44 protein-coding genes (1 of these 44 running past the window's edge) are annotated in these 57,671 nt (G+C 46.6%); 22 read left to right on the top strand and 22 right to left on the bottom strand.

The window, feature by feature from the left end; genetic code table 11:
- The first annotated feature begins 391 nt into the window (after positions 1-391).
- Positions 392-3,709, top strand: a complete 3,318-nt coding sequence (locus ICN18_RS08460) for a beta strand repeat-containing protein (RefSeq protein WP_216190076.1) — start codon at positions 392-394, stop codon at positions 3,707-3,709.
- A gap of 123 nt (positions 3,710-3,832) precedes the next feature.
- Here the strand turns inward: ICN18_RS08460 and tal are convergent, their stop codons facing one another.
- Positions 3,833-4,810 carry a transaldolase gene (tal, locus tag ICN18_RS08465; RefSeq protein ID WP_216190077.1) on the bottom strand — a complete coding sequence of 326 codons (978 nt, stop codon included), beginning with the start codon at positions 4,808-4,810 and terminating at the stop codon, positions 3,833-3,835.
- Between the two features lie 100 nt (positions 4,811-4,910).
- Here tal and rpiA point away from each other — a divergent pair, with 100 nt between their 5' ends.
- A complete protein-coding gene (gene rpiA / locus ICN18_RS08470) occupies positions 4,911-5,621 on the top strand; it encodes a ribose-5-phosphate isomerase RpiA (protein ID WP_216190078.1) in 711 nt (236 codons plus the stop codon).
- A gap of 256 nt (positions 5,622-5,877) precedes the next feature.
- Here the strand turns inward: rpiA and ICN18_RS08475 are convergent, their stop codons facing one another.
- Positions 5,878-6,150, bottom strand: a complete 273-nt coding sequence (locus ICN18_RS08475) for an oxidative damage protection protein (RefSeq protein WP_015421224.1) — start codon at positions 6,148-6,150, stop codon at positions 5,878-5,880.
- Positions 6,151-6,191: 41 nt separating this feature from the next.
- On the bottom strand, positions 6,192-7,556 hold the full coding sequence (gene argA, locus ICN18_RS08480; protein ID WP_216190079.1) for an amino-acid N-acetyltransferase: 1,365 nt from the start codon (positions 7,554-7,556) through the stop codon (positions 6,192-6,194).
- 53 nt (positions 7,557-7,609) lie between these two features.
- Between argA and hrpA the strand changes: the two genes are divergently transcribed.
- From hrpA to ICN18_RS08545, 13 genes are all read left to right on the top strand, one after another.
- Positions 7,610-11,659: an ATP-dependent RNA helicase HrpA gene (gene hrpA / locus ICN18_RS08485; RefSeq protein WP_216860009.1), complete on the top strand. Its 4,050-nt coding sequence runs from the start codon at positions 7,610-7,612 to the stop codon at positions 11,657-11,659.
- Positions 11,660-11,730: 71 nt separating this feature from the next.
- Positions 11,731-12,777, top strand: a complete 1,047-nt coding sequence (locus tag ICN18_RS08490) for a YVTN family beta-propeller repeat protein (protein ID WP_255532178.1) — start codon at positions 11,731-11,733, stop codon at positions 12,775-12,777.
- Positions 12,778-12,784: 7 nt separating this feature from the next.
- Positions 12,785-13,561, top strand: a complete 777-nt coding sequence (locus ICN18_RS08495; protein WP_216190080.1) for a polysaccharide deacetylase family protein — start codon at positions 12,785-12,787, stop codon at positions 13,559-13,561.
- 3 nt (positions 13,562-13,564) lie between these two features.
- Positions 13,565-14,536, top strand: a complete 972-nt coding sequence (locus ICN18_RS08500) for a sterol desaturase family protein (protein WP_216190081.1) — start codon at positions 13,565-13,567, stop codon at positions 14,534-14,536.
- Positions 14,537-14,595: 59 nt separating this feature from the next.
- Positions 14,596-15,465 (top strand): EI24 domain-containing protein, encoded by an 870-nt coding sequence (locus tag ICN18_RS08505; protein ID WP_216190082.1) that lies wholly within the window; start codon positions 14,596-14,598, stop codon positions 15,463-15,465.
- The gene (locus tag ICN18_RS08510) at positions 15,458-16,324 is read left to right on the top strand and encodes a competence/damage-inducible protein A (RefSeq protein WP_216860010.1); all 867 of its coding nucleotides are present in this window, start codon (positions 15,458-15,460) and stop codon (positions 16,322-16,324) included. The genes ICN18_RS08505 and ICN18_RS08510 overlap by 8 nt, the downstream gene beginning before the upstream one ends.
- Before the next feature lie 205 nt (positions 16,325-16,529).
- Positions 16,530-17,945: a type I glutamate--ammonia ligase gene (gene glnA, locus ICN18_RS08515; protein ID WP_216190083.1), complete on the top strand. Its 1,416-nt coding sequence runs from the start codon at positions 16,530-16,532 to the stop codon at positions 17,943-17,945.
- Between the two features lie 26 nt (positions 17,946-17,971).
- Positions 17,972-19,093 (top strand): nitrogen regulation protein NR(II), encoded by a 1,122-nt coding sequence (gene glnL / locus ICN18_RS08520; protein WP_439650828.1) that lies wholly within the window; start codon positions 17,972-17,974, stop codon positions 19,091-19,093.
- Complete coding sequence (ntrC, locus tag ICN18_RS08525) at positions 19,090-20,541, top strand: nitrogen regulation protein NR(I) (RefSeq protein ID WP_216190085.1); 1,452 nt, start codon at positions 19,090-19,092, stop codon at positions 20,539-20,541. The genes glnL and ntrC overlap by 4 nt, the downstream gene beginning before the upstream one ends.
- Positions 20,534-21,382, top strand: coding sequence for an exodeoxyribonuclease III (gene xth, locus ICN18_RS08530; protein WP_216190086.1), 849 nt, complete (start codon positions 20,534-20,536; stop codon positions 21,380-21,382). Before ntrC ends, xth begins: the two co-directional genes overlap by 8 nt.
- 88 nt (positions 21,383-21,470) lie before the next feature.
- On the top strand, positions 21,471-23,147 hold the full coding sequence (locus tag ICN18_RS08535; protein WP_216190087.1) for an efflux transporter outer membrane subunit: 1,677 nt from the start codon (positions 21,471-21,473) through the stop codon (positions 23,145-23,147).
- Positions 23,144-24,397 (top strand): efflux RND transporter periplasmic adaptor subunit, encoded by a 1,254-nt coding sequence (locus ICN18_RS08540; protein WP_216190088.1) that lies wholly within the window; start codon positions 23,144-23,146, stop codon positions 24,395-24,397. Before ICN18_RS08535 ends, ICN18_RS08540 begins: the two co-directional genes overlap by 4 nt.
- Before the next feature lie 2 nt (positions 24,398-24,399).
- Positions 24,400-27,531, top strand: a complete 3,132-nt coding sequence (locus ICN18_RS08545; protein WP_216190089.1) for an efflux RND transporter permease subunit — start codon at positions 24,400-24,402, stop codon at positions 27,529-27,531.
- An 88-nt stretch (positions 27,532-27,619) separates the two neighbouring features.
- Here ICN18_RS08545 and ICN18_RS08550 read toward each other — a convergent pair whose 3' ends face one another.
- The 5 genes from ICN18_RS08550 to ICN18_RS08570 all read right to left on the bottom strand — a co-directional run bounded on the left by ICN18_RS08550 (position 27,620) and on the right by ICN18_RS08570 (position 34,783).
- Positions 27,620-28,411, bottom strand: coding sequence for a bestrophin-like domain (locus ICN18_RS08550; RefSeq protein ID WP_216190090.1), 792 nt, complete (start codon positions 28,409-28,411; stop codon positions 27,620-27,622).
- Between the two features lie 51 nt (positions 28,412-28,462).
- Entirely contained in the window at positions 28,463-30,601 is a 2,139-nt protein-coding gene (locus ICN18_RS08555; protein WP_216190091.1) for a M3 family metallopeptidase, read from the bottom strand.
- A gap of 68 nt (positions 30,602-30,669) precedes the next feature.
- Positions 30,670-31,524: a bifunctional methylenetetrahydrofolate dehydrogenase/methenyltetrahydrofolate cyclohydrolase FolD gene (folD, locus tag ICN18_RS08560; protein WP_216190092.1), complete on the bottom strand. Its 855-nt coding sequence runs from the start codon at positions 31,522-31,524 to the stop codon at positions 30,670-30,672.
- 37 nt (positions 31,525-31,561) lie between these two features.
- Positions 31,562-32,209: a response regulator transcription factor gene (locus tag ICN18_RS08565; protein WP_216190093.1), complete on the bottom strand. Its 648-nt coding sequence runs from the start codon at positions 32,207-32,209 to the stop codon at positions 31,562-31,564.
- Between the two features lie 48 nt (positions 32,210-32,257).
- Positions 32,258-34,783 (bottom strand): sensor histidine kinase, encoded by a 2,526-nt coding sequence (locus ICN18_RS08570; protein ID WP_216190094.1) that lies wholly within the window; start codon positions 34,781-34,783, stop codon positions 32,258-32,260.
- Between the two features lie 204 nt (positions 34,784-34,987).
- On the opposite strand from ICN18_RS08570, the gene aceE reads away from it, so the two are divergent.
- From aceE to lpdA, 3 genes are read left to right on the top strand one after another with little or no spacing between them, the layout of a single operon-like run.
- Positions 34,988-37,684, top strand: a complete 2,697-nt coding sequence (gene aceE / locus ICN18_RS08575; RefSeq protein ID WP_216190095.1) for a pyruvate dehydrogenase (acetyl-transferring), homodimeric type — start codon at positions 34,988-34,990, stop codon at positions 37,682-37,684.
- 15 nt (positions 37,685-37,699) lie between these two features.
- On the top strand, positions 37,700-39,316 hold the full coding sequence (gene aceF / locus ICN18_RS08580) for a dihydrolipoyllysine-residue acetyltransferase (RefSeq protein ID WP_216190096.1): 1,617 nt from the start codon (positions 37,700-37,702) through the stop codon (positions 39,314-39,316).
- A gap of 9 nt (positions 39,317-39,325) precedes the next feature.
- Positions 39,326-41,107 (top strand): dihydrolipoyl dehydrogenase, encoded by a 1,782-nt coding sequence (gene lpdA, locus ICN18_RS08585; RefSeq protein WP_216190097.1) that lies wholly within the window; start codon positions 39,326-39,328, stop codon positions 41,105-41,107.
- 102 nt (positions 41,108-41,209) lie between these two features.
- On the opposite strand, the gene ICN18_RS08590 is transcribed toward lpdA, so the two are convergent.
- Entirely contained in the window at positions 41,210-41,764 is a 555-nt protein-coding gene (locus ICN18_RS08590; RefSeq protein WP_216190098.1) for a phasin family protein, read from the bottom strand.
- Positions 41,765-41,969: 205 nt separating this feature from the next.
- Here ICN18_RS08590 and ICN18_RS08595 point away from each other — a divergent pair, with 205 nt between their 5' ends.
- A complete protein-coding gene (locus ICN18_RS08595) occupies positions 41,970-42,857 on the top strand; it encodes a DMT family transporter (protein ID WP_216190099.1) in 888 nt (295 codons plus the stop codon).
- 121 nt (positions 42,858-42,978) lie between these two features.
- Positions 42,979-43,983, top strand: coding sequence for a serine hydrolase (locus ICN18_RS08600; protein ID WP_216190100.1), 1,005 nt, complete (start codon positions 42,979-42,981; stop codon positions 43,981-43,983).
- 14 nt (positions 43,984-43,997) lie between these two features.
- Here ICN18_RS08600 and ICN18_RS08605 read toward each other — a convergent pair whose 3' ends face one another.
- The 13 genes from ICN18_RS08605 to ICN18_RS08665 all read right to left on the bottom strand — a co-directional run bounded on the left by ICN18_RS08605 (position 43,998) and on the right by ICN18_RS08665 (position 55,834).
- A complete protein-coding gene (locus tag ICN18_RS08605; protein ID WP_216190101.1) occupies positions 43,998-44,831 on the bottom strand; it encodes an IclR family transcriptional regulator in 834 nt (277 codons plus the stop codon).
- Positions 44,832-44,948: 117 nt separating this feature from the next.
- Positions 44,949-45,983 (bottom strand): quinone-dependent dihydroorotate dehydrogenase, encoded by a 1,035-nt coding sequence (locus tag ICN18_RS08610; RefSeq protein WP_216190102.1) that lies wholly within the window; start codon positions 45,981-45,983, stop codon positions 44,949-44,951.
- Positions 45,984-45,992: 9 nt separating this feature from the next.
- Positions 45,993-46,739 carry an arginyltransferase gene (locus ICN18_RS08615; RefSeq protein WP_216190103.1) on the bottom strand — a complete coding sequence of 249 codons (747 nt, stop codon included), beginning with the start codon at positions 46,737-46,739 and terminating at the stop codon, positions 45,993-45,995.
- Positions 46,736-47,473, bottom strand: a complete 738-nt coding sequence (gene aat, locus ICN18_RS08620) for a leucyl/phenylalanyl-tRNA--protein transferase (RefSeq protein WP_216190104.1) — start codon at positions 47,471-47,473, stop codon at positions 46,736-46,738. The genes ICN18_RS08615 and aat overlap by 4 nt, the downstream gene beginning before the upstream one ends.
- 6 nt (positions 47,474-47,479) lie before the next feature.
- Entirely contained in the window at positions 47,480-48,040 is a 561-nt protein-coding gene (locus ICN18_RS08625) for an NUDIX hydrolase (protein WP_216190105.1), read from the bottom strand.
- A 9-nt stretch (positions 48,041-48,049) separates the two neighbouring features.
- Complete coding sequence (locus tag ICN18_RS08630; RefSeq protein ID WP_216190106.1) at positions 48,050-49,876, bottom strand: bifunctional chorismate-binding protein/class IV aminotransferase; 1,827 nt, start codon at positions 49,874-49,876, stop codon at positions 48,050-48,052.
- Between the two features lie 24 nt (positions 49,877-49,900).
- Positions 49,901-50,482, bottom strand: coding sequence for a peptidylprolyl isomerase (locus ICN18_RS08635; protein ID WP_216190107.1), 582 nt, complete (start codon positions 50,480-50,482; stop codon positions 49,901-49,903).
- Positions 50,483-50,555: 73 nt separating this feature from the next.
- Complete coding sequence (locus ICN18_RS08640; protein WP_216190108.1) at positions 50,556-51,182, bottom strand: 2-hydroxychromene-2-carboxylate isomerase; 627 nt, start codon at positions 51,180-51,182, stop codon at positions 50,556-50,558.
- A 25-nt stretch (positions 51,183-51,207) separates the two neighbouring features.
- A complete protein-coding gene (locus tag ICN18_RS08645; protein WP_216190109.1) occupies positions 51,208-52,521 on the bottom strand; it encodes a replication-associated recombination protein A in 1,314 nt (437 codons plus the stop codon).
- A gap of 4 nt (positions 52,522-52,525) precedes the next feature.
- Positions 52,526-53,005: a DUF3429 domain-containing protein gene (locus tag ICN18_RS08650; RefSeq protein WP_369411883.1), complete on the bottom strand. Its 480-nt coding sequence runs from the start codon at positions 53,003-53,005 to the stop codon at positions 52,526-52,528.
- 36 nt (positions 53,006-53,041) lie between these two features.
- A complete protein-coding gene (locus ICN18_RS08655) occupies positions 53,042-53,896 on the bottom strand; it encodes a 3-hydroxybutyryl-CoA dehydrogenase (RefSeq protein WP_216190110.1) in 855 nt (284 codons plus the stop codon).
- 1 nt (position 53,897) lies between these two features.
- Positions 53,898-54,629, bottom strand: coding sequence for a glutathione binding-like protein (locus ICN18_RS08660; protein WP_216190111.1), 732 nt, complete (start codon positions 54,627-54,629; stop codon positions 53,898-53,900).
- An 8-nt stretch (positions 54,630-54,637) separates the two neighbouring features.
- Positions 54,638-55,834, bottom strand: coding sequence for a pyridoxal phosphate-dependent aminotransferase (locus ICN18_RS08665; RefSeq protein WP_216190112.1), 1,197 nt, complete (start codon positions 55,832-55,834; stop codon positions 54,638-54,640).
- A gap of 85 nt (positions 55,835-55,919) precedes the next feature.
- On the opposite strand from ICN18_RS08665, the gene yaaA reads away from it, so the two are divergent.
- On the top strand, positions 55,920-56,696 hold the full coding sequence (gene yaaA, locus ICN18_RS08670) for a peroxide stress protein YaaA (protein WP_216190113.1): 777 nt from the start codon (positions 55,920-55,922) through the stop codon (positions 56,694-56,696).
- A protein-coding gene (locus tag ICN18_RS08675; RefSeq protein ID WP_216190114.1) for a DUF2863 family protein crosses the window boundary here: on the top strand, positions 56,696-57,671 show its 5' portion. Its footprint extends 236 nt past the window's final position; the window shows 976 of its 1,212 coding nt (coding positions 1-976); the start codon lies at positions 56,696-56,698; its stop codon lies beyond the right edge, outside the window. The genes yaaA and ICN18_RS08675 overlap by 1 nt, the downstream gene beginning before the upstream one ends.

Consider the following 57,671-nt stretch of genomic DNA (forward strand, 5'->3'; position numbering starts at 1 on the left):
GGTAGCTGTGTAATAGATTCGAGGTCGTTGTTTCATGAGCAACACTCCTTGCGCTTACGCAGTTTGTAGTGTGTTGCATCGACGGGTTGAAATCAAGGCCATTAAGAGACACCAGTAAGAGGCAGGGTTGCGCCCTTTTATGTCGCAGTTCGCATATAAATCATGCTATTCCCGCCAAAATCCTGGTTAAACATATTTAAAGCAGCCATTTGAGTGTTAAATAAACCTCACCTGTGGTCCAATCTTAGGACTGTAGCTCTGTGGATTTGAATACAAATGCAGCGTACTTGTGTCAATAGCTTTAGTTTCGAAATTTAGACTTTATGCGATCAAGGTTTTTTTATCAAATACCCCATAAACTCTCAGCAAATAATAACCACCCTGAATCTATATGAAATTAGTCAAAATTTACTTGGCAATACTTTTGGTATTGAGCTCCTCGCTCATATTTGGTGTCGAATGTGACCCTACTCAAGTAATTTCATCCAGTTGCTCCATAACTAGAAATGACCTCGGTACTTATACCCCCAACCCTTTAGTTAGTTTTGCATGGGATGGCGGAAGTATTAACGTTAGCCCTGCAGGACCAATAAACTTTAACAATGGAACTTCAACCGGTTTCTGGGTGGGTCCAACGGTCCCGGCATCTGTTGGAAGCTTGATTATTAACTCAAATTCCACCATAGATATTCCTGGTAACCCAATCTACATTACAGTGGGCAATACTGTTGACACCATTGTGAATAATGGCACCTTAAATTCATCTGGCGACATCACAGTCTCTAACGGTGGAACAATTAATAACTTTACAAATAATGGCACGATAAGCAGCTCTGGTGATAACGCCATCAATTCAGGGACAATTATCAACTTTACAAATAACGGAACTATTTCGAGTTCTGCCGGTGTCGCCATCTCTCCAAGGGCAATTAATAATTTTGCCAACACCGGAACAATTTCTAGCTCTAATAGCACCGCAATCATGTTAACTGATGGTGCAACGATAGGTTCTCTGAATAACTCAGGAATAATTCAGGGTAGTTCTAGTGCAATTTACTTTACCACCGCAAACTTCGGGTCTGCCGCCAGAATTGATGCCCTAGTTAATTCGGGAACGATTCAAGCCATAAGCGGAAATGGAATTGACTTAAATTCTGGAAGCATTAGCAGTGTCTCAAGCATAGGAGTTCTTACCAATACCGGCACAATCTTGGGGGGAGGGGGTGCCGGTAGCTATGCAATCTCAGTCGACTCTTTATCGGCAATAGAAACTCTAAACAACTTACAAGGCGGCACCATTTCAGGTTCATCAGGTGATGGCCTGAACAACTCTGGCACCATAACAAACTTAAATAATGCTGGCCTAATTAGAAGCTTTGGTCCTGGCGGGCAGTATGGGGTAATAAACTCAGGAACCATTAGCAATTTAAATAATAGCGGTACTTTAAGCGGTCTTAACTCTGGCTTATCCAACAGTGTTGGTGCAACTATTTCTGTATTGACAAATGCAAATGGTGGCTCCATTGGCGGTGGCGGTACTGGAATTACTAACGCAGGAGATATTGGAGTGCTGATAAATAACGGTCAGATTTCATCTGCGTTTAGCACTGGTTTATCTAACACTGGAACTGTTGGGGCGCTTACAAACATTGGGAGCATTCGAGCGCCATTTGGCAATATGATTTCCAACTCCGGAACAATTACCTCTCTGAATAATGCACAGGGCACTGGTGATACGACCCCGTTAACCTACACTCGAAACCTCCCTCAAAACTACAATATTATTCTTGGTTCTACTGCAAATACTTATGGCAAGTTAGCTGCAACTTCTGTAACTAGCTGGGACGGTGGTGCTGGTACAACTAACTTTGGAATTTATAGTGGACTAGTTAGGTCAACAAGCTATTTGAATGTGATTTCCGGGGTAAGTGCAGGCCTTTTCACACCGGGGAGCCTCACAGGTACCTATGGAGGGTATCTCTATAATTTAGTGCTAGAGGCCGGAACCGCTGGCACTACCAATATGTGGGATTTGCTATTCCCTGCATATGTTGCCTCTAGTAACATCGTCACTAGTTCTGGAAATTATTTGAGCGATGTTGGCAACACTTTAAATCCAGTCTTTGCCGGTGGAACTTTAACTTTGCTTAATGGAGATAATTCCAATCAAGCTTTTGCAGTTAATTCTAGTGGCGGCACAATTACCTCACCTTCAGGCGGCTCAGCCACTTTATCTGGAGCGTTCTCAGGCCCGGGTGCAATGACTTTTAACGGTACTGGCACTACGTATATGAATGGCGTTAATACATATACCGGTGGCACCACAGTAGCAGGCGGCACTTTAAGCGTTGGCTCTTCAGAAGCAAACAATGCAGCACGTTTGGCTGGTGATGTTACGGTGCAAGCAGCTGGTACTTTGGCTGGTCATGGTGGTATTGGTGGTAATGTCACCAATAACGGCAGAGTAGCTCCCGGCGGCTCTATTGGAACTCTCTCTGTCGCTGGTAACTATACTCAAAACAGCGGCGGTACTTTATCAATCTCCATTACCCCAACTGCCAATAGCGTGTTAGCAGTAGGTGGAACAGCAAGCGTAGCGGGCGGCTTTACTATTGATGCCTCTAGTGGCACTTACGCTAAGAAGACTTATACAGTTCTCACCTCTGCTGGTCTAACAGGGAAGTTTTCTAACCTCTCAGGTAACCTAGCAAGCTACAGCTCTTTGAACTCATCACTTAGTTACGATGCTAATAATGCTTATCTCACCTTAAGTGCAGGAACAGGCGATACCCAGCAATCTTTGGTGAATACCGCTTCTGTATTACAAGGCATCTACACTTTGCAAAATACTGTTTTAGCCAATAGCTTTTCTTATGACTGTGCAGTCTTTGGTGCTAATAATGTATGTATATCTGCTGGTGGTCGAAGTACTGCTGTGCAAGCAGAGGGCATTAACAACACTAGTGGTTTACTCATCGCAGCCTATCGCCCCCATGCCAATTATCGAATCGGTGCGTACGCAGATCAAAATCTTTCAACCAATAGTCCGGGTGGCACAGTCAAGTTAGGCAATAGCACCCCATTGATCGGCCTGTTTGGTGCTTGGAATGAGCGCTTGGATGGCACGGGTACTGAAGTCAAAGTATCAGCAGCTTATGGGCAAAAGAATGCAACTGTGACCCGTTCTGTGGTTGGAACATCAGATCCTGGTACGGGCTCCTCAAACCTAACCAGCCAAGGCGCTCAAGTTCAAGCCAAGTATGGTTTTGCAGTCCTGCCAGAGGTAATTGTTAGTCCGTATGTTGGTATACGTTATACCCAAAACAACATGGGTGGCTACACCGAAGGCGCATCTTCAACAGTGACTGCCCCTCTGACTTACTCAGCCCTTAATACCAATGCCACTACCGCATTAGCAGGACTTGGTGCTTCATACCGCTTTATTCCTAAAGCCACGGTATACGCTAGTGCTGGTCTCGAGACTGATACCAATACTGCTAACGGTACTTACTCTGCGACTGGAGTAACTGGATTAACTCCAATCAACTTTAATGCTAATCCCGTTAAAACTAGACCTACCGCTACTATTGGTGCTTATTATGATGTGGAGAAGAATCAACGTGTAGGTATCAATGGTATTTATCGCCAAGAGCCATTCCAAGCAGTATCGACAACTACGGTGATGGCAACTTATACGATTGGTATGTAAAACGCTCAATGACCCTTGTGGGTCGTTGGAAGTCATTGCAGAGGCGGGATATATCAAGCCATGTTTGACTTGTATAGATGCCTCTGTATCTTGAGCCTCAATAAGTCTTGACCCTAATTTCAGTTAGTTGGCCAGCAGCGCCTCTAACTTTTCAGTATCTACACAGAAGTTCCGAATGCCTTCAGCCAATTTCTCAGTTGCCATTGCATCATTGTTGAGTTGCAGGCGGAAACTAGACTCATCGAGCTTTAATGGTGTAATACCTTCAGCCTGTAATGCTGCCTGAGCATTGGCGGGATTGAGTTTTTTCTCAACAGAAGCATCGCCACTTTGGAGCTCGGCCAATAGTTCTGGACTGATGGTTAATAAGTCGCAACCAGCTAACTCTAGTATCTGGCTGGTATTGCGGAAGCTAGCGCCCATGATCTCTGTAGAGATCCCAAAGTGCTTGTAGTAATGAAAAATTCTCTTCACTGAAGTCACACCAGGATCATTTGCTCCACCATTGGCCGTATCACTCCAGTTGGCACCAAGCTTGGCTTTGTTCCAATCCGTAATGCGACCTACAAATGGAGAAATGAGTTTGGCATTGGCGGCACCACATGCAGCCGCTTGCACTAGCGAGAAGAGTAGAGTCATATTGCAGTGGATGCCTTGCGCTTCTAATTCTTTTGCGGCAGCAATACCTTCCCATGTGCCTGCTAATTTAATTAGGATGCGTTTACGATCAATGCTATGAGATTCATATAAGGCAATTAAATGCTTAGCCTTAGCTACGGTACCCTTGGTATCGAAAGATAGTCTGGCATCTACTTCTGTAGAAACACGTCCTGGAACTATCTTCAAAATCTCCAAGCCAAACGCAACCAAGATGTAATCCACCAGGTCAGTTGGACTCATACCCGGATGAGCTGCTTTCACGGATTGCACCAAATCCTGGTAATTGCTTTGTTGAGCAGCTTTCAGAATGAGTGAAGGGTTAGTGGTCGCATCCTGTGGCTGGAAGGCCTGCATGCGCTCAAAATCGCCTGTATCGGCTACAACTGTAGTCAGTTTCTTGAGTTGCTCTAACTGGCTTAATGCTGAGGCGGTGCTATTCATGGGCTTGCTCAATACTCTAAAGTGGGTTTCTTGTGAATATCATATGATAGATGGATTATTACTCCATTCCAATTAAGTCATAAAGGTATTCAGTAGGCATATGAATCAAGATCAATTAAAGCAAATGGTGGGTGAAGCGGCTAGAGACGAAGTGCTTAAGCTTCCTGCTGGGCAGATTTTGGGTGTTGGCACAGGCTCAACTGCAAATTGCTTCATTGATGCGCTAGCTCCTCATAAGGATCATTTTGCTGGCACGGTATCGAGCTCTAATGCTACTACTGAGCGCCTACTCAAACATGGCTTTCAGGTTTTAGATCCCAATGATGTGCAAGGCCTACCGGCCTACGTTGATGGCGCTGATGAAATCGATCCATCTGGACACATGATTAAAGGTGGCGGCGGGGCGCTTACTCGAGAAAAAATTATTGCCTCGATGGCCAAACAATTTATTTGTATCTGCGATTCGTCTAAGCAAGTGCCAGTTCTAGGTAACTTTGCATTGCCGGTGGAAATCATTCCGCTTGCTCAAGGCGTTGTCAGCAGAGAGCTGGAGAGGTTTGGCGGCAAGGTGACTTTGCGCTTAGCGAAAAACACCCGCGCCGATCTGAATCAAACACCAAGCGAGCCATTCGTGACGGATAACGGCGGTTGGATCTTAGATGTGGCGGGCCTTAAGATAGCTGACCCACTGAAGATGGAAGCGCAAATCAATCAAATCGCTGGAGTGATTACCGTTGGCTTATTTGCCAAAGAAAAAGCCAATATTCTGCTGGTCAGCAATGCTGCTGGTGTGGAACGCATAGCCCTCTAGTTACAGCTTGAGATTATTTAGGTATTAAAAAACCCGACGGGGTATGCCCATCGGGTTTATTTGCCATGGTATGCATGGCGTAGGCTCTCGGAAGGTATTTAGTTCCTTAGCCTATAAGTACATAGATGTACTTATTTAGAGTGGCTTTCGCCAATGTAGCGGGGCACTAAAACTGCCTCACCACGACTTCATCCTACGCTTATCTTTGGCGGTGTCAACACCCCAAATCAATAATTAATTAAAAGCTAATGAATATTTACTCTGCTGGTGGCACGTAACCTTGTGCCATATCAGCGCCGCCCTCAAAGAAGTACTTCTCAACCTGCTTTAAAAGGTATTGGCGTGCACGTGGGTCAGCCATATTGAGTCGGTTTTCATTAATGAGCATCGTTTGTTGCTTTAACCAGGCAGCCCAGGCTTCTTTGGAAACTTGATTCCAAATCTTTTTGCCAAGATCGCCTGGAAGCGGGGCGAAATCCATTCCTTCAGCCTCTTTGTTGAGTTTGATGCATTGAACCATGCGTGCCATCTGTAATGCCTTTCTAGTAATTCTGTAGTTGCTTAGATTTCTTATAGATCTTTAGTTAAAACCATGGACTTGCGATCCCAGTTATAAATTTGTTTTCTTTCTTCGGGCAAGTCATCTACTGATGCCCGTTTGAAGCCACGTTTCAAGAACCAATGCTCCGTTCTGGTGGTGAGAACAAATAATTTTTTGATGCCTTCTTGCTTGGCGCGCATTTCAACCCGCTTGAGAAGACGCTCGCCGTCACCCGAACCTTGAACATCTGGATCAACGGCAAGACAGGCTAATTCACCAACACCATTTGGGAATGGAAAGAGGGCAGCGCAACCGAAGAGTACGCGGTCATGCTCAATTACTGAGAAGCGTTGAATATCACGCTCTATCACGTCTTGACCACGAGCTGCCAAGATACCTTCATCTTCCAGAGGCATAGTCAATTGCAAAATGCCGCCAACGTCATCTTGGTTGGCTTCACGCAAGTTCTCGATATCGGATGAGGCAAGCATCATGCCAATACCGTCATGGGTAAAGAGTTCTTCTAAAAGTGCGCCATCTTGATTGCAAGGCAGGAAGTGAACGCGGCTAACACCTGCACGGATAGCTCTGCCAGAAGTATTGAGCAGGCTCTTCATGCCAAGATCCATATCCTTATGCTGGCCAATATATTCCTGGAGCTGCGGCATAGACATCTCGGTAATAAAGTCACCCTCAGCATCTTTTAAGCCAGCATATGGGCTTAGGAAAATCAGCTTGTCTGCCTTTAATGCAGCAGCAGTAGAAGCTGCTACATCTTCATAGGCCAGATTAAATGCTTGACCTGTTGGAGAGAAGCCTAGTGGAGAGAGTAGAACAATTTTGTTGCTGTCTAGGGATTGTCTAATCGAACCAGAATCCACTTTACGTACCAAGCCGGTGTGAATGTAGTCTGTGCCTTCCACGACGCCCACAGGCATCGCAGTAATAAAGTTGCCAGAGATAACGGAAATACGTGAGCCCGCCATTGGAGTATTTGGAAGTCCACGACTAAACGCAGCCTCAATGTCGAGACGCAATTCACCGGCGGCTTCTTTAACGCACTCGAGTGCAGCGGCGTCAGTAATCCGATAGCTATGCAGGGCGCTCTTACCAAACTTGCTCTTAATATTACGCAGCATGAGCTGCTCTTCAATCTGGGGGCGGATACCGTGAACCAGCACAATGCGCATGCCCATGGCATGCAACATGGCGATATCTTCAATCAGGTTCTCAAGACCGATTTCTTGGGCAAGTTCGCCGGCAAAGGCGATAACAAAGGTCTTCTCGCGGAAGCTGTGAATGTAGGGCGCAACATCGCGCAACCACCCTACGAAAGGGAAGTTGGAGGTCGTTTCTTCGGCCATTAAGGCCTGGTTCGGTGCATTTGTTGGCATAGTGAGAAAATTATAGGGTGCAAGAGCCTATAAACCAACAAAAACCCAAAGCAATGCCCAAGCCTGTGCCTGCTTCCAACACCTCACGCAAGCTAGAAATTCGCTTTCCGGAGGAATTGCCGGTCTCTGGTCAGCGTCAGCTGATCAAAGATGCCCTGCAGGGCCACCAGGTGGTGATTGTTTGCGGTGAGACGGGCTCAGGCAAGACTACTCAGCTTCCGAAGATCTGCTTGGATCTGGGGCGAGGCACGATCAATGGCGGAAAGCTGATCGGCCACACCCAACCTCGTCGAATCGCAGCAACTGCCACTGCCAAGAGAATTGCCCAAGAGCTCGGGTCACCCATTGGTCAGGATGTTGGTTATCAAGTGCGCTTTGCTGATAAAACTAGCAATACCGCTTCTATCAAGTTGATGACAGATGGCATCCTGCTCGCCGAGACCCAGCGTGATCCTCAGCTTCGTGCTTATGACACGCTCATCATTGATGAAGCGCACGAGCGCAGTCTGAATATCGATTTCTTATTAGGGTATCTGAGGCAGCTCCTCCCCAAGCGACCAGACTTGAAATTGATCATTACGTCGGCAACGATTGATGCCCAGCGATTTGCAGAACACTTTGCGATGAATGGCAAAGTAGCGCCAGTCATTGAGGTTAGTGGCCGACTGTTTCCTGTAGAACAGCGTTATTCACCATTAGAGCCCGATGCTAAGTCTGAGAGTAAGCCAGACGGCAAAAAAGAATCCAAGACTGCAAAGGAAATTCCAGACGCGGTGACGGAAGAAATTGCTAGATTGTGGCGCGAAGGTGCAGCAGGCACCGGAGATGTTTTAGTCTTCTTGCCAGGTGAGCGAGAGATACGCGATTGTGCTGAGGCCTTACGTAAAGATCATGTCTTGCAGCAACGCTTTCATCCAGAGATTCTGAGTCTGTTTGCACGCCAGTCGGTTGCTGAGCAGGAGAGGGTATTTAGCCCAGGCAATGGGCGTCGCATCATTTTGACGACTAACGTGGCAGAGACTTCATTAACGGTACCGAATATTCGTTACGTTATCGATAGCGGTTTGGCGAGAGTGAAGCGTTACTCCTACCGCAATAAAGTAGAGCAACTCCAGATTGAGTCAATCTCCCAGGCGGCAGCCAATCAAAGGGCGGGTCGATGTGGCCGTGTCTCCGATGGCATCTGTGTTCGCTTGTATAGCGAGCAAGACTATCAAGGCCGTCCTAAATTTACCGACCCAGAAATACTCCGCAGCTCCTTAGCTGCAGTGCTATTGCGCATGAGTTCATTGCGCTTGCCCAAGATTCAGCACTTTCCATTTATTGATAAGCCACTAGGTAGAGCGATTGCCGATGGCGTGCAGCTTTTGGATGAATTGGGTGCGATTGAGTTTGATGAATCAGATCCAACGGATGGTAAGGACATAAATAACAGCTTCAAGCTCACTGCTACAGGCAAGCAATTAGCAGACTTACCGCTAGATCCACGCATTGGCAGAATGCTTTTAGCTGCCAAAGAGCACAACGCATTAAAAGAAGTCACCATTATTGCTTCTGCACTAGCGACCCAAGACCCACGTGATCGACCTATGGATCAAGCTGCTGCAGCAGATCAAGCCCACTTGCAGTTTGCCGACGAGCGATCAGAGTTTTTGAGTTTCGTAAAGTTGTGGAATTGGTACCAAGATGCTTTGCAACATAAGCACAGCAATCGCCAGTTAGAGAATTTATGTAAGAGTAAATTCCTATCACCGCGCCGCTTGCGTGAGTGGCGCGATGTGCATGGTCAGTTACACACCATGCTTGGTGAAAAGGGTTGGAAAGAAAATGGTTTAGCTGCAACCTATGAGCAAGTCCATCTTTCTTTGCTGACAGGGCTGCTCGGTTATGTAGCCAAAAAAGAAGAGGACGAAAAATCCCAAGACCGCAATAGTAAAACCGGTGGGTATGTTGGGGCGCGCGGTATTCGCCCATTTATTTGGCCTGGCTCTACGATTGGCAAGAAGGCGGGCGCTTGGATTCTGGCGGGCGAGTTACAAGAAACCAATCGCATGTATGCCAGAACGATTGCAAAGATCGAGCCGCAATGGGTTGAGCGTGTAGCGGCACATCGTCTGATTAAGTCTTTGAGTGACCCATTCTGGGATAACCGCCAAGGCGAAGTGATGGCATTTGAGCGCGGAACTCTTTATGGATTACCCATCTACCATGGCCGCCGTGTTCGTTACGAACCTCACAACCCGGATGAAGCACGAGAGTTGTTTATTCGTCAGGCATTGGTTCAGGAAGAGATGTTTGGGCGTATGGATACGCCAGCATTGCAGCGTGAAACCGAAACCGATGCCAAGAAAAAATACCCCAATCTGTTTGGATTCTTCTGGCATAACCGTCGCCTCATTAAAGAAATTGAAGCACTAGAGCATCGCTCACGTCGTCCCGATGTATTGGTGGATGACGAATTGCTATTCGCCTTTTATGACTCCCGCATTCCTAAAGGGGTGTGTAGTCGAGAAAGTCTTAACGCCTGGCTGACGAAAAAAGGTGGAGAAGATAAAAATCAAGGAAATGAGCTAGATGCTCAGCTTCGCTTAGAAAAAGCAGATCTAATGCGCCATGAGGCGGCTGGTATTACAGTCGATCGCTATCCAAAGACGATGTTGGTCGGCGGGGCGCAACTTAGTCTGACTTATCACTTTGAACCCGGCAGCCCCAAAGACGGTGTGACGCTAGTAGTGCCGCTGACACAGCTCAATCAAGTTGATGGTCGCCGTTGCGAGTGGTTGGTGCCTGGAATGTGTGAAGAGAAAGTACTTCTGCTTCTCAAATCATTACCGCAGAAATTGAGGCGCCATTGTGTGCCACTACCGGATTACGCCAAATCTTTCCTCGAGCGCAAGTTGGAAGAAAAACAATTTGGCACAGGTGATTTCTTGGATAGTCTGATTAACGATATCCGTAAAGAACGTGGTCTTGAGATTAAGCGCACTGACTTCAGGCCTGAGTCACTACCTTTACATTCATCCATGAACTTCCGTTTGATTGATGAGCATGGGCGCCAGTTGGAGGTGGAGCGCAACTTAGCGCGTTTACGTTCAGAGTATGGGCAAACTGCCCGCAGCGCCTTCCAAGCGATTGCTCAGGAAACTGCCCAGGTAGAGCTAGGAGTTGAGCCGCCAGTAGGTAAATCCAATATCAATGAGAGCGTAAAGACCGCTGATGCCACACGCAAAGTCGAGCAGGGCGGTTACCGCTCCTGGGAGTTTGGTGAGCTGCCTGAAACTTTAGAGATTCAAAAGGGCAATAAAACGCTATTTGGCTACCCCGCATTAGTTGACCGAGTTGATTTCTGTGATCTTGAAGTGTTTGATGATTTAGAAGAGGCACGTAAACAGCATGCCCTTGGATTGCGTCGCTTATTTGCCCTGAGTAATAAAGACACACTCAAAGCTTTACAAAAACAGTTGCCCGGCATTCGTGAGCTGGGATTGTTATTTATTAATGTGGGATCCGTTGATGGCTTAATTGATCAGATACTCAATCTTGCTCTTGAACGTGCATTTATGAGTGAACCTCTTCCAGTAAATGCCGAACAATTTGCGGAGCGATTACAGGCCGGCAAACCTAGGTTGGCTCTTATTGCGCAAGAGATTTCACGTCACGCATTAAATGCGTTACAGGCCCATGCAGATCTGCAGAAAAAAGTTGCCAGCTCAAAAGCCGCTTCGCCAACTGCCTATACGGATATTCAGACGCAGATGCAGGGGCTGGTATTTCCGAAGTTCGTTGCTGACATACCGTATGCCCAATTGGTCCACGTGCCGCGTTATCTGAAGGCTATTGCCATGCGAATCGATAAATTGCGCTCCAACCCAAGCCGTGATGCGCAATGTCAAAAGGATTGGGAATCTGTAGCTCGCCCATGGCAAAAGCTGATGCAAGTTAACAAGGGTGCCGCATCGTACGTAATGTCTGAGGATCAGGCTTTGACGGATTTCCGGTGGCAGCTAGAAGAGTTGAGGGTGGCTTTATATGCCCAAGAGCTCAAAACCCCAACCCCGATGTCCTTAAAGCGCCTTGAAAAGGTATTGGCGAGCTTGCGCTAAGTCAAAAACCTAAGCATATCCATTGAGCTGTAGAGGTCAATTTAGCCCCTCTGAATGCTTACAATAGAGACATGTATACATTTATCAAGAATAGAGGTTTTCGCACAATTGCGACCTCTGCATTATTTGCACTTCTGTTGGCTAATCAAAACGCCTTTGCGCAAGCCGCTAATGTTGCAACAGCAGCAACATCGGCAAACTCTGCAAATCAACCAAAGCTGGCAGTGATTCTCAACTCAGGTGCAGCCTCAGTCAGCTTGATTGATATGAGTACCCGTGAGGTGGTGAAAACGATTCCAGTTGGCAAAGAGCCTCATCACTTGATGATTACCCCTGATCAAAAAACATTACTCATTGCAAACGCAGCTGGCAATGATGTTGTATTGATGAACCCAACTACTGGTGAGTTGAACGGCAAAATTCCGAACATCATTGACCCTTATCAAATTGGTTACTCACCAAACCACAAATGGTTCGTAGCAAACGGCAACCGTTTGGACCGTGTAGATATTTATGCTGCTAATGGTGCCGATCTTAAATTGGCTAAGACGGTGAAGTTAGCAAAGACACCAAGTCATATTGCTTTCACTGCTGATAGCAAGATTGCTTTTATTACCTTGCAAGATTCTAATGAGCTCTCGGCAATTGACCTTGATACCCAAAACGTATTGTGGACCATGCCTACAGGAAAAGTGCCTGCTGGTTTATGGATGACTCCTGGCGACCAGTATTTATTGGTAGGCATCACAGGCGAAGATTATGTTCAGGTCATCGACTGGAAAACTCGCAAAGAAGTAAAGCGCATCCCAACAGGTAAAGGCGCACACAACTTCCGTCCTTTAGGGGATAAGAAGCACGTCTTCGTGAGTAACCGTATCGCCTCCACAATTAGCTTGATTAATATGCAAACCTTGGAGAAGGTTGGCGATATCACAGGCCTACCGGCAGGTCCAGACGATATGGAAATCACGCCTGATGGCAAAACTCTGTGGGTTACTTTTCGCTTCTCTAAGAAGGTGGGCGTGATTGATATTCCATCTATGAAGTTAGTTGCCGTGATTCCAGTAGGTAAGTCTCCACATGGTGTGTTCTTTACTCCAAGGGCTGGATGGGAATAAGTAAGTGATGAATCATCAATTGATCGTCCGTATTGCAGCCGCGCTTTTGCTCGGCTGTTTTTCATTGGGCACTATTGCGCAAGCGGAATGCAGTAAGAAGGTTTATTTAACTTTTGATACCGGCAATATGTCTGTAGCAGAAAAAGTGGCGGAGATTCTGAAGCGACAAAACGTGAAAGCTACTTTTTTCTTGGCGAATGAAAAAACCTTTCGCGGCGACTTTTCTTTAGATGATTCTTGGAAAGCCTATTGGCAAGAGCGCGTTAAAGAAGGTCATCACTTCGGTAGCCATACTTATGACCATACGTATTTCGTGAAAGATGGACCAAAGGGTGAGGTGTTTGAGAAACCTCAATTTGGTCCAAAAGCAGGCATGACGATTCTCTATAACGAAGCAGCCATGTGTAAAGAAATCCGCAGGGTAGATCAGCGCTTTCAGGAGCTCACAGATCATCCGATTCAAAAGATATGGCGCGCACCGGGCGGCAAAACTTCGCCCACCTTGATTCGGATGGGCGATATGTGCGGCTATCAGCACATTGGCTGGGCTCCCGCTGGTTTTTTGGGGGATGAGTTGAATTCCGACAAACATCCCAATGACGCTCTTTTGAATAAAGCCACTAGAGATCTGAAGGATGGCGACATTACCATGGCCCACTTAGGCATTTGGTCTAGAAAAGACCCTTGGGCACCCGCTGTTTTGGAGCAGCTCATCATCAATCTCAAGGGGCGCGGCTTCTGCTTTGGGCTCCTGCCCAAGAATTTCCCAAATCCAGCAAAATAAGACATGGATTTCAACGCGATCACCTCCTTAATTTCAGACGCTTACGCCAGCGTTCAGGAGTTTCTATTTTCCAATGTCGTTGGTCCGATTCTGTATGAGTTTGATTTGATGTCTTGGGCTGAAGATCTCTTCGATGGCATCGATTGGTTTTTGTTTGGCTGCATTCAGATTTTCTTAATTGTCTTTGTACTCAGGACCTGGGAAAGGCTTGCTCCAGCAGAAAAGCAAGAACGCTTTGCAAAAGCGAGCAGGGCGGATATGTTCTACACCTTGTTTCATCGCCTGGGAATATTTCACGGACTTATATTTATTGCACTATCGGGATTCTTCTTTGAAATCGATTCCATTCTGCACGACTTTCGTTTTGGTCGATTGAATGTAGAGTCCTGGTGGCCAGGGGTGAGCTCAATTCCGGTGGTGAGCTTCTTGATTTATCTAGTGCTGCTAGATTTCGTTGATTACCTTTACCATCGCGCTTCACATACCTTTAACTGGTGGTGGCAACTACATGCTTTGCATCACAGTCAAACCATCATGACTGCTTGGTCAGATAACCGAAATCACATTATTGATGACATCATGCGCGCGAGTTTTATGGCCTTCTTTGCGCTCTTATTTGGTGTTTCTCCAGGGCAATTCATTATGTTGATTGCGCTCAGCCAATTTATTCAAAGCTGGCAGCATGCCAATATCAAAGTTCACTTGGGGCCTGCAAAATATCTATTGATCTCCCCAATGTTTCATCGCATGCACCATGCAGTCGGGTATGGTCATGAGGCCAAGGGCAAGCCAGGTGTTCTAGGCGGCTGTAATTTTGGTATTTTGTTTCCATGGTGGGACATGCTGTTTAGAACGGCCATCTTCCCCAAAGAGGTCTATCCTACAGGCGTAAGAAATTTAACCGTCTCACACAATATCTTTACCCAACAATGGCAAGGCTTGGTTCGTGCCCTTAAAGAAATCATGCCTAAGTAGGTTTACTGACTGGGTAATCGGGTAATGGAGTAATGGGGTAATAGGGCAATAGGAGTTGTATGGTCGGATTGCAGCAGGTATTCAAATCGTTTGGCATGGCTTTGGTTGGGACCATGCATCCACGCATGCTCTGGCTAAGCTTAAGGCCATTTCTGATCGTCTCCGTTTTATGGGGTGTGCTGATTTGGCTCACATGGACGCCAGCGCTTGAAGCGCTCAGTATTTTTCTAACCACCTCCATCTTTACGAGCTGGATACAGGAGGGGCTTATTTGGGCCGGCTTTGAAAATGCCAGAGCATGGATTGCGCCTCTCTTTTTTGTCATGCTGATCATTCCGTTAATCACGATCAGCTTGCTTGTGTTTATCGCTTTTTCAACTGTTCCTGCGATCGTCAAAATCGCCTCTAGACAATCTCAATTTCATGATCTTGAATGTAAGCGGGGCGGCGGTTTCTTTGGTAGCTTGATTTACTCCTTGTGGTCAGCGCTCATTTGTTTAGTGTTGGTGATGTTGACCTTGCCCGTATGGTGGGTGCCTCCTTTAGTGGCAGTATTGCCACCATTGCTTTGGGGTTGGTTAACGATGCGCCTGATGTCGTATGACGTATTGGCCAAACATGCCAGCACTGAAGAGCGTGATCTGCTGCTTCAAAAGTATCACTGGCCTTTGCTCTGCATGGGTATTGCCTCGGGGATGTTGGGTGCAGTGCCTACTTTCTTCTGGGCCACCTCCGCCTTGGCTCTAGTCCTATTTCCGATTGTGAGTTTTGTGGCGCTTTGGATTTATTCTTTAATTTTCGTGTTTGCTGCCCTCTGGTTTAGCTACTTCTTGTTAGATGCACTCAAGCAACTAAGAGAAGAGGAATTGAATAAGGCACTTACAGTGGATTCACGTGTTGTTGATATGGAACTCCCTTACCATGGTTGATGCAATCAAAAAAGTTGAAATTGACGAACCAAAAGATGTAGCAGCTGCAGCACAACGTCGCTTCGGTTTAATCGTGATTGGCGATGAGATTTTGTCAGGACGTCGCCAAGATAAACACATGAGCAAGCTGATTGAGTTGCTCAATGAGCGCGGCCTCATTCTTGCTTGGGCGAAATACGTTGCAGATGATGCTGCACAAATCACTGCTACGCTAAAGGAGAGCTTTGCAAGCGGAGACGTTGTATTTAGTACTGGCGGTATAGGCGCAACACCAGATGATCACACCCGCCAATGCGCAGCACTCGCATTGGGAACTAAAACCGAATTACATCCTACTGCGCAAGAGTTGATTGCCGGCCGCATTCAGTCGATGGCAGAGGGCGATCCGATTAAGGCAGATTTAAATACTCCCGAGAATCAACATCGCTTCAAGATGGGAGAGTTTCCGATTGGCAGTGAAATCATTCCGAATCCATACAACCAGATTCCGGGATTTCGAATTCAAGAGCATCACTTTGTTCCCGGCTTTCCAGTGATGGCTGCGCCGATGATGGCTTGGTGTCTGGATACACATTACAAGGATCTTTTCCATCAAGAGAATTGGGCAGAGCAGAGTTTCATCGTTCCCAAGGGCATTGAATCGACTTTGACGCCCTTAATGGAGCATATAGAAGCTAATTTTCCTGGGGTGAAGGTCTTTAGCCTGCCATCTGTAGGCGATTCCAGCAGGGGCGGTGTCTACGCCCAACGCCATATTGAATTGGGCATTAAGGGCAATGCAAACCTTCTGGAAAGTGCTTGGATTGCCTTGAGAGCGGGCACCCAGGAGTTGGGTTATGAAATCCACGACATCAGCTGAATCTATTTGCACTAATATGGTGCAAATAGGAGTATTTGAGCTTGTATAAGGGATATTTGGGCACTTAAACAGTGCAATAATGGCAGTTCCCATTTGTTTGCTTCAGTAAATTACATACATCCATTAGGCATGTTTGATGCCTGGAATAAACAAGGGTGTATGCCTTGAGTTTTGATTCCGAATTTAGTTAATAGAGGAGATTTGCATGACGAAGACCGTCGCTGATGTGATGAAGTTAGTTAAAGAGAAAGAATGTACTTTCGTTGATTTCCGCTTTGTAGATACAAAGGGTAAAGAACAGCACACGACAGTTCCTATCTCTGCTTTTGACGAAGATAAATTTGAGAGCGGTCATGCATTTGACGGCTCTTCTATTGCTGGATGGAAGGGTATTGAAGCTTCTGACATGTTGCTCAGACCAGATCCAACGGCTGCTTATATCGATCCATTCTATGAAGAGCCAACATTAGTGTTGACTTGTGACGTAATCGAGCCAGCAGATGGCAAAGGTTACGATCGTGACCCACGTTCTATCGCAAAGCGCGCAGAAGCGTATTTGAAGAGCACAGGCTTGGGTGATACAGCTTACTTTGGTCCAGAGCCAGAATTCTTTATTTTTGACGGCGTTCGTTGGGGTGCTGACATGCAGGGTTGCTTCGTGAAGATTGATTCCGAAGAGGCTCCATGGTCTTCAGCTGCTGAAATCGAAGGTGGTAACACTGGTCACCGTCCAGGTAAAAAAGGTGGCTACTTCCCAGTTGCTCCAGTAGATACATTCCAAGACATGCGTTCTGAAATGTGTTTGATTCTCGAATCACTGGGCATTCCAGTTGAAGTTCATCACCATGAAGTTGCTGGTCAAGGCCAAAACGAATTGGGTACAAAGTTCAGCACATTGGTACAGCGCGCTGACTGGACTATCTGGCAGAAATATGTTGTTCAAAACGTAGCCCACGCTTACGGCAAGACAGCAACATTTATGCCTAAGCCAGTAGTTGGCGATAACGGTTCTGGTATGCACGTTCACCAATCTATTTGGAAGAACGGTGAGAACTTGTTTGCTGGTAACGGCTATGCAGGTTTGTCAGAGTTCGCATTGTTTTACATCGGCGGCATCATCAAGCACGCTAAAGCATTAAATGCGATTACTAACCCAGGTACAAACTCATACAAGCGTTTGGTTCCAGGCTTTGAGGCTCCAGTGAAGTTGGCCTACTCTGCACGTAACCGTTCTGCTTCGATTCGTATTCCACACGTTCCGAATCCTAAGGGTCGTCGTATTGAAACTCGTTTCCCAGATCCATTGGCTAACCCATACCTCTGCTTCTCAGCATTGATGATGGCTGGTTTGGACGGTGTTCAGAATAAGATTCATCCAGGCGAAGCTGCTGACAAGAACTTGTATGACTTGCCACCAGAAGAAGATGCAAAGATCCCAACCGTTTGCGCGAGCTTGGAAGAGGCATTGGACGCATTGAAGAAGGATCACGAGTTCTTGACTCGCGGTGGTGTATTCACTGAATCCATGATTGATGCATATATCAATTTGAAGATGGAAGATGTCACACGTTTCCGTATGACAACTCACCCAATCGAATTTGATATGTACTACTCCCTGTAAGCGAAGGAGAGAACTTGAGCGCAGGTCTGTTGCGCAATTCGTTCAAGGGAGCAGCTTCGGCTGCTCCTTTTTTTCCGACATTGCTTGATCAGATGCCCAATGCCATCGTGGTATTCGAGGCTGAGAACCAACAATTGGTGTACGTGAACCCAGCAGCTGAGTCAGCGCTGGATCTCTCACGTAAATCACTTGAGGGTCAATCTGTGCATCATTTATTCGGCGATAACCTTGCATTGAACGACATGATTTCTGAAGTGAAGTTGGGGCACGTGCTCGCGCAACGCCAAGAAATGGTTTTACATTCACTGCCGAGCAGCATTCATCAAGATTCCATTCCTGCGCACGTAGTGGTGGCCGCCTTAGATGATCCTGCTTTGATCATGATGGAGTGGTTCCCGATCGATCAACAGTTGCGTAGTGAGCGCGACGAGCGCGTGACGCAACAAGTAGAGGCTAATAAGCAGTTGATGCGCAATTTGGCGCATGAGATTAAAAACCCCTTGGGTGGTATTCGTGGGGCAGCTCAGTTATTAGAATTCGAGTTGCCAGATAAAGGTCTGCGTGAGTATACGCAGGTCATTATTAAAGAATCTGATCGCTTACAGACCTTGGTGGACCGTCTGTTGGCGCCGCACCGCAAAGCGCATGTGATGGAGTCCTTTAATGTGCACGAGGCGCTAGAGCGCGTGCGCAGCTTGGTCTTGGCTGAGTTCCCGAAAGGCCTACGAATTATTCGTAACTACGATACAAGTCTGCCCGATGTTTTGGGTGACCGTGAGCAGTTAATCCAAGCAACCTTAAATATTGTTCATAACGCAGCACAAGCACTCTCTGAAGAGATTAGCACCGGTGTTGCGCAAATTGAGTTAAAGACCCGAGTAGCGCGTTCTGTCACGATTGCAAAGCATCGCTACAAATTAGCAATGGACCTGCATGTGATTGATAACGGCCCGGGCATTCCAGAAGAAATTATTGAGCGCATCTTCTTCCCATTGGTTTCGGGTAGAGAGGGAGGTAGCGGGCTTGGTCTTACCTTAGCGCAAACCTTTGTTCAGCAACACCAGGGATTTATTGCTTGCAATAGTCGTCCTGGACGCACCGATTTTCATATTCAAATTCCATACCGTAGGCAGGAGAAAGCATCATGAAACCAATTTGGATCGTTGACGATGACCAATCCATTCGTTGGGTCTTGGAAAAAGCCTTATCGCGTGAGAATATTCCGCATAAGAGCTTCTCCAATCCTAATGATGTACTCAATGCATTAGAAAAAGAATCTCCTCAGGTATTGATCTCTGATATTCGTATGCCACGTGGGAACGGTTTAGATTTATTGCAGCACGTCAAAGCGAGCCATCCAAATTTACCAGTCATCATCATGACTGCGTATTCGGATTTGGATTCAGCTGTCTCCTCATTTCAAGGGGGCGCCTTTGAGTACCTCACAAAACCGTTTGATGTGGAAAAAGCCGTTGAGCTCATTCATCGTGCGGTTGAGCAGGGTATTCGCAATGACTCCGGCGCTAAAGAGTTAACTGCTTGGAGGCAGGATGCCACCGAGATCATTGGTCAAGCTCCGGCAATGCAAGAGATCTTCCGTGCGATTGGTCGTTTGGCGCAATCTAATGCCACAGTACTCATTACTGGAGAGTCCGGTACTGGCAAGGAATTAGTTGCCCACGCACTGCATAAGCACAGCCCTTGCGCCAAAGGCCCCTTTGTGTCTTTGAGCACTTCCGCAGTGCCTAAAGATTTGCTGGAATCAGAGTTATTTGGCCATGAGCGTGGTGCATTTCCTGGCGCACAGACCTTGCGTCGTGGGCGCTTTGAGCAGGCTGATGGTGGCACTCTATTTCTGGGTGAAGTTGGTGACTTACCATTTGATTTGCAAACACGTTTGCTGCGGGTGCTAGCTGATGGTCACTTCTACCGTATCGGTGGCCAAGACCCCATTAAAGCAAACGTTCGCATTATTGCTTCAACCCATCAAAATCTGGATGCGAGAGTCGCTGCTGGATTCTTCCGCGAAGACTTGTTGCATCGTTTAAACGTGATTCGTTTGCGCATGCCTTCATTGCGCGAGCGCAGTGAAGATATTCCAATGCTGGCAAGACATTTCATGCTCAGCTGCGCTAAATCATTGGGCGTAGATCCTAAAAAGCTTTCTGATGAAGTGCTGAAAGAGATCAGCGCAATGCCATTCCCTGGGAATGTTCGCCAGTTGGAGAACTTGTGTCACTGGTTAACGGTGATGACGCCAGCTAATGTGATTGGCGCGAGTGATCTCCCTGCCGATATCGTTTCAGAAGCCGGCGAACAGCCCGTTATCATTCATGGTGAGTCTTCACCAAGCAACCCTGCTGCAAGCAAAGTCGCTACTGGTGATTGGGAGAGCGCTTTGGGGCGCTTAGCTGTGAAGATGTTGCAGGATGGTGATAAAGAGGTATTCGATGCCTTGACTGCGCGCTTTGAAAAAGCAGTTCTTCAAGCGGCTTTAGAGGTAACGCGCGGTAGAAGGGTTGAGGCTGCACAACGCCTTGGTATTGGCCGCAATACGATTACCCGGAAGTTGCAAGAATTGGGAATTGATGACTGATTCAGTACGTATAGCGGCTTGGAATGTGAACTCTTTAAAAGTTCGCCTTCCACAAGTCCTACGTTGGCTGCAGGATCAAGAAAAGGCTAAACAGCCCATTGATGCGCTCTGTCTGCAAGAGCTTAAGCTCACGGATGAAAAGTATCCTCATAAAGAGTTAGAAGATGCGGGCTACTTAAGTCTTGCTGCAGGCCAAAAGACTTATAACGGGGTTGCAATTATCTTGCGTAAGGCAGCGCTTGCCCCCATTGCCTCTGACATAGACACAGCGTTTCTAAAGCCTATTAGAAACATCCCCAATCACACAGATGAGCAGCAACGCATTCTGGCTGCAACAGTCTGTTTTGCCGGCACTCAGCCAATGAGATTGGTCTCGGCGTATTTTCCAAATGGGCAATCGCCCGATAGCGATAAGTTTCAATATAAATTGGGCTGGCTTAATGCGCTACAAACTTGGTTAACAGAAGAACTTCGGCAGAACCAGCGTTTAGCACTCTTGGGTGACTTCAATATTGCTCCAGCAGATGAAGATGTGCATGACCCCAAGGCTTGGGAAGGGCAGAATTTAGTCTCCCCGCCAGAACGCGATGCATTTCAAGGGCTCATCAAACTTGGACTTGCTGACTCATTCAGAATGTTTGAACAAGCACCCAAAACATTCAGTTGGTGGGATTACCGCATGATGGGCTTCAGAAGAAATGCTGGCATGCGGATTGATCACATCCTTTTAAGTGAAGCCCTTAAGGAAAAGTGCTCTGCCAGCACAGTGGATAAGGAGCCTAGGACTTGGGAACAGCCTTCGGATCACGCCCCAGTAATAGCGGTAATTAAAAAGGTTTAGTAGGCTGGGCTAGGGCCTTATTGGCTTATTATTGATACAAATAGCACCATTTGGTGGGCCTCAAAGCTTTTAAAAATTTACCTCTTTAATGCCATTACTTAGAAACGCGCTCTCCTATTTATTAGTCGCTACCAGCACTTTGATGCTGGGTGCTTGCATGATGGTTGGTCCGGATTACGCAAGGCCACCGGTGAAAGCTGCGGACCAATTTAAATCATCTACTCAAACTGAATTTACAGAATCCTTAGGTGAAAACTCAAACAAGATTCTGGACCCCGTGGAGTGGTGGCAGAGCTTTAACGATCCGACGCTAAATATCTTGCTCAAGCAAGCGATGGCTCAAAATCTGACCTTGCAACAAACTGCGCTACGGATATACCAACTGCAAGCCCAACTTGGCGTGAGCGATGCCGCATTATTACCATCTGCCGCTTTAAGTGCTTCGTATTCCAATAACCGCAATAGCGCAATTCAAGAGGCTATTAATGACTCCAATAATTTGGTTTCAAAAAATGCTTTAGTGCAGGTGAGTTGGGAGCTCGATTTTTGGGGAAAGAATCGTCGCGGAGTTCAGAGTTCATTAACTTCGTATTTATCTAGTGTTGCTGCGTATTACTCGGCGGATGTTTCATTAACCGCAGACGTTGCTAATACCTATATCAATATTCGAAACTACGAAGAGCTCATAGAGGTCGCCAAAATCAATCTGGCCTTACAAAAAGAAAGTTTGCGTATCGCAGGTGCCCGTTTTAAATATGGCGCTACCTCAATGCTCGACTTAAGTCAGGCGCAAGCACAGTATGAGCAGACTAAGGCTCAAATCCCAGGCTTGATCGCTAATTTAAGAAAAAATCAGCATGCCATGAGTGTTTTGTTGGGTGAGCCTCCTGAGTACTATGAAAAGACTTACGGAAACACCAAGGGAACACTCAAGCCGCCGACTGCTCTGGGTATTGGTATGCCAAGAGACTTGCTGCGCCGTCGCCCCGACGTTTTACAGGCAGAATTTGATGCCGCATCTAAATCCGCCTTGATTGGGGTAAGCAAGGCGCAACTGTTTCCAACATTTACCTTGGGCGGTCTCTTTGGTTATGCCACCTCAAATTACGGAACCTTATCCTCCGCTAATTTATTTAGTTGGGGTAATAACTCTTCGGGGGTAAACGCCGGGATTTCCTTGCCGCTGTTTTATCGGGGTGCGATTGTGGATCAAGTCCGAGTACAGGATGCTGTCTTCCAGCAGGCTCTCTTGGCCTATCAGAACCAAGTCTTGAATGCTCAAAAGGAGGTCGAAGATTCACTCATTACCATTTCGACCACTAAGAGTTCAAAAGAAGATTTAGGTCGTGGTGTGATTGCGGCGCAAAGTGCTGCAGATTTGGCGCTTGAACGTTATAAGGCAGGGCAGAATGATTACACCACGGTGATTACTGCACAACAGTCACTGTTGAGCATTCAGAACGCTTTAGTCCAGACTTCATCAAACGAGCTTATTGGATATGTGGGTGCATTTAAAGCGCTAGGTGGTGGTTGGACTGCAGATATGACTCCTCCTAAGCTGCCAGATCAGATGATTGCCGATATGACAGACCGAACAGATTGGGGCTCTGTCCTGACAAGGACGGGTGATCCATTAACAGTTAAGGTCGGAAAATTTTTGGTAGATGCTCCAGACCCATCAAAGCCCACACAAGTCATTCAGCCAAATAAATTAGATGCACCCAATACAACTATTCCGCCGACCCAGGGAAGTGCTGCGCCATGAAAGATCAATTAATAAAAGCCAAACTTTTGCTGATGCCTTTATGGCGCAAGCTTGTGACTCTATGGGCCTTACTCTTAGGAAAGTGGAATGCGTTCCTCGGAAAATTAAGCACAGTTGAAATTCCTATTCTTAAAAAGAAACTATCACCACGGACGATTGGGATATCTTTATTCGTTATAGTCGTCTTAATTACGCTGATTTGCTTGAAGTCCTGTGGAAAAACAATCAAGCAAATGCCAATTCCAGTAACGACTGCACAGCCACTCTCGCAAGAGATTCGTAGCTTTGCTACCTTTGATGGTTTGGTAGATCCATACCTCACGGTGAATTTGGATGCACGGGTTAAGGGCTATCTCACAAAGATTGGATTTGCCGACGGAGCCATGGTGAAGAAGGGTGACCTTCTATTTGTGATTGAGCAAGAGCCCTATATCCAAGAGGTGAAGCTAAAACAGGCAATTTATACCGAAGCGAAGCTTGAGTATGGTCGCCAGAAATCTTTGCTTAAGGAGAATGCAACATCCCAGGCTGCTGTAGATAAAGCCTTATCTCAATTTCAGCAATCGGAAGCTAATTTAACCCTTGCAAAGATTAATTTAGGCTATACCGAAATCAGAGCGCCTTTCGATGGGCTCATGGGAAGACACTTACTAGACGTCGGTACCTATTTAGATAGCACTACAAAAGGCGTTCAGCTCTCCACCATCCAGCAGATCTCACCAATTTATGTCTACTTCTCAATTAATGAGAGGGATTACTTAAAGTTTCAAAAGAGTCAGGATCCAAATGCGGAGCGCAAGTCTGAAGTTAATACCTTGCCGATCTACGCCGGCCTGCAGGGTGAAGTTGGCTATCCTTTTGAAGGCGTCTTAGATTACGCTGCCAATTTGATTTCAACCGATACTGGATCCTTACAGTTACGGGCAATCTTTAAGAATGAAAAGTACGAATTAATTCCTGGTTTATATGCTCGTGTCATGGCTCAGTATGGCGCACCAAGACAGGCTTTACTGTTACCCAAGACTGCAGTAATGACAGATCAAGTAGGTGACTATGTTTTTGTTTTAGATGATGCTATGCGTGCACAACGCCAAGATATTGCTTTGGGTCAGCGCTTTGAGAAGTATGTTGAGATCAGCAAGGGTTTGACTGCTGCCAGCAAGGTAGTCATTAACGGATTCATTAATCTGAGTATTAATCAAGTTGCCAAACCAACGGAAGTTAAGCTTGAGGCAATGCCAACTCGATAACCATGCTCTCTAAATTCTTTATCGAACGGCCGGTACTGGCCAATGTGATTGCTCTAGTCATGTTATTGATTGGGGCTGTATCCATTAATAGCTTGCCGATTGCACAGTACCCCAATATTGTTCCACCAACTATTCAGGTAACAGCACGGTATCCAGGTGCAAGTGCAACTCTGGTGCAGCAATTGGTGGCTAGCAATATTGAAACTCAGGTCAATGGTGTTGATGGAATGCTCTATATGGAGTCAGCATCCACCAATGACGGAAACTACACTCTAACGGTTACCTTTAAGGTTGGCACAGACCCCAATTTAGCTCAGGTCAATGTACAAAACCGGGTAGCCATTGCACTTCCTTCTTTGCCTCAGGCAGTGCAAAAGCAGGGCGTTACAACGAAAACACAATCCACTGCCATTCTGCAGTTCGTTACACTCACTTCATCTAACCCAGATCATGACGGCTTATTTTTAAGTAACCTGGCTAACTTAAAGTTGCAACAGCGTTTAGCGCGATTACCAGGTGTGGCGGCTGCGAATGTCTTTGGTGTGGGTAATTACAGTATGCGAGTTTGGCTTGATCCTGCCCAACTCAAGATGCGCAATCTGACGCCAAACGATGTCATCGCGGTTATTAATAAGCAAAATGTCTTGCTCACAGCAGGTCAAATTGGTGCTCCGCCCACACCGATGGGTCAAGATTTCCAGCTGACGCTCAATGTCACTAGCGCCATGACCACTCCTGAGCAGTTCGGCAGAATAGTGGTCAAGGCTGGCAGCAAGGCTGAAATAACCTATTTGCGGGATATCGCCAGAATTGAAATGGGCAGCCAGAATTACAGTCAATTCTTTAAGATTGATGAAAAACCTGCAGGCGGTATTGCGATCTATCAAATGCCCGGCGCCAATGCAATTGCAACCGCACAAGCAGTGCAAGATGAAATGAAGAGTATCGCTAAGACACTTCCAAAAGAAGTGACTTGGGCCATCCCATTTGATACCACCATGTTTGTGAAGGCCTCTATTCATGAGGTTTATAAAACACTGTATGAGGCAGGTATCTTGGTTCTACTCGTGATCATGATCTTCTTGCAGAACTGGCGTGCCACCTTAGTGCCTGCAACCACAGTACCTGTAACCATCATTGGCGCGTTTGCCTGTATGGCCGCGCTTGGCTTCTCCATTAACTTGCTCACCTTATTTGCGATCGTGTTGTGTATTGGTATTGTGGTCGATGATGCGATTGTGGTGGTTGAGGCAGTTTCTAAGAAGGTTGAAGAGGGTGAAAATCCTAAACAGGGTGCAATTGATGCTATGACGGCCCTGATGGGCCCGATTATTGGTATTACCTTGGTCTTGATGGCAGTATTTATTCCCGCCTCATTTATTGCGGGCATTACTGGGCAGATGTATCGGCAGTTTGCTTTGGTGATTGCAGCAACGGCTTTAATTAGCGGCATTAACGCGATCACCTTAAAGCCAACGCAGTCAGCCCAGTACTTAAAGCCGATTGACAAGAGCATAGTGAAAAATAAGCTCTATCAAAAGTTTGATTTGTATTTCAATCGTCTCGCAACTTGGTATGGTCACAAGATAGAAGGCTTGATGAGAAATCGAGCTAAGGCATCGATGGTAGGTATTGCCATTATTGCGGCCTCCCTCATTGGTTTGATGTTTGTTCCCACAGGCTTTATTCCAAATGAAGATCAAGGCTATTTGGTAGTTTCGACTACCTTGCCTGATGCGGCGTCTTTGCAGCGCACTGAAGAGGGTATGAAAAAAGCGGTTGAGGTAATCAAGAAGGTACCTGGCGTAGATACGGTTGTGGTGATCGGCGGCATTAACTTACTGAACAACAGCAGCTCCCAATCTAATAGTGGTGGCCTCTATGTCATCATGAAGAAGTGGGAAGATCGGGGCAAAGGCGAGGGCCTGCGTGACATCTATAACAATATGAATGCAGGGCTCAAACAGGTTCAAGAGCTTAAGTCTTTTGTGCTCTTGCCACCAGCCATTCCTGGTTTGGGTCTATCTGGTGGATTTGAGTTGAGATTAATGCTGACCGATGGCAGCAATAACTTTGCCAAGTTAGACGCTGCTACCAAGGCTTTCATTGCTGAGGCGCAAAAACATCCCGAGATCATGATGATCTTTACACCATTCCAGAACAATGTTCCGCAACTTCAGCTCAGCTTTAATGTGGGTAGGGCGGAAACTTTTGGTGTTGATATTGGGGATGCATATGATGTATTGCAATCCTATCTTGGATCTTCCTACGTAAATCAATTCTTTAAATACGGTCAAACCTACCAAGTGTATGTGCAGGCCGATGGTAAATATCGAAATGCTATAGAGCAGATAAATCGGCTCTATGTAAAAAATAAGAGTGGCAACATGGTTCCACTAGGATCCTTTATTGATGTTAAAGACACTACTGGTCCCGCCTTTGCATCACAGTTCCAGCTTTATCCTTCTGCGGCTGTCTTAGGTGCCGCCAATGAGGGTTACAGCTCAGGACAGGCAATGAAGGCCCTGGATCAGGTGGCTAAGACTTTGCCCGACGGTGTCGCCTATCAGTGGGCTGGTATGTCTTATCAAGAAAATTTAGTAGGCAATACTGTGATCTTGATCTTTGCGCTGTCGATCTTGTTGGTTTACTTGGTGCTTGCAGCGCAATATGAAACTTGGATAGCACCACTAGCCGTTTTAACGGCAGTTCCACTCTCTTTATCGGGAACGGTATTGGCCTTATTGCTTACGGGCCTACCAAACAATATTTACGTACAAATTGGTTTGGTATTGATGATTGCGCTTTCTTGTAAGAACTCCATTTTGATTGTGGAGGTTGCTATTGAGTGCAGACATAAGGGTATGAGCTTCGTAGATTCTGCCCTTGAGGCCTCTAGAGAGCGCTTTAGGCCAATCGTGATGACCTCAATCGCTTTCATATTGGGTGTCATGCCATTGCTGACCTCTACTGGTGCGGGTGCAGCAGCACGTATATCTCTGGGTATCACGGTATTTAGCGGTATGATCGCCTCAACCTGTCTGGCCGTAGCGCTAGTTCCTATCTTCTACGTAGAAATTGAAACCTTCTTTGAGAACCGTGCAAATAGGAAGGCAAATAAGGGCGTCCAATAACAGCCCTTTACCAATTAAGTCTAGATGTATTCAGACGCTAAAGCCACTCTTCGGAGTGGCTTTTTATTAATCCTATAAAGCGAACTTCTTAATTTGGCTTAAGGTTATTCAGCATGCGCAATGATTCTTGGATTTTATGGGGCTCCACTGGATTCCAACCTCGGTATGGTGATACGGCGATAAATAAAAATATCACTGTAGTCACAATACACAATGAAGCTATAGATAACGATACTTTCATTGCTTTAAGGCTTCCAAGATGGACTATGCCTACTGATAACAGCAGCAGGAATGAGAAGACTGGAATCGCTGGCCATTTTGTAAGACTATCGTTATCGTATGCCAGTGATTGTCTAGCTTGCCGGTCATGCCGAATGGTGCCAATAGCTGACAGGAGTTGACTTTCGATACCGCTACGTTGATTGGGCTGATAGGCGATGCCACTGATGATTTTATTTAAAGCTAGAAATTCTGGCGTTGAAATTTCACGCTTACTAGCATCTCTATTTGCCATGGCAGGCCATTCTTTTTCTATGACTGCAGTCAAATAGTTTTTCATCCCCGAGATTATTTTTTCCTGATCTTTCGCGGGAAGGACTGTCGCCGTGCTTACTATGGTTTCGACTGCATTTGATTCAGTGATGACATTGGAGATGGCTGATTGATGATGTTCAAATGAATAGCCCGCTAGGGTGGAGATCGCCAGACCGAAAATAAATGAGGTAATGGAAAGAAAAGAGGGCACTATTGCATCTGAATCATGGAGCCATCGGGATATGGGCGAATCATTCAGTGCCCAGTAAATTGCATAAGCGACGCCAGCTGTTATAAGCGTTGTTGCGACAATTAAAATTAGTAATTCAGTAGTGAAGAGGCTCATTGAGTACTTATAAATCCGTTATTAAAAAAATAGAAACCACAAATTTCGTTGTTAAGCTAGCCCGCCATGTCTTAAGAGGGCATCAATGCTGGGCTCTCTACCTCTAAAGGCTTTAAAGGATTCGGCGGCGGGACGACTGCCACCGACTTCTAAAATTTCCTCGCGATAACGCGCGCCAGTCTTTTCATCAAGGATGCTACCAGTCAGTTTTGCCGCCTCTTCAAAGGCAGAGTAGACATCGGCAGACAATACTTCTGCCCACTTATAGCTGTAGTAGCCCGCCGCATAACCACCAGCAAAGATGTGGCTGAAGGTATTAATCCAACGAGAAATAGTCGGCTGTGGAATGACATTAAATTGATCGGCAATTGCTCTAGAGAGATCTAGCACTGCTTGGCCTTGTGAATTCTTTGCATCAAAGCTCGCGTGTAGGCGCCAATCTGTTAATGACATCACGATTTGGCGTAAGGTCATATAGCCGTTTTGAAAGTTCTTAGCTGCTAAGATTTTTTCATAGAGCTCGCGCGGCAAAGGTTTGCCGGTTTCAGCGTGGGCAGTCATTTTCTCTAAGACTTCCCATTCCCAGCAGAAGTTCTCCATAAACTGGCTTGGCAACTCAACCGCATCCCACTCAACGCCATTGATTCCTGATACACCCAAAGCGCTCACTTGGGTTAAGAGATGGTGTAAACCATGGCCACTCTCGTGGAAGAGGGTAATCACATCATCGTGGGTAATGGTAGGTTGACGCAATACGCCATCCACCTTCACTGGCGGCGCAAAGTTGCAAACCAGATATGCAACAGGTACTTGAATCTCACCATCAGGTAGCACTCTACGACCGCGGGCATCATCCATCCAGGCCCCGCCACGCTTACCAGGACGAGCATAGGGGTCTAAGTAAAAGTAGGCCACGATATTGCCCTTGGCATTCTTGACGGAAAAGGATTGCACATCCGTATGCCAGGTCGGCAAGTTAGCAGCTTCAATCTTCACGCCAAACAAAGTCTGAATTACTTGAAAAAGGCCATCCAATACTTTGGGTAGGGGGAAGTATTGCTTGAGCTCATTTTCAGAGAAGGAGTAACGCTCTTGCTTTAATCTTTCAGATGCAAAGGCAACGTCCCATGGCTCTAAGCCATCAATAATCGAAAGTTCAGCCTTGGCAAATTCAGAAAGCTCTTGCCAATCCTTTAATGCAAAGGGTTTTGCCTTTTCTGCAAAATTAGTCAAGAAAGAATCAACTTCCTCAACGCTACTGGCCATCTTTGGCGCCAAGCTTAGGGCCGCATAATTTTTGAAGCCGAGCATGCGGGCTTCTTCATCGCGTAGTCTTAACTGCTCAAGCATATTTTGGGTGTTATCCCAATCTAATTTGCCTTTGGCATATTGTGGTGCTAGTTCAGAAGCGCGGGTAACGTATGCCTCATACATCAGGCGACGTAATGCTCGGTTCTCGGAGTACTGCATCACTGGATAGTAAGACGGGAAGTGCAGAGTGAATGCCCAGCCCTTGAGGTTCTTCTGCTGGGCGGTATCCGCAGCCGCCGCAATGACATCCTCAGGTAGGCCTGCTAATTCCGCTTTATCGGAGATCAGATGAACAAAGCCATCGGTTGCATCTAATACGTGATCTGAGAAGGCTTTGCCAAGTATTGCTTGCTCATCTTGAATTTGGGAAAAGCGCGGTTTATCACTATCACTGAGTTCTGCTCCGCCCAGTCGAAAATCACGTAAGGAGTTCTCAATCACTTTTTTCTGGGCAGTGCTCAGTTTTGCAAAGTCAGGAGCTTTGCTTAATTCTTTGAATTTCTTGTAGAGATCTAAATTCTGGCCAAGACTTGAAAAGAAGGCAGTTACCTTCGGCAACATCTCTCCATAAGCAGCGCGCAACTCTGGCGTGTCAGCAACGCTATTGAGATGAGAAATCACACCCCAAGATCTCCCAAAAGATTCTGTAGCGTCTTCCAATGGCTCTGCAAGTGCATCCCAATTAGATGGGGTGTTCGGATTAACTGCGACATCTACTGCATCTTGCGCGTGCTTGAGTAAATACTCAATCGCCGGTGCAATATGTTCTGGCTTGACTTCTGAGTAGGCGGCAATACCGCGACCAAACGTCAGCAGAGGATTGTTTTGTAATTCTATGGGGAGGTTTTTAGAGAGAGGGGTAGATGAGGATGTAGTCATCCCTCTAGCTTAATGGACTGGGAGCAATTTTGCCAAAAGTCCCAGTCAATCCCTTGATACAAACTCAGTTACAGTTTGGCAGCCTTTTCAGCCGCTTCCAAGGTGTTCATGAGTAGCATAGTGATAGTCATGGGGCCAACGCCGCCTGGAACGGGGGTTATCCAGCCAGCCACATACTTGGCAGTATCAAAATCTACGTCACCACACAGCTTGCCATCTGGCAGGCGGTTAATGCCAACGTCAATGACTACTGCACCATTCTTAACCATGTCGCCAGAGATCATCTTTGGCTTGCCGGTAGCAACCACCAAAATATCAGCGTCCTTAGTGTGGTGCGCTAAGTCACGAGTCTTGCTGTTACAAATGGTCACTGTTGCACCAGCTTGCAAAAGGAGCATCGCCATAGGCTTGCCCACAATATTAGAGGCGCCAACAATCACCGCGCGCGCACCGCGAATGGGGTACTCAATACTTTCGAGAATCTTCATGCAGCCATAAGGTGTGCAAGGCTTGAACTCGGGTTGGCCAACCATCAAAGCGCCAGCATTGGCAACGTGAAAACCGTCCACATCTTTTTCAGGGGCGATTGCTTCGAGTACATGTTCGGAAGCAATATGTTCTGGCAATGGCAGTTGTACCAAGATGCCATGAATCGCAGGATCTGCATTGAGGGTGGCAATACGAGCGAGTAATTCTTCTTCACCCAGCTCTGCAGAGTAGCGCTCTAAAACAGAATGAAAGCCTACATCTTCACAGGCTTTGACTTTATTGCGAACATATACGGCGCTGGCAGGATTGTCGCCAACCACAATGACAGCCAATCCAGGTCTTGTACCTTTGGCGGTAACAATGGCGCCACGAGCAGCAATCTCTGTGCGGAGTTTTTTTGAAAGGGCGTTTCCATCTAATAATTGGGCTGGCATAGAAAACCTCAGTGATTGCTCAGTGATTGCTCGGTGATTAATTCGGCTGAGGATCAGATAAAGCCAAGCGGAGCAGGTCGGCAACGGTGTTGACGTTGAGTTTCTCCATGATGTTGGCGCGGTGCGCTTCAACGGTCTTAATGGAAATGCCAAGATCATCAGCAATTTGTTTATTCAAGCGACCGGCAACAATGCGCTCGAGTACTTGACGCTCACGACCAGTCAACTTGCTGAGCAAGCTCTGGGTAATTTTGCGTTGGCTAGCTTGTGAGTAATCAACACGTGCTTTAGCAAGCATGCGATCTACTAAACCACAGAGGTCATTTTCTTTAAATGGTTTTTCAATGAAATCTACTGCACCACGTTTCATGGTGGAGACAGCCATTGATACGTCGCCATGACCAGTAATAAAAGCAACTGGCATAGGTAGGTTTTCACTAGTTAGGCGCTCTTGCAATTCAAGGCCCGACATACCGGGCATACGCACATCTAAGATAGCGCAAGAAATAGTGGACTTATCAGTGCTTTGTAAAGACTGCAAGAAACGTTCTGCGCTAGCGTGGCAACGTACAACGTAACCATTGCTTTCTAAAAGCCAAGTCAGTGAATCTCTAACCGCTTCATCATCATCCACTACGTAGACAACTTCGGCTTGGTTTGGTTTTGCAGTAGCGCTTAAGTTCATATCAGTTCTCGCGAGGTGATTCTGTAAATTCGATCTTAAAATTCAATGCTAAACATTAGCCTTGGATTCAGGTGATCCCAAGGGTAGAAGTATTGTAAAGGTGCAGCCAGCCAGCTTGGTCTGTTCTGAGTCCTGGACATTGGTGGCCCAAAGCCTGCCGTGGTGGGATTCGATGATGGAGCGGCAAATATTGAGGCCCATACCCATTCCATCCGATTTTGTGCTGAAAAACGGCTCAAAAATGCGTTCCAGCACGTTTTCAGGAATGCCGCCGCCAGCATCCGTCACCTGAATGCGAAGCATGGCTGGGAAGATGCTGGTATCCAAATCGGTGCTGATGCGCACGGGTGGCGCTGACCAGCGGGAGGAGAGGGGGTAGGCCTCGCGCACGCTATCTAAGGCATTTTTCAGTAGATTGACCACAACCTGCAGAATGAGGACCGGATCTAAGTTGACCACCGGCAGATTTTCAGCGATTTCAGACTGAATGCTTAAGCGGTGGCGATGGGCTTCAATTTCAACCAAACCAACTGCGTCATTAATAATTTCAGTGATGTTTGCTTCTTTCCGTTGAGGCTCGCTACGTTTAACGAAGCCACGAATCCGTTGAATGATGGTGCCCGCTCGATGTGCCTGTTCAGAGGCTTTTTCTAAGGCCGGCAAGATGTCTTTAGTTAAAGCGGGATCGAGGTGTCCATCAAGACGCTTTGCAACACCCATGCAGTAATTCGAAATGGCCGAGAGCGGTTGATTAAGTTCGTGCGCCAAAGAGGAGGCCATTTCACCCATGGTGGTGAGACGACTGGTAAATTGCATGCGTTCCTCTTGTAGGCGTGCTTGTTCATCTGCCGCCTTACGAGCGGTAATGTCGGTTGCAATTAATAGTTGTGCAAGGTGTCCGTCGACCCATGGAATAAAGCGACGACGAACCTCAAACCATTTATTGCTGCCATCAGTTAATTGAATATCCTCTGACTCTGATTCTTGATACAAGAACGAGGTCGGAATGCCATCACGTATGTAGTCTTGAAGATCTTGCGCAATGTTATGTAGGGTATCAATTTTCTTTTCTTGGTGAGCTAACTGAAAGTGCCCCTTAGAATCATTGCCAAAGTTTTCTCTGTAGAAGCGGTTAGCAAAGAGGAGCTCATCCGTTTCGAGAGAGACAACCGACACAGCCGCATCAAGACCTTCTAAAACGGTAGTAAAACGTTCCTGAGAAGCGGCTAATTCTTCACGAATCTTTTTAGGCTCAGAAATATCAATTAAGGAAGTAACCCAGCCGGTCTGCTTACCTTTTTCATTAATTAGCGGCGCAATAAAGGTACGCGTCTGAATCAAAGTGCCATCGCGCTTCAGAATGGCGCCTTCAATACCAATCTTCATGCTGCCAGAGATGTTGGCTTTTAAGGCGCGATTCATCTTATCTACAAGCTCATCTCGTCTGCTATCGGGCCAGAACGGAAAGGGTGGAGTAAGCCCCATTAGTTCTTCCGATGACCAACCTGTCATTTCACAAAAAGCTGGATTCACATATGTAATGCGTTTTTCCATGTCATGCGCACGAATACCCACTGGAGTCGAGTTCTCCATCGCATTACGAAAGGTGGTTTCTGTCCGCAGACTTGCTTCAGCCTCTTGACGGACTTGCATTTGTTTGAGAACGGACCACAAACTCCAGATCACGAATACGCACAATCCCAATACAACACCAATTAACATTCTGAAGGTCAGATTGGTTGGTGGCGGGTAGGTGTCAATGCGTAAATTAATGTTCGGGCTTAAGACGCCAATATCTAAGCTGGTCTGGTTGCTAAATGCTCTTTTGGGAGTATCTTTGTCCGAAGAGATGCCTAGTACTTTTTCATTGTCTGTCAGCAACGTAAAGCGATAGTGGGATTTGAGCTCGCTGGGGATAACATCCAATATGCCCTGAGTGGTATACAGGGAGGCTAAGAAGCCAACCACTTCACCGCCCACGATATTGGGCACGACTTGCCAAAAAACAATTTTTCTTTCGGCGGAAATGGGTTGATCACCCGGTAAATTTAAAGATACAAACTGACTAAAGGCTGCCCGACTAGTTACCCTGCTAAGTTCAATTGTAGTTAGAAGGCTGTCATTAATGAGTTGATCATTTTGCGTTTTGCTAATCCAGTCAGATTTGTTACTTTCTGCCGGAGCAGCCCACTGCCGCTGATTTTGATTATTCAACCAAATGATTTTTAAGATCTCATGATTATTTAAAACAATATCCTCTGCTTGCTCGCGAGCAATTTGTCGCAACTTGAGTTGATCTTCGCTAGCAGCTACTTCGCGATTAATAGTGGTTAATGCTTCAAGATTGTTTGCAAAGCGAGCCTGAATTCGTTGCTTTGCAAAAGAGAGCTCCCTAAACAAAGCGGCTTCTTGCTGATTCTTCTCTTGTAAATGCAGGGTGCCCAAAATAATGCCCATGACTGCCGTAAAGAGAAGAATTGCGAGCAGCGGGGTGTAAACGAGCCTAAATCCACGTATTTTGCGGAGCCATCTAATGGGGCTAAGGATGAGTCTAGAAATGGCCGTTTGTTTCATGAATAGGACAATTTTGCCCTAATTGACCACTTAGAAAAGCTTTTTTGCCTCTTTTGTCGGTTCTTATTTGCAGCGCAATAAATTACCACATTATGAGAAATACTATCATTATGTGGAAAATTCCTTGTTTACACCCATATACCTTCCTAGAATATTACCTATAGAGTTAATGACAAATTAAGCACTATTCAATGGAGACAAAAGATGGCAGCAGTTCCAGACCAAATATTAGGTAAACAGAATACCCATGATGCTGATCCGGGGGAGACTCAAGAATGGTTGCAAGCGCTTGATGGCGTTATTCGCAACGAGGGTCCTGAGAGAGCTGCCTATTTAATAGATCAACAAATTTCCCATGCGCGTGTCAATGGGGTGGTGCAGCCATTCCATGCGGAGACTCCTTACATCAATACGATTCCGGTTGAAAACCAGGCGCGTCTACCGGGCGATCAAAACGTAGAGCATCGCATTCGTTCATATACACGCTGGAATGCAATGGCAATGGTTCTACGCGCGAACAAAGATACGAACGTTGGCGGACATATTTCTTCATTCCAGTCAGCGGCTACTTTGTATGACGTTGGCTTCAATCATTTCTGGCATGCACCGTCTCCCGAGAATGGCGGCGATTTAATTTTTGTACAAGGACATTCAGCACCAGGTGTATACGCCCGTGCTTATATGTTGGGTCGTCTCGAAGAGAGTCAACTTAATAACTTCCGCCAAGAAGTCGGCGGTAAAGGTATTTCTAGTTATCCGCATCCTTGGTTGATGCCAGACTTCTGGCAGTTCCCAACGGTGTCGATGGGTTTAGGTCCGATCATGGCGATTTATCAAGCTCGCTTTATGAAGTACCTCACAGACCGTGGCTTTATTCAGGAGCAGGGGCGTAAAGTTTGGGCCTTCTTGGGTGATGGCGAAACTGACGAGCCAGAATCATTGGGCGCGATCGGCATGGCGGGTCGTGAAAAACTAGACAACCTCATTTTCGTCATTAACTGTAACTTGCAGCGCTTGGATGGACCGGTGCGCGGTAACGGTAGCATCATTCAAGAGCTCGAGAGCGAGTTTCGCGGTGCTGGTTGGAATGTGATCAAAGTAGTGTGGGGTGGCCAGTGGGATGCATTGTTTGCCCGCGATAAGAAAGGCATCTTGATGCAACGCCTTGGCGAAATCGTCGATGGCCAGTATCAGACTATGAAGTCTAAGAATGGTAGCTACGTTCGCGAGATCGTATTCAATACTCCAGAACTAAAAGCGTTAGTTAGCGACTGGAGTGATGATGAGATTTGGCAGTTGAACCGTGGTGGACATGATCCACATAAAGTTTATGCAGCATTTCATGCGGCGGTAAATCATAAGAAGCAACCTACTGTGATTCTGGCTCACACCATTAAAGGTTATGGCATGGGTGGCTCAGGCGAGGCAATGAACATTGCCCACCAAGCGAAGAAGATGAACGATGACGACGTGCGTCGTTTCCGTGATCGCTTTGAGATTCCTGTTAAGGATGAGCAGTTAGAAGAAATGCCTTTGGTGAAGTTTGCTGAAGGTAGCCCTGAGTTGGAGTACATGAAGGCGCGTCGTCAAGAGTTGGGCGGTTACTTGCCGCAACGCCGCACTAAAGCCGAAAGCTTGCCAGTTCCACCATTGGAAACTTTTGCGCCATTGCTTGAGGCAACTACTGAGGGTCGAGAGATCTCTACAACCATGGCATTTGTGCGCATGCTCAATACAGTGGTGCGCGACAAAGTACTCGGTAAGCGTGTTGTTCCAATCGTTCCAGATGAGTCCCGTACCTTTGGTATGGAAGGTATGTTCCGCCAGCTCGGTATCTGGAATCAATTAGGACAGCTCTACACACCAGAAGATCATGATCAATTGATGTTCTATAAAGAGGATAAGACTGGTCAGATTCTGCAAGAGGGCATTAACGAAGCTGGCGGTATGTGCGACTGGATCGCAGCTGCTACTTCTTACTCTACACATGGCGTACCGATGTTGCCTTTCTACATCTTCTACTCCATGTTTGGTTTCCAACGTATTGGTGACTTAGCTTGGGCGGCAGGTGATATGCGCAGCCGTGGATTCTTACTTGGCGGTACAGCCGGAAGAACAACATTGAACGGCGAAGGCTTGCAACACGAAGATGGCCATAGTCATTTGTGGAGTGGTGCGATTCCTAACTGCATTAGCTATGACCCAACATTCTCTTTTGAATTGGCTGTAGTGATTCAGGATGGTATGCGTCGTATGCTGGAAGTTCAGGAAGACGTTTATTACTACGTCACTTTGATGAATGAGAACTATTCACACCCAGCAATGCCTAAGGGTGCTGAAAAAGACATTATCAAGGGTATGTATAAGCTCAAGTCTGTTGGTGATGACAAGGCAAAGTTGCGCGTACAACTCTTGGGTTCAGGAACCATCTTCCGCGAAGTAATTGAGGCGGCTGAGATTTTGCATAAAGACTGGGGTATTGCTTCAGACTTATGGGGTTGCCCAAGCTTTACTGAGCTGGGTCGTGATTGGACTGCAGTTCACCGTAGCAATCTCTTAAACCCAACTGTTGAGCCTGCTTTGTCTCATGTAGAGAAGTGCCTAAAAGATACTTCAGGCCCAATCGTTGCAGCCACTGACTATGTTCGCTTGTTTGCTGAGCAGATTCGTCCCGCGATTCAGCACATGGGTCGTCGTTACGAAGTATTGGGCACCGATGGCTTTGGTCGCTCTGATACTCGTGAAAAACTCCGTGACTTCTTTGAGGTAGATCGTCGTTGGGTGGTTCTGACTGCCTTGAGATCTTTGGTTGACTCTGGTCAGCTTGACCGCTCTAAGTTGGCTGAAGCAATTAAGAAATACGATATCGACGCTACTAAACCAAACCCAATGACGGTTTGATAAGAGATAAATACTATGAGTCAAATAATTGAAATCAAAGTCCCGGATATCGGTGACTATAAAGATGTGCCAGTCATTGAAGTCTTGGTAAAGGCTGGTGACAGGGTTGAGAAAGAGCAATCCATCGTTGTGCTTGAGTCTGATAAAGCCACAATGGATGTTCCGTCATCACACTCTGGCATCGTTAAAGAGGTCAAAGTTAAGGTAGGCGACAACCTTTCTGAAGGATCACTTGTGATTACCTTAGAAGAGGGCGTAGGCGCTTCGGCTGCACCTGCAGCAGCGCCAGCAGCGAGCGCTCCTGCGCAAGCTCCTGTAACTGCTAGTACTGGTGCTCCGATTGAAATCAAAGTCCCGGATATCGGTGACTATAAAGATGTGCCAGTCATTGAAGTCTTGGTTAAGGCTGGTGACAAAATTGAGAAGGAGCAATCCATTGTTGTGCTTGAATCTGACAAAGCTACTATGGATGTTCCTTCATCACACTCCGGCATCGTGAAAGAAGTTAAGGTCAAGGTGGGCGACAACCTCTCCGAAGGATCGGTAGTCGTGATTTTGGAAGACGGAGCGTCAGGATCTGTAGCGGCGCCAGCGGCTGCACCTGTAGCAACGGCAGCTCAAACTGCTCCCGCAACGAAGGCTGTTGAGCCTCCAATTGCACGTGCACCAGCACCGCCTCCAATGAGCAATACACCTCCTCCGGTGGATGCCGCGGTTAGTCATGCAAGTCCATCGGTGCGTAAGTTTGCACGTGAGCTTGGCGTGACGGTTACTCAAGTTAAAGGTTCTGGCCCTAAAGGCCGAATTACACAAGAAGACGTTCAATCATTTGTAAAAGCAGCAATGAGTGGTGGCGCAGCAAGCTCTGCGGCAGCTTCTAGTGGCGGCAGCTTGGGCGGTCTTAATCTGATTCCTTGGCCGAAAGTGGATTTCACGAAGTTTGGTGAAATCGAGCGTCAGCCACTCAACCGTATTAAGAAACTCACAGCTGCCAATTTAGGTCGCAACTGGGTAATGATTCCTGCTGTGACTTATCACGAGGATGCAGACATTACTGACTTAGAAGCATTCCGTGTTCTTACCAATAAGGAGAATGAGAAGAAGGGCGTCAAGATCACTATGCTCGCTTTCTTAATGAAAGCTGCAGTAGCTGCGCTGAAAAAATATCCAGAGTTCAATAGCTCATTGGATGGTGATGATTTGATTCTCAAGAAATACTTCAATATTGGTTTTGCAGCAGATACCCCAACGGGATTGGTTGTGCCTGTCATTAAAGATGCTGATAAGAAAGGCATCTTTGAGTTGGCTAAGGAAACTTCTGATTTAGCGGCGCTCGCTCGTGATGGCAAATTAAAGCCAGATCAAATGCAGGGTGCCAGCTTTACGATTTCATCATTAGGTGGTATTGGCGGAACGTATTTTTCACCGATCGTTAATGCACCTGAAGTTGCTATTATGGGGGTGAGCAAAGCGTCTATGAAGCCAGTTTGGGATGGTAAGCAATTTGTCCCACGTCTTATTTGCCCGCTGTCCCTCTCCGCAGACCATCGTGTGATTGATGGTGCGTTAGCGACACGTTTTAATGTGTACATCGCTCAGCTCTTGGCCGACTTCCGTCGCGCTAGTCTGTAAGGAGGGTCTATGGCTAAGCAAACGATCCTTGTTCCGGATATTGGGGACTATTCAGATGTGCCAGTGATTGAAGTGCTGGTTAAAGTGGGTGATGTCATTGAAAAAGAGCAGCCTCTATTAGTGCTTGAGTCTGATAAAGCGACTATGGAGGTGCCTGCAGATGCTGCCGGTACTATTACTAGCATCGCAGTTAAATTAGGTGACAAAGTTAGCAAAGGTTCTGTGATCGCAGAAATTGAAGCGAGCGGTGCAGCACCTGCTGCTAAGTCTGCTTCAGCCCCAGCAGTATCCGCACCTGCACCAGCGCCAATTCTTGCCCCATCTCCAATAGCAGGGCAGTACAGCGGCAAGGTTGATCATGAATGTGAAGTGTTGGTGCTTGGTGCTGGCCCTGGCGGTTACAGCGCAGCGTTCCGTAGTGCTGACTTAGGTATGAATACTGTATTAGTAGAGCGCTATCCAACTCTAGGCGGTGTGTGCTTGAACGTAGGCTGTATTCCATCCAAGGCATTGCTGCACACAACTTCAGTCATGGATGAAGTCAAAACCATGGCTAAGCACGGCATTACATTTGGTGCGCCAAAGATCGAGATCGATCAGTTGCGTGGCTATAAAGAGTCAGTCATCGCCAAATTGACTGGTGGCCTTGCTGGAATGGCAAAGGCTCGGAAAGTAAAAGTAGTGCGTGGTCTGGGTAAGTTTCTAGATGCAAACCATGTCGAGGTTGAGTTAACCGATGGCACTGGCCAAGATTTAACTGGCAAAAAAGAAGTAGTGCATTTTCAGAAGGCGATTATTGCTGCTGGTAGCCAACCAGTGAAATTACCTTTCTTACCAGAAGATCCGCGCATTGTAGATAGTACTGGCGCCTTGTTGCTTAAGAGCATTCCCAAGCGCATGCTCGTCATCGGCGGTGGCATCATTGGTTTAGAGATGGCTACTGTTTACAGCACGCTAGGCTCACGTATTGATATCGCGGAAATGATGGATGGCCTGATGGCTGGCGCTGATCGTGATTTGGAGAAAGTCTGGGAAAAGTTCAATGCCGGACGTTTTGAAAAAATCATGCTCAAGACTCGTGCAGCGAAAGCAGAAGTAAAGCCTGATGGTATTCAGGTTTCTTTCGAAGGTGATAATGCTCCAGCCGAACCACAAACATATGACTTAGTTTTGGTTGCAGTAGGCCGTACTCCGAATGGCAAGAAGATTGATGCTGGCAAAGCAGGTGTTCAGGTGGATGAGCGCGGCTTTATTCCGGTTGATAAACAAATGCGCACCAACGTCCCTAATATTTTTGCAATTGGTGACTTGGTTGGTCAGCCGATGTTGGCTCACAAGGCGGTGCATGAAGGTCACGTTGCTGCCGAAGCTGCTGCTGGTGAAAAATCTTATTTCGATGCGAAGCAAATTCCCTCTGTTGCCTATACTGATCCTGAGGTAGCTTGGGCTGGATTGACAGAAGAGCAGTGCAAAGCTCAAGGTATTGCTTATGAGAAGGGTTTATTCCCATGGGCTGCAAGTGGGCGCGCAATCGCTAATGGACGTGACGAAGGTTTTACTAAGCTCATTTTTGATGCCGCCACCCATCGCATTATTGGTGGAGGCATTGTAGGTACACACGCTGGCGACCTTATCGGCGAAGTGTGTCTTGCTATTGAGATGGGTGCTGATGCAGTGGATATCGGTAAAACAATTCACCCACATCCAACCCTAGGTGAATCAGTTGGCCTTGCTGCAGAAGCGGCCCACGGCCATTGCACGGACTTGCCGCCAGTGAAAAAGAAAGCCTAAGAAGCTTTTCGATTTACTGCAGTAAGTAGCGGAAACAAAAAAGCCCCGAGCAATCGGGGCTTTTGCATTGCCGAGCACCTGAAGTGCAGGGTAAGATATTTATTACTTCTTCTTACCGGCTTTACTCGCTGTGTCGGCAGCCTTCATAACAGTTTCAGTAGCGCTAGTGAGGTTTGTTTGCGCAACCTCTACCGCATGTTTTACAGCCTTTTGACTGGTTTCAAATACATTGTTTGCAGAAGCAATGGCTTGCTTCATTGCTTGAACGGCTGCATCAGATCCAGCCGGTGCATTCTTGGTCCACTCTTCAACTAAAGAGTTGATTTTCTTTTGACCAGCTTGGAATTCTTTTTCAGCGGACTCTGTGAAACTGTTTTGAGTCTCGTGCGCCAATTCATATAGATGACGGCTGTAAGCCATAATCTTTTCTGCCATTGGCTGTACTGCTTCTGCTTGATGGGCAAGTAATTGCTGAATATCTTTTACTTCCAATGCTTTCTTGGCGCTATTCATGCTGTCGCTCAAACTTTGCTTGGCGATGTGCATATTGAGTTCAACCAATTTTTCGATGCTCTGCAATGCTTGATTGGTCAATCCACTCAAGGTCTCTAGGTTTGCTTTTTGTGCTGCGGCAATTTGTTCTGGAGTTAAGTTCATGTTTATCTCTTTTCGTTTAACTGCGTCTTTATTTCTTTATTCTCACTTTAGGCTCTTACCTAATGTACTCTCTTTATGCCATTATATTTCAAATATATTGCGTTGCAGCATAAGTTACACAAAATGAATCCAGGTTGGGTAGTGAGCAAAAGAGCCTAAAATTGGGCCCTAAATTAAAAATCTCAATATTTTCAGTAAGTTATCTATGAAGCTTTCGCTAGACAACGCCATAGCCCCAATATTTGTGCTCATTTGGAGCACGGGCTTTGTCATTGCCCGTTTAGCGATGCCATATGTCGAGCCAGCTACCTTTTTGTTTTGGCGTTTTGCAGGGGTTTTAGCGGCCATGGCAGCACTTAGTTTGGTGTGGAGAATCACGTGGCCCAGTTGGTCACAAATCAAACACATCGCGGTTGCTGGCATCTTGCTGCAGTTTGGTTATTTGTTGGGAGTTTGGTTTGCTGTCCGCCTGGGAATGACGGCAGGTCTCGTAGCCATCATTGTTGGTTTGCAACCCATCGTGACCGCATGGTTTGCTGCGTGGATTTCAGAAAAAGTAACGCCGCGTCAGTGGATCGGTCTAGGCTTTGGATTTGCGGGTGTAGCTTTAGTGGTCGTTGAGAAAATTGCTTTTGTACACATTCCATTGGCTAGCTACATATTGGCATTTATTGCACTGCTGTCCATTACGTTTGGCACCTTGTACCAAAAGAAATTCTGCCCTATATTTGATCTGCGTGCCGGATCTTCTATTCAGTTTGGTGTTTCAGCAGTGCTGTGCTTTATCTGCATGTGTTTATTTGAGTCGGGAGAGATGGTTTGGAATCTCTCTGTCACTGGCGCCTTACTATGGGCAATCTTTCCCTTATCCATTGGATCAATTAGTTTGCTCTTCATGATGATTCGCAAGGGTGCTGCTACTAAAGTGACAAGCTTTCTCTACTTGGTGCCACCAACAACGGCCGCAATGGCTTGGCTCTTATTTGATGAGCCATTTACATTATTAATGGCGGTTGGCTTGTGTTTGACAATGACTGGCGTAGTGCTCGTAAATGCCCGTCAGGCCAATACAGTAGCAACGATTGCAGAGTAGGGTGATCACATTAGCATTCATTTAGTGGGATGAATTACCTAGATTGGGGCGAATAAAACCGCCTTGTCCTGGGAAATTAATTATCATTCCGTATGTTGAAAGTTTTGGAAGGTATTTTGGGATGCGTTTGAATCGATTTTGGCCCTTGGGCGTTGCATTGCTATTTTCGCTTGGAGTGTTAGGTAGTGCGCCTGTGCAGGCTTCAACAAAAGAAAAGCAGAAGCAAGCAAAGTCTACAAAAGTGGTGACTAAGTCACCTAAAAGAGCCAAAACTGTCCGAGTTACCGTTACTAGATCATCGGCACCCGTAGTCGCCGCCGCTCCCTCATTAGCTACTGCTCTAGGTTTACGTGGTCAGCATGATGAGCTCAATCTCAAATCCACAGTTGTCATGGTTGTCAATCAAGATACAAGGGAAGTGTATTACGAGAAGAACCCTTCAGTTAGCCTGCCAATTGCATCGATTACCAAGTTAATGACTGCAATGGTGGTACTGGATTCTAAATTGCCGTTAGATGAGACGATAGTTATTAATGCAGATGATGCCCATATTTATAGACATTCAAGATTGGCGGAGGGCACAGTCCTAACGCGTGAAGAAGCGCTGCTTTTGGCTTTAATGTCTTCAGAAAATAGGGCTGCCTATACGTTAGCAAGGAATTATCCGGGCGGCCTTCCATCCTTCACCGCGGCCATGAATCGTAAAGCTAAAGAGCTAGGAATGGACCATTCACATTTTGAGGATCCTACGGGGCTAACGAGTGAGAATGTTGCTTCGGCTGAAGACCTTACCCGGATGCTAAATGCGGCATATCAATACAAAATGATTCGGGAGTTTTCAACCTGGCCAGATTTGACGATGGTTATTGCTAAGCGCCCACAGAAATTTCTAAATACCAATCGTTTGGTTCGTTCGGGCGATATGGATATTGGACTTCAGAAAACAGGATTTATTAATGCAGCTGGAAGATGTTTGGTGATGCAGGCGCGAGTGAATAACACGCCTTTGTTATTAGTCTTCTTAGATTCTGTTGGAACACAATCGCGTTTTGCTGATGCAGTACGTGTGCGTGATTGGTATGAGCGCATGCCTTCAGGCGGTGCTCACGCTATTCGTCGCTTGTGATCTTAATTGGTGGGTTAGTTTGCTGAGCCTGGCTCAGCAGACTTGGGCTTAAAGCCCATGCCCTTAGATATCTGCAAGGCGGTTTCTTGAAGTGCGCGTAACCAATCTGCCTGAATGCGATCGGTTGGGGCGCTCAGAGAGAGGCCGGCAACCAATTTTCCAGTGTCATCCAAAATTGCAGCGGCTAGACAGCTCACACCAAGCTCTAATTCTTCATCGTCACGGGCGCTGCCTACTTTGCGAACGTGATTGAGTTCAGTCTCTAGTTTGCCAAGCTCGGTAATGCTGTTGCGTGTATGGCCTGATAGACCAGTACGAGTGACATAGGCGCGAACCTGACCAGGATCATCGCTTGCTAAAAAGAGTTTGCCAACCGAGGTAAGGTGTAGCGGGGCACGACCACCAATGGCGCGCACTACCTGCATACCTGAGCGTTCGCTGTAGGCGCGATCAACGTAAACGATCTCATCGCCTTGGCGTACCGATAGGTTCACAGTCTCACCAGTGAGTTTATGAAGAGTGCGCATTGGGAGTTGCGCAGCTTCACGAACAGATAGGCGTGCTTTCACTAAGTTGCCAAGCTCTAATAGCTTTAGGCCTAAACGGTAAGTGCCACCATCGCCACGCTCAACCAAGCGGCACGCAACCATGTCATTCAGAATGCGGTGGGCGGTAGATGGGTGTAGCCCAGTAATTTCAGCCAAATTCTTCAGGCTGCTGGCATCTTCTTGATCGGCAAGGGCGTCGAGCAAATTCATCATGCGCTCCACTACCTGGATGGCAGTTTTGCCAACCTCGCCAGTAGCTTTCGGAGTTTTAATGGGTTTGCTGGTGTTCATAGACCTCATTGTAGCGATTTCGAATGAAATTGCATATTATGAAATCTGATTTTATAGAGCTAATTCAGTAAATTAGGGTGCTGCAGCAGTGTTTTGGGGTTGCTTTAGGGTTGCTTTAGGGTTGTCCTACGGCTGTCTTAGGGCCTTAGCGCACTCATTAACGAGATCAGGGCCGCGATAAATTAAGCCACTATAGAGTTGGACTAGGCTCGCACCAGCCATGATCTTCTCACGGGCATCGGCGCCCGATAGGATGCCGCCTACACCAATGATGGGTAATTGGTTGCCCAATCTTGCTTTGAGTGCCTTGATCACGACATTTGAGGCATGACGCACTGGCGCTCCCGATAGGCCTCCAGATTCAGTTCCAAATGCCATTCCCTGTACTGCATCTCGAGAGATAGTTGTATTGGTAGCAATAACAGCATCGATTCCAAACTCCATGAGGAGGTCAGCAATCAGATTGATATCGCCATGATCTAAGTCTGGGGCAATCTTCAGAAAGAGTGGCTTACGTACACCATAGCGATCACTTAAACGTTTTCTGGCTGCATCAAGACTACCCAATAATTCACGGAGCATTGCTTCGCCCTGGAGGGCGCGCAGATTCTGAGTGTTAGGAGAAGAGATGTTGACGGTGATGTAAGTCGCAATTTCATAAACGGCTTCCATTGCTAGAACATAGTCACGTGATGCTTCTTCGATAGGGGTGCTAGCATTCTTACCAATATTCAAACCCAGTACGCCACCGCTTTGCCAAAACTGGGAGCGGCGTACGCGTGCTACGCAAGCATCAACACCATCATTGTTAAAGCCCATGCGATTAATAATGGCCTGAGCTTCGGGTAAACGAAACATCCGTGGTTTAGGGTTGCCAGGTTGTGGTTTTGGTGTAACTGTACCAATCTCTAAAAACCCAAAACCCAATGCAGCGAGTGCATCGATGTGTTTGCCATCTTTGTCTAATCCTGCAGCCAGCCCAACCGGATTTGGAAACTCAATACCGCAGAGTGATTGCGGATCGTTCATCGGCTTATTTACTAAACGTTCTAAAAAGCCCCAACGTTGAGCACGATCTAAATTGCTGAGGGTGAGGTTATGGGCTTTTTCTGGGTCTATACAAAAAAGCCAAGGGCGAAGAAGAGAGTAACGATCGATCATGGGTAGATATTATGACTCAGACAAGGATTGCCAATGGTCATCAATCAAACCTTCTAAAGGTTGATATTTAATCTTGTATGACATCTTGTCACTTTCCTTGATGTAGTACCCAAGGTAAAGGTAAGGCAGGTCTAAGACGCGAGCTTGTTCAATCTGCCACAAAATACTGTAAGCGCCATAACTCGCAGTAGGCTCAGAGGTGTCATAAAAGGTATATACCGATGAGATACCCTGTTCCAGTATGTCAATCATGCTCACCATACGCAAACGTCCGGGGTGTGGGTCATGTGCACCATCCCGAAACTCGACAATGCGGGAGTTGACGCGACTTTGTAATAGAAACTGCATGTACTGATCTTGGTCATCACTATCCATGTCGCCGCCTGCGTGGCGCTCAGTTTGATAGCGTTGATAGAGTTGGTAGTGCTCTTCTTGGTAGCCAAGATTCAGAACGGAAGCCTCAAGGCCCGCATGTTTTTTCTGGGCGCGACGTTGGCTACGCGAAGGTGTAAATTGATTTACTAAAATACGCGTGGCAACGCAGGCTTTGCATTCATCGCAATAGGGTCGATAGGTATATAAACCACTACGCCTAAAGCCTGCATTGAGTAAATCACTATAGACATCTGCATTAATTAAATGCGATGGAGTGGCTACCTGAGAACGTGCCGTTTTATTGGGGAGATAGCTACAGTCATACGGAGCAGTTGCATAAAACTGCAGCGTAGTCAGGGGAAGTTCTTTGAGCTGGGTCATAGCCAGTAATGCAGGATAGTTTTATCAAAAGTCCAATGTTGCTTAATCTTAGTTTGATTTATGGATATTTGCAGTTGCTCTAAAAAGACCTGTCTGGATATTGGAGCAGCACCCAATGAGAGGAGGTGGGCCGTTTCTTGTTGGCAGTCGATCATCTGGACGTCGTTATCTAGACACCAGGCGCTGAGGGCTGCTAATGCGATTTTAGAGGCATTGGTCTTGCGGCTAAACATGGACTCACCAAATACCATGCCGCCAAAGGAAACACAGTAAAGCCCCCCAGTAAGCTGGCCTTCCTCTATAACGGCAATGCTATGGGCATTACCTTGTTCGTGAAGAGCTGTGTAAGCATTAATAATCTCATGGGTAATCCAAGTGCCGTCTTGGTCTTTACGGCTACTCGTAGCGCATGAACGTATGACAGCACCAAAATCGTCATCCACCACTATTTGTGACTGGGCGTTTTGACAAAATGAGCGAATGATTTTTCGTAATGAGTCGCTGCACTTAAACTCATTAGGCTTTAATACCATTCGGGGGTCAGGTGACCACCAGAGAATGGGTTGATTGTCGAAGTACCAAGGAAAGATACCTTGTTGGTACGCGCGCGCGAGTTGTCCTGGGTAGATATTTTCGCTAACAGCAATTAAGCCAGGCACACTAGGATCGGGATCTGCCTCTGTGAGGGGATTTGGAAAAGGATCGTGCGGCCCTAGCCAAGCAATCTGACCCATGTCGACTCAAATTCGTTCAGATGGCAAAACATCGCGGCTGCGCACATGAAACTCTTTTCCTGTATCCAAGATGCCAGCAGCGCGATCAGCAAAGAACCACTCGAGCGTTTGCTTAACAGTGGGGAAGGCTAAGTCAGCCCAAGGAATTTCATGTTCATGAAAGAGTGCTACCTCTAAGCTTTCTTCGCCAGCGGAGAATTCTGGTGTTGTCATCGTCGCTAGATAAAACAGGTGCACTTGTTCTGCATGCGGCACATTTAACAATGAATAGAGGGGGCCAATTTCTACAACAGCGCCTGCCTCTTCAAGAGTTTCACGTGCGGCACCATGACTAGTGCTTTCACCCAACTCCATAAATCCGGCAGGGAGTGTCCAAAAGCCATGACGTGGTTCAATCGCTCGACGACATAAAAGAATCTGTTTGCCATACACCGGAATGCTACCCACGACATTACGAGGATTTTGATAATGAATACTGCCGCAGGATTCGCAGACATGACGTTCACGAGAATCATCCGCTGGAATTTTGATCGTCAATACGGCGGCGCAGTTAGGGCAATACTTCATGCTGACTTTCTAAAAATGGGCTTTGATAGCGCCGCGGAGGGCATTACTAAGGATAATCTCTTCCGCCATTGAAACATCATTAATAGTCAGGTTAGCTTCACGGGCATTCAGGGAAGGGTCTGCAAGCAGGGCGGCTCGCATGACTCCAGGTAAAAGACCTGCTGAAACAGGTGGCGTTAGCCACTCAGAGCTGCCTTGGGGTTTAACAAAAATGCTAGTCCTGCCACCTTCAGTCACAAAGCCTTGCTCATTCACAAAAAGTGCATCAAAACCACCTAGCTGAACCGCTTTTTGCCAAGCTTCATCGTATAAAGTGCGATTGCTGATTTTGTGACGTAATAAAGCATCCCCAGAAAACATCGTTACATCACCAGGAAGAATATCTTTAGCCCAAAATATTTTGACAGGCTCATTTGTCTGGTGAATCACAGCGCTAGCAACGGATAGCTCTCCGTTAGGAGAGAGATCAAGTCTTAATCGATAGGATAGAGATGTATCTAATGATGCGCAGGTCTTCAAGGTTAGCTTCTCTGCATGCTCAGCATCAAAAGCAATTCTTAAAGCGCGGGCAGAAGCTTGCATACGCTGCAGATGTTCTCGCAGTCGCAGCGGCTCACCTTTAGAGATCGCAATGGTTTCAAATAAACCGGTAGCACTCGGAAGATCCATGAGAAAGGCCGCCTTAATTCGGCACTCTTGCCATTCTTGGGTTGCATCAGAATCGTTGGTAATACCGGCACCAATACCTAACGAGAAAGTAGATGCATGAGATTGATTGTCTTGTTCAATTTCCACAGTACGAATTGGAACGCTAAAGGCAAAGTTGCCATTAGGATCAAGCCAACCAAGGGCGCCACAATAGTAGCCGCGATCTACAGGCTCTAATTCTTGAATAATTTCCATGCTGCGTTTTTTGGGGGCACCCGTGACAGAGCCACATGGAAAGACTGCCGTAAAAATATCCAACAGGCCTATCTCTGGTTTGATTTGGCCTTGCACGGTAGATGTCATTTGTAAAACATCACCATGTCTGGCAACTTCGAATAGATTGGGAACGGTGACTGTTCCCGGTAGAGAGATGCGACTGAGATCATTTCGCAGCAGATCAACAATCATGACGTTCTCTGCTTGATTCTTTGGATCGTCGGATAGGGCACTCGCTTCTGCAGATAGGGCGCTAGCGGTACCTTTCATTGGCATCGCTTTTAATGTATTGCCATTACGAGCAATAAAAAGTTCTGGCGATTGCGACAATAAAAAGTGGCCATCATGTTCTATGTAGGCACCAAATCGACCGGGCTGTCGATCTCTTAAGCGACTATAGAGACTTAGTGGAGCGCCATACGTCTTGCCGGTAATGCGATAGGTGTGATTGATCTGATAGCTATCGCCACTGCGAATATATTCTTGTATTGCTTCAATATCAGTAGAAAATTGCTCCTCATCCAGAGAGGCCTGCACATCCAACACCCCAGCACCTGTATCGGAACGATCAAGTAAGGCTAGCTTACTGGAGATGTAGTGATCTATATCTTGCTTAGAAAGTGTTTTGAAGTCCGCAAAAGACCAGGCCTCGATGAGGGGGTGAGGGCTACCTGAGTAATTTACACGTGCTGGCAGTTTGTGAATCAATCTGCCTAGTTCGTAAGCAAAGGCCGAGACGACATATTCACCTCTGGCTAAAGCGGTAGATATTTCTGTGAAGCAATTTTTTACCGCCGCTAAATCTTCTTCTGGATTGCCGCTAGGTAGTACGCGCCAATAATGAAGCGCGTTTTCATAGAGGCGGCTAGTGGGCGAGGCCGCGGTGCTTTGCGCATCATCGAGCAAAATCATCGCGGCTAACCCAGTAAGTTCTGTTTATTTCAGAATCGTAGCAGATTCAATGGTGACGGTCTTGCTTGGAACATCGGCCATTCTGCCCATGCGTGGAGCAGGCGCAACCATCGTTGGTATCTTGCGAATGGCATCAATGGTTTGTGTGCCAGAGATCACTTTGCCAAACACTGTATAGCCGTTACCCATGGCATTAGGGTAGTCCAAGCCTGCATTGTCTTTAACGTTAATAAAGAATTGTGCAGTAGCGGAATCTGGGTCGGATGTGCGAGCCATTGCAATCGTATAGGCATTATTCTTTAAGCCATTCTGCGCTTCAGAAACTACTGGAGCATCTGTTGGTTTCTGATTAAGGTCAGCAGTAAAGCCACCACCCTGAATCATGAAGCCATCGATTACACGATGAAAGATCGTACCGTTATAAAAACCGCTCTTCACATAATTTAAAAAGTTAGCAGTTGTCTTTGGTGCCTTAACGTCATCTAGTTCCACCACAAAGTTACCCATGGTCGTTTTGAACTCTACCTTTGGGCCTGCAAAAGCTTGACTAGAAAAGCAAAAAAAACAAGAGAAGGCAACAACAAGGGCAACTAATAGCTTACGCATAAGAACTCCTTAAATAAAAAATAGCTTGTGTCTGATTGTATTGCTCAATAACGCGGGAGGGGTAAATGGGCCTTTAGTCCAGTCCATTAGGAACATTGCCGGCATAGGCATAAGAAGCCTCTGCAAACATGCCAGGTCTAGCGAGGTAATCCAAGGTCCAGTCAATGGTGTCGACGCCCCAAAAGCAATGTTGGTTCACTATGATGGCGGGCACTCCAAATGCGCCATCAGCTTTAGCTTGATTGGTATTGGCAATCAGCTTAGCCTTCACTTCAGGACTTGCTGGTTTGGGCGTATCCGCAGACAAGCCTAGGTAAGTACAAAATTCTGGCCAGGATAGATTGGGATCTTTGCCTTCCACCCAAACGTAATCAAAAGCGCGCTCAACCATTTGCCAATCTGCATTCTGTTCAACTAGGAGCCGTTGTGCAGCAACTGTCATAAAGGGATGATGTTCAGGAAAGCGAAAAGGGATGCCGAGTTTTTCAGCTTGCCAAACGCAAAACTGATAGGTATGAGGGCGTTTCGCAGCCACTTCACCTGGACCTTTGTTTTCGGAGGCGCGGAGTAGGCCGCCCAGCAGGATGGGAACAGGCGTGATATCTAGCTTGCCTTCAAGGCGTTGTCGTTGCTTGACATAAAGATAGGCAAAGGGAGAAACAATATCGTAATAAAAGGTGGCCGCAATCTTTTTGCTCATATTGCCTTACCCTTTATTTGCTTCATTATTTTTTCTGATGCTCATCATCAAGCTTTTTCAAGAAAGCCAACTTCTCTTTAATTTGTGACTCAAGCCCTCGTTCTACCGGCTCATACCAATGCTGCTCTTTCATACCATCTGGTAGATAGGATTCACCAGCAGCATAGCCATGAGGCTCATCATGGGCATAGCGATACGCTTTGCCATGACCAAGCTCTTTCATTAATTTTGTTGGGGCGTTGCGCAGATGGTTGGGTACAGGCTTGGATTGATCATTGGCTACATAGGCGCGGGCTTCATTAAATGCGTTGTAACTTGCATTACTCTTAGAGGCGACAGCAAGATAAACCACTGTTTGTCCCAGTGCCAGCTCACCCTCAGGGGAGCCCAGTCTCTCAAAAGTCTGCGCCGCATCGTTCGCTAACTGCATCGCCCTTGGATCAGCTAGACCAATATCTTCCCAAGCCATTCGAATGATGCGTCTGGCTAGATAGCGTGGGTCTGCGCCACCATCAAGCATGCGGCAAAACCAATACAAGGCAGCATCAGGATTGGAGCCGCGTACCGATTTATGTAGGGCAGAGATTTGATCGTAGAAATGATCGCCGCCCTTATCAAAGCGCCGTGCTTGAGCACTTAGCGCATTTTCAATAAATTGCTGATCAACCACTTTAATTTCAGCATTTGGTGTGAGGGCTGCGTTGCGTACTTGTTCTACTAAGTTGAGAAGGCGCCGAGCATCACCATCTGCATTGGCGATGAGCGTATCAATCGCAGTAGATTCAAATTGCACATCCGGCAATGCATATTGGTGCGCGCGATCAAAGAGCGACTTTAGTTCTTCAGGGGTCAGCGACTTCAGCACATAAACCTGGGCACGCGATAAGAGTGCGGAGTTCACCTCAAATGAAGGGTTCTCGGTGGTAGCGCCAATAAAGGTGAAGAGACCTGATTCCACATGGGGCAGCAGGGCATCCTGCTGGCTTTTATTAAAGCGGTGAATCTCATCCACAAACAAAATGGTTTGCTTGCCATACTGATCCATATTCTGCTGGGCTTGTTCAATGGCTTCGCGGATCTCTTTCACGCCAGCCAGAACAGCCGAGATCGCAATGAACTCACGATCAAATGCCCTGGCTGAGAGACGTGCCAGCGTAGTTTTACCAACGCCTGGAGGGCCCCACAAAATCATCGAGTGCGGTTTGCCAGAAGCAAAAGCAAGATTAAGTGGTTTACCGTTGGCTAATAAATGGGTTTGCCCAATGACTTCTTCAATCGTTTTTGGACGCAAGGCTTCCGCTAAGGGTGGCGGTGGCGCATTTTCAAAAAGATTGCTCATTGCATCAGGCTTGAATAAAGAGAATGACTAAAGATGCCCATGTTAAACATCCAGCAGCAATATAGGTTAAGCGATTGCGCATCGTCATGAATGCTAAGCGGGTAGCCTCATCAGCAAAATAGTATTGATAGGTATTCTGATCAATATTGCGCTGAATAATCAAAGTAGACGCTAAGATAAGCAAGCCAACCGGAATGTAAATATGAAGGGCTACCCAAGCAACCAGTGCGGGAATAACACCCCAAATCCAAGCATTGCGGTCTTCCCAGCGGTCACCAGCAGGCGCTTTACCCAAGAGGTGCAAATTAGCGCCCCAGTGCAACGCACCCATGAATGAAGTGATTACAGCGCCATAGCCTGCTAAAGACTCAGCGCTTAAATAATTGATTGGCGTTGGCGCTAGCTGAACCATGAGGGCTAAACCAATAAATGGAATAAGACCGGCGTAGCCGAGCTTGCGAACTAAAGGTGGGATGGGATTCACGATAAAGTTTTCTAAGTTGATGAGATATGAATCAAGTTATTTGTCGTAGGTGTAAACGCCGCGGCCAGTTTTGCGACCGAGATATCCAGCAGCAACCATTTCACGAAGTAGTGGGCAAGGGCGGTATTTAGAGTCGCTGAAGTTTTCAAAATAGACTTCCATGACTGCTAAGCAAGTGTCCAGGCCAATTAAGTCGGCTAAAGCTAAAGGCCCAATCGGTTGGTTGCAACCTAGCTTCATACCAGCGTCTATGTCTTCTGGGCTAGCTAGTCCTTCAGATAAAACAAAGAACGCTTCGTTAATCATCGGCAGCAAAATGCGGTTCACTACAAAGCCTGGTGAGTTCTTCACGGTAATGGGCTCTTTGCCAACGCGTTTAGCCATCTCAATAATGGCAGCATGCGTTGTATCACTAGTTTGCAGACCACGAATCACTTCCACCAAGGCCATCAGGGGAGGTGGATTAAAGAAGTGCATACCAATAAAGCGTGCAGGATTGGAATCCAGCGCTGCAAGTTTAGTAATCGACAGTGAAGATGTATTAGTTGCAATGATGGTGTCTTTATCAACAATCTCATCGACTTGCTTCAGAATCTTTTCTTTAATTGCTTGGTTCTCAGTCGCAGCCTCAATAACCAATCCCAAACCTTTGAAATCAGCATAAGAGGTGCTGCCTTTAATACGTTTAAGCGCAGCTTCTTTTGCTTCAACAGTCAGCGTTTCTTTTTTGACAAGGCGATCTAAGCTTTTGCTAATTTGTTCGAGGCCACGCTGTACAGCAGCTTCGTTAATGTCAACCATGACTACATCAAGGCCTGCAACAGCACAAACTTGCGCAATTCCGTTGCCCATAGTGCCTGCACCAATGACGCCTACTGATTGAATACTCATCTTATTTCCTCTTTTGATACTGGGTTAAACCAAATAACTGCTCTCGTGCCTTGTCATCATGCAAAGGCTTACGTAATGCTGTTAATACTTCGCAACCACGCTTAACTGCTGGTCGCGCACCAATCTTTTCAAACCACTTTTTGAAATGCGGATACTCGTTGATATCAATCCCTTGATTTTTCCAGTTACGAGTCCATGGATAAATCGCAATATCGGCAATCGAATAGGATTTGCCTGCAATATAAGGATTATCTTTCAGTTGACTATCCAATACTCCATAGATGCGTTTGGCTTCATTGGTGTAACGGTTGATGGCGTATTCAATTTTCTCAGGTGCGTAGAGGCGGAAGTGGTGGTTTTGTCCAAGCATGGGACCTAAGCCGCCCATTTGGAACATCAGCCATTGCAGTACTTCGTACTTGCCGCGGGTATCTTTAGGCAAGAATTTGCCAGTCTTGCCGGCTAGATAGAGGAGGATAGCGCCCGATTCAAAAAGGCTGATTGGTTTGCCGTCTGGTCCGTTTGGATCAACGATTGCTGGAATCTTGTTATTAGGGCTAATTTTTAAAAAGGCTTTGGCGAATTGATCTCCAGCGCCAATATCAATTGGGTGCGCGATCCAATCTTTTCCTAAACGATAGCCACACTCTTCGAGCATGATATGAATCTTATGACCATTTGGGGTAGGCCAGCTGTAGACATCAATTACGTTATTGGATTTAGGGTTTGCCATATTGGCCTCTATAAAGTTTGTAAACGCTCTAATGCATTTGTGAGAGTCTGCTCTTGCTTTGCAAAACAAAAACGAATGACGCCAGACTCGGTGGGTTGATCATAAAAAGCTGAAACTGGAATGGCGGCTACCCCAATTTCAGTAGTAAGCCATTTACAAAAATCAGCTTCACTCAATTTTGCTTGAGGGATATTTAATAAAGAGTAGTCGACACATTGAAAATACGTCCCAGGTGTTGGCAGCAATTTAAATTTTGTCTTGCTTAATCCGGATCTAAAAAAATCTCGCTTAGCCTGATAAAAGGCTGGCAGATTTAAATAATGATCCGCGTTGGAAAGATAGGATGCCAGGCCGTATTGCATGGGCGTATTAACTGTAAAGACATTGAACTGGTGAACTTTACGAAACTCTTTGGTCATTGCGGGTGGGGCTGCAACGTAGCCTACTTTCCAGCCAGTCACGTGATAAGTCTTACCAAAGCTAGAAACTACAAAGCTCCTGGCTGCAAGCTCTGGGTGGGAGGCAACGCTATGATGCTTTGCGCCGTCATAGACCATATGTTCATAGACTTCATCACTCAAAATCAATGCAGATGTATTGCGCACTAAATCTGCAAGGCGATCTAGATCCTTCTCACTCCAAACCATCCCGGTAGGATTATGCGGAGTGTTGATAATGATTAATCGGGTCTTAGAATTTATTGCTTTGGCTAATGCATCCCAAGGAATTTCATAATAAGCCACTTGCCCAGATTCATTGCGAACAACTTGCAAAGAGATGGCAATCGTTTTACCGCCAGCTAATTCAATAGAAGGTCGATAGCTGTCATAAGCTGGTTCGATGATGATGACTTCATCACCTGGGCTAACGCAAGCGAGTATGGCCGTCAGAATTCCTTGTGTGCCACCAGCGGTGATAGTGATTTCACTATCGGCATCGTAGTGATGGCTGTATAGGTTTTCAATCTTCTGGCTAACACCATTACGCAATTCCGCAATACCAATCATTGGCGGGTATTGATTGCGATCTGCCAGCATGGCAGTATTTACTTCTTCAATCAGTTTTCGATCGCACGGAAAATCTGGAAAACCTTGCCCAAGATTAATCGCTTGATGCTCGGCAGCAAGCGCAGACATGACCGTAAAGATCGTCGTGCCAACTTGGGGTAAGCGGCTTGGAAAAGAGGGGGTTTCTAGCGGGTTCATGACGGTAGAGGGTGGCTGTCTGTCTTTTAAAGCGGATATATCCGGTAGTCGCTAGAATGGTAAAAATACATTAACAAATTGTGCCATGCTGATCGTTCTTTCACCTGCTAAATCCTTGGATTACAAGACCCCTACCAAGGTCAAGGCACCAACCTTGCCTGAGTTTGTCTCAGAATCTGCCAAGCTGATTGCCGATCTCAAGAAGTTAGCCCCGCAAGATGTTGCCAAATTAATGGGTTTATCTGACCAATTGGCGACCCTGAACGTTGGTCGTTACCGAGATTGGTCCAAGAAATTCACCGAGGAGAACAGCAAGCCGGCAATTTATGCTTTTGACGGAGATGTTTACGATGGGTTTGACGTCAAAACCTTGGATACAAAGTCTGTTCAGTTTGCCCAGGACCATATTCGGATTCTGTCTGGTCTCTATGGAGCGCTCAAGCCCTTGGATTTAATGCAGCCCTACCGCCTGGAGATGGGGACTTCATTCAAAAATGCCAGGGGTAAAGATCTCTATGCGTTTTGGGGGAGCCGCGTAACCGATTCCATTAAGAAGGTTCTAGAAAAGCAAAAGAAGCCTGTGCTGCTAAATTTGGCATCAGAAGAGTATTTCAAGGTGCTCCAGCCCAAAGAGTTAGATTGCCAAGTGATCTCCCCGGTGTTTCAGGATGCCAAGGATGGCAAGTACAAGATTATTTCTTTTTATGCCAAGCGTGCTCGCGGCTTAATGGCGCGTTACGTGGTTGAAAACCGCATTACTGATCCAGTAGATTTAAAAGGTTTTAACTTAGGCGGATATAAGTACTATGCTGCAGAATCTAAAGTGGACAAGCCAGTATTTAGAAGGGCAGAAAGAAAATAATGGCCGTACATCGCACTAAAACTTCACAACGCAATTCTCCTGAGGTGGAGAAGTTGGTGGCTGACGCTATTTCTTTGGCCGCATCCGGAAGTCAAGTCGAAGATCGTTTTTGGGAAGAGCGCCTGAATGTTCGCCTAATGCGCTTACTCAAAAGTCAAAATCAAAATGTGATTGATGCTGCTCTGGATCAAACCTTCCGCATCAATACCGTGGCATTTGAGGTGCTGGCAGATATTGCAGAAACCTTGGCAGAGTCATTAAAGCTTGAGCATGAAGGGCAGGAGTGGGATGTGTTGTTATTGGCAATGCCGATTGTTGCTCACACGCGCTACCAAATCCCATCGGGCCCACTACCAGCAAATATTATTGAATCCACCGCGCAAGCTTTGCACGCCGCAATTGCTTCAACAGACACTCGCATAGCGATTGTTCCTTGGCTCTACAGTATTGATCAAATGCCGCATTCGCATTGCCAAACGCGTATTCTGACTGAAGCTTTAGCAACTGCTGCAATCTCTGGAAAAGACGTCAAGCTTGAGTTACGCGATATGTCAGAAACCATTGCTGTCTTAGCTGATCCGCGTTTCATTATTGCTGCCCTAAGCGCGCCAGCTGGCTCCCCGATATTCCGTTGGCAAGCAGAGCCACCGGCTCGTCAAGAGCGTGGCGTCAGTTTGATTGGTTGGCAAAATGCAATGCAAGAACCAATTGCCTCGCTCATGCCTGGTTGTGAGTTTGAATTGTTATTGCCAGAGGCTTATTTCACCAACTGCCGCTTGGCAGATAAACATGTGCGACCTTTAAGTATTCGTGCAGCGGTGAATTTCTTAGAGAGCACTCTCGGAATAATGCCCGCTGGCTTATCGTGTGTCGTTGGCGCCTTTGGTGAGGAGCAGGCTGATGAATACCGCATTTCATTTAGTGCCAAAGGCTCATCAGAAGTCATGTACGGCGTAATCTGGCCCTTGTATGACC

The sequence above is a fragment of the Polynucleobacter parvulilacunae genome (assembly GCF_018881715.1).
Taxonomy (GTDB): domain Bacteria; phylum Pseudomonadota; class Gammaproteobacteria; order Burkholderiales; family Burkholderiaceae; genus Polynucleobacter; species Polynucleobacter parvulilacunae.

What these genes read in the sequence shown, in the direction of transcription:
- xth (WP_216190086.1), top strand. Translation starts at nt 20,534, where the DNA reads ATGACTGATTCAGTACGTATAGCGGCTTGGAATGTGAACTCTTTAAAA.
- ICN18_RS08630 (WP_216190106.1), bottom strand. Translation starts at nt 49,876, where the DNA reads ATGATTTTGCTCGATGATGCGCAAAGCACCGCGGCCTCGCCCACTAGC.
- ICN18_RS08665 (WP_216190112.1), bottom strand. Translation starts at nt 55,834, where the DNA reads ATGAACCCGCTAGAAACCCCCTCTTTTCCAAGCCGCTTACCCCAAGTT.
- ICN18_RS08510 (WP_216860010.1), top strand. Translation starts at nt 15,458, where the DNA reads ATGGTTGATGCAATCAAAAAAGTTGAAATTGACGAACCAAAAGATGTA.
- ICN18_RS08625 (WP_216190105.1), bottom strand. Translation starts at nt 48,040, where the DNA reads ATGAAGTATTGCCCTAACTGCGCCGCCGTATTGACGATCAAAATTCCA.
- ICN18_RS08540 (WP_216190088.1), top strand. Translation starts at nt 23,144, where the DNA reads ATGAAAGATCAATTAATAAAAGCCAAACTTTTGCTGATGCCTTTATGG.
- ICN18_RS08550 (WP_216190090.1), bottom strand. Translation starts at nt 28,411, where the DNA reads ATGAGCCTCTTCACTACTGAATTACTAATTTTAATTGTCGCAACAACG.
- tal (WP_216190077.1), bottom strand. Translation starts at nt 4,810, where the DNA reads ATGAATAGCACCGCCTCAGCATTAAGCCAGTTAGAGCAACTCAAGAAA.
- ICN18_RS08640 (WP_216190108.1), bottom strand. Translation starts at nt 51,182, where the DNA reads ATGAGCAAAAAGATTGCGGCCACCTTTTATTACGATATTGTTTCTCCC.
- ICN18_RS08490 (WP_255532178.1), top strand. Translation starts at nt 11,731, where the DNA reads ATGTATACATTTATCAAGAATAGAGGTTTTCGCACAATTGCGACCTCT.
- yaaA (WP_216190113.1), top strand. Translation starts at nt 55,920, where the DNA reads ATGCTGATCGTTCTTTCACCTGCTAAATCCTTGGATTACAAGACCCCT.
- ICN18_RS08635 (WP_216190107.1), bottom strand. Translation starts at nt 50,482, where the DNA reads ATGCGTAAGCTATTAGTTGCCCTTGTTGTTGCCTTCTCTTGTTTTTTT.
- ntrC (WP_216190085.1), top strand. Translation starts at nt 19,090, where the DNA reads ATGAAACCAATTTGGATCGTTGACGATGACCAATCCATTCGTTGGGTC.
- ICN18_RS08570 (WP_216190094.1), bottom strand. Translation starts at nt 34,783, where the DNA reads ATGAAACAAACGGCCATTTCTAGACTCATCCTTAGCCCCATTAGATGG.
- aat (WP_216190104.1), bottom strand. Translation starts at nt 47,473, where the DNA reads ATGGGTCAGATTGCTTGGCTAGGGCCGCACGATCCTTTTCCAAATCCC.
- folD (WP_216190092.1), bottom strand. Translation starts at nt 31,524, where the DNA reads ATGCCAGCCCAATTATTAGATGGAAACGCCCTTTCAAAAAAACTCCGC.
- ICN18_RS08660 (WP_216190111.1), bottom strand. Translation starts at nt 54,629, where the DNA reads ATGGCAAACCCTAAATCCAATAACGTAATTGATGTCTACAGCTGGCCT.
- aceF (WP_216190096.1), top strand. Translation starts at nt 37,700, where the DNA reads ATGAGTCAAATAATTGAAATCAAAGTCCCGGATATCGGTGACTATAAA.
- ICN18_RS08605 (WP_216190101.1), bottom strand. Translation starts at nt 44,831, where the DNA reads ATGAGGTCTATGAACACCAGCAAACCCATTAAAACTCCGAAAGCTACT.
- rpiA (WP_216190078.1), top strand. Translation starts at nt 4,911, where the DNA reads ATGAATCAAGATCAATTAAAGCAAATGGTGGGTGAAGCGGCTAGAGAC.
- ICN18_RS08505 (WP_216190082.1), top strand. Translation starts at nt 14,596, where the DNA reads ATGGTCGGATTGCAGCAGGTATTCAAATCGTTTGGCATGGCTTTGGTT.
- ICN18_RS08600 (WP_216190100.1), top strand. Translation starts at nt 42,979, where the DNA reads ATGCGTTTGAATCGATTTTGGCCCTTGGGCGTTGCATTGCTATTTTCG.
- ICN18_RS08565 (WP_216190093.1), bottom strand. Translation starts at nt 32,209, where the DNA reads ATGAACTTAAGCGCTACTGCAAAACCAAACCAAGCCGAAGTTGTCTAC.
- ICN18_RS08610 (WP_216190102.1), bottom strand. Translation starts at nt 45,983, where the DNA reads ATGATCGATCGTTACTCTCTTCTTCGCCCTTGGCTTTTTTGTATAGAC.
- argA (WP_216190079.1), bottom strand. Translation starts at nt 7,556, where the DNA reads ATGCCAACAAATGCACCGAACCAGGCCTTAATGGCCGAAGAAACGACC.
- ICN18_RS08500 (WP_216190081.1), top strand. Translation starts at nt 13,565, where the DNA reads ATGGATTTCAACGCGATCACCTCCTTAATTTCAGACGCTTACGCCAGC.
- ICN18_RS08535 (WP_216190087.1), top strand. Translation starts at nt 21,471, where the DNA reads ATGCCATTACTTAGAAACGCGCTCTCCTATTTATTAGTCGCTACCAGC.
- aceE (WP_216190095.1), top strand. Translation starts at nt 34,988, where the DNA reads ATGGCAGCAGTTCCAGACCAAATATTAGGTAAACAGAATACCCATGAT.
- ICN18_RS08495 (WP_216190080.1), top strand. Translation starts at nt 12,785, where the DNA reads ATGAATCATCAATTGATCGTCCGTATTGCAGCCGCGCTTTTGCTCGGC.
- ICN18_RS08460 (WP_216190076.1), top strand. Translation starts at nt 392, where the DNA reads ATGAAATTAGTCAAAATTTACTTGGCAATACTTTTGGTATTGAGCTCC.
- hrpA (WP_216860009.1), top strand. Translation starts at nt 7,610, where the DNA reads ATGCCCAAGCCTGTGCCTGCTTCCAACACCTCACGCAAGCTAGAAATT.
- ICN18_RS08590 (WP_216190098.1), bottom strand. Translation starts at nt 41,764, where the DNA reads ATGAACTTAACTCCAGAACAAATTGCCGCAGCACAAAAAGCAAACCTA.
- ICN18_RS08475 (WP_015421224.1), bottom strand. Translation starts at nt 6,150, where the DNA reads ATGGCACGCATGGTTCAATGCATCAAACTCAACAAAGAGGCTGAAGGA.
- ICN18_RS08555 (WP_216190091.1), bottom strand. Translation starts at nt 30,601, where the DNA reads ATGACTACATCCTCATCTACCCCTCTCTCTAAAAACCTCCCCATAGAA.
- ICN18_RS08595 (WP_216190099.1), top strand. Translation starts at nt 41,970, where the DNA reads ATGAAGCTTTCGCTAGACAACGCCATAGCCCCAATATTTGTGCTCATT.
- glnA (WP_216190083.1), top strand. Translation starts at nt 16,530, where the DNA reads ATGACGAAGACCGTCGCTGATGTGATGAAGTTAGTTAAAGAGAAAGAA.
- ICN18_RS08615 (WP_216190103.1), bottom strand. Translation starts at nt 46,739, where the DNA reads ATGACCCAGCTCAAAGAACTTCCCCTGACTACGCTGCAGTTTTATGCA.
- ICN18_RS08545 (WP_216190089.1), top strand. Translation starts at nt 24,400, where the DNA reads ATGCTCTCTAAATTCTTTATCGAACGGCCGGTACTGGCCAATGTGATT.
- ICN18_RS08655 (WP_216190110.1), bottom strand. Translation starts at nt 53,896, where the DNA reads ATGAGTATTCAATCAGTAGGCGTCATTGGTGCAGGCACTATGGGCAAC.
- lpdA (WP_216190097.1), top strand. Translation starts at nt 39,326, where the DNA reads ATGGCTAAGCAAACGATCCTTGTTCCGGATATTGGGGACTATTCAGAT.
- ICN18_RS08645 (WP_216190109.1), bottom strand. Translation starts at nt 52,521, where the DNA reads ATGAGCAATCTTTTTGAAAATGCGCCACCGCCACCCTTAGCGGAAGCC.